The organism is Nocardia exalbida NBRC 100660 (assembly GCF_000308575.1).
Lineage (GTDB): Bacteria > Actinomycetota > Actinomycetes > Mycobacteriales > Mycobacteriaceae > Nocardia > Nocardia exalbida.
In genome coordinates this window covers 1-57,671 of record NZ_BAFZ01000034.1, presented here as the reverse complement: position 1 = coordinate 57,671, position 57,671 = coordinate 1, and the positions used below count along the sequence as shown (strand labels likewise).

Below are 57,671 nucleotides of genomic sequence, written 5' to 3'. Positions count from 1 at the left end.
CTGCAGCGTTACCACCTGTAGATCAACCCGGCGATCCGCCGCGTTACCGGCCCGCGAGCGCATCGCATCACGGCCGGTCAGGGCACGATTTCACTTCTGCGGCCCCGGCCTGTTAAGGTTTGTCCCGCACCGGAACACGGAGCACGCGCCATTAGCTCAATTGGCAGAGCAGCTGACTCTTAATCAGCGGGTTCGGGGTTCGAGTCCCTGATGGCGCACATCACATAAACCGTGCCCTTGTCAGTCATCGGCTGGCGAGGGCACGGTTTTCTCGTCTCCGGATTCGCCGCGGAACCCGTGACATCACCGTGACCTGGGCTTCTTCCCAGTTGCACCAGTGGTCTCAATTCGGACAGCAATACGCCCGCGAACCCCCCGAAATCCAGTTGTACAGCCGAAAACTTCTGTGATGTACAGCACAAGAGGTTTAACGGCAAACTCCCAGCTTGGATAACGATTCGGCTACCGCGTCCTGGGCTTTCCAAGATCGTCAACGCCTATCATTCAAGTTTCGTTCACCCTCTGTTAACCAAGCGTGACCATTCTGCAATCAGGTCACAAAGCGACCTGAAGTTTGGTCAGCCCGAGGAGTTGTAGACACCGATTCGGTAACGATCACCGGCAGGCAACTGCCCGCCACGTGATCGGCGGAGCGGAATCCGGCAACGGACCCGCGATCCACACTTCCGCCCCGTCTCTTCGCATCGAGATGCGAAGTCCCGCGCGACACCGCGGCCGAGCCCATCGAGGGCGATCCGGCGCCGCACACACGAACCGTGTCGCGTTCCGGGGACATCATCGTCCCCCACAACAAAACCACACAACAGCACATGGCCGTTTTCGGCGAACGCCCCGAGCGTACGCCGCAGGATCCGTGCTGCCCAACTGCGGCCCGGATCGAGTAAGTCCCCGATAAAGGAACCGATTCGAATGCCTGACAGACGCCTTTCCACCCTTCGTCGCCCCTCGCTCCGCGAAACCGTCACCGTGGCCGTCGCCGCCGCGGGTGTCGTCGCCGTGGCCGCCTGCTCCGCGGCGTCCGTGGCCGATGACAGCGTCCCGTCTCGCATCGCCATGGTGGCCGAGCAGCAGCCCGAGGCCGCCGCCGCGCCCGCCGTGGTCGCCGCCCCGGTCGCCGAGGCGATCCCCGCGCCGATGCCCGCTCCCGCTCCCGCCCCTGCTCCGGCGCCCGCTCCCGAGCCGATTCCGGCCCCGATGCCCGCCCCGGCCGCGCCGGTCTACGCGGACAACCTCGACGGCTGGATCCGTCAGGCGCTCGACATCATGCAGGCCAACGGCATCCCGGGCAGCTACGAGGGCATCCACCGCAACATCATGCGTGAGTCCACCGGCAACCCTCAGGCCATCAACCTGTGGGACTCCAATGCCGCCATGGGCATCCCGTCCAAGGGCCTGCTCCAGGTGATCGACCCCACGTTCGCCACCTACCACGTCGCGGGCACGCCCTTCGACATCTGGGATCCGGTCGCCAACATCGTCGCCGCCTGCAACTACGCCGCGCACCGCTACGGCTCGATGGACAACGTCAGCAGCGCGTACTGAGTCCACCTCGCGCCGCGGCCTCCCCATCCGACGATGGGGAGGCCGCGGCGCTTTCCGGCCGATACGCCCGGTCGGCTAGGGTCGATGCCACCTGCGACCCGTGGACGTGCCCGTGACCGACTACGCACACAACGACGTGGCGGCCAAGAGCCGCGCCGAGAAAGCGCGACGGCTGGCGAGCTACCTCTGGCACCGTGGCATCACCGGCTCCGAGGTGCTCGCGATGACGGCGTCCGTCCGGCGCAAACTGGCCAGGGCCGCCGCGACGAATCCGCCGAGCACGGACGAGACCTGGACTACGGTGGCGCGGTTGCTGACCGAGAAGGACGACTGGGCCGCCCGCCATCCGGAGCATCCCGCGGCTCGGCGGGAGCACACCGACGAGAAGCTGCTCTGGGTGAAGCCGCCGATCACGCCGTGGTCCTGATCATCCCCGAAAAACGTTTCCGCACAGGATTTTCCACGTCTACTACAGGCTTCCGTAGAGTGGTGTCATGTATCCGTCGACACCGCCGACGCGATGACCGAGCGCAAACCGGCGAAGCAGACGTTCGAATCGTGGGTCGACAAGCAGATCCGCGAGGCGGCCGAGCGCGGCGAATTCGACAACCTGCCCGGCACCGGCAAGCCGATTCCCGGGGCGGGCACCGCTTACGACGAAGATTGGTGGCTGCGCGGCTATCTACGTCGCGAAGGAGTCGGCAGTGAGGCGCTGTTGCCACCGTCGCTGCTGTTGCGGCGCGATATCGAGCACCTGGCCGAAGACGTGCGCGATGCGACCAGCGAACGGCAGGTGCGTGCGGCCGTCAGCGAACTCAACAAACGCATCGTGGACTGGCTGCGGATGCCGGAAGGACCGTTCGTGCCGATCGCTCCGGTGAACGCGGACGACATCGTCCGGCAGTGGCGCGAGTCCGCGCGGCCGAAGCGCGAGCGGCCGAGCCGCGCGACGGCGGCCCCTCCCCGAGCGGGGGCCCGCGAGGACACCGCGCGGGCCCCGTGGTGGCGCCGATGGCGACGGCGTGACACCGAAGCCGGATAGCGTCCTCGCAGGAGAACGAACCGCGCCGCTCAGGCGCCGAGTTCGGTCACCTGCTCCACCTCGGTGACCACTTTGTCCGCCAGCCCGCGCAGCACCCGCGCCTCATCCGCCGTCATCGGCTCGATGAAGACGCGACGGACCAGATCGACGTGGTTCGGCGCGGCCCGCTCCAACGCGACGCGCCCTTCCGGCGTGAGCTGGACGATGATGCCGCGGGCATCCTCTTCGGCGGGCCGCCGCTCGACCAGACCGCGCGCGTCCATCCTGGCGAGATGCTTGGACAACCGGCTCTTCTCCCAGCACACCTCGGCGGCCAGCTCCTTGGCGCGCAAGCAACCGTTGGCGGCAGCGGACAACGCCACCATCAACTCGTAGTCCGCCAGGGAAAGACCGTCCTCGGCCAGGCCGGCCGAAATCGCCCCGTCCAAACGCTGGCGCAGCCGCACATATGCCTGCCAAGTCGCCTGCTCGTCGTCACTCAACCACCGGACCATGGGAATGAAGTGTAGTCCCGGTTGGTTGACATGGACACCAACTCTCGAGGAGGTCCCCATGCCCGCCGTCACCGTGCCCGACATCATGGTCCTGCCACGCCTCCCCCGTCTCGACGCGACCCTGCGCGAACGACCGGTCCGGAGCGTGGTCACCGCGCACAAACAACGCGAAGGCGCGGGTTTCGAGGTGCGCAGGCCGTTCCCCAGCATGGATCTGCGCACCGCCGATCCGTTCATCCTGCTCGACCAGATGGGCCCGGTCGCCTACGAACCGCATGAGGCGAAGGGCGCGCCCTGGCATCCGCACCGCGGCTTCGAGACGGTCACCTACATGCTCGACGGCACCATGGTGCATCACGATTCGCAGGGCGGCGGCGGCGTCATCGGCGAGGGTGACACCCAGTGGATGACCGCGGGCTCCGGCATCCTCCACGACGAGGTGCCGCCGGAGGAGATGGTCGCCTCGGGCGGATGGTTCCACGGCATTCAACTCTGGGTGAACCTGCCGCGCGCGCTCAAGTTCGCCGCACCGCGCTATCAAGACCTGCGCGCTCGCGAACTGACGCTGGTGAGTTCGCACGACGGCGGCGCGCTGGTCCGGCTCATCGCCGGGGAGGTCGGCGGGTTCGCCGGTCCCGGTTCGACCTACACCCCGATCGCCTACGCTCACGCGTCGATCACTCCCGGCGGAATCCTGGAAACGCCTTGGCCGCAAGAGTTTACGGCGATGGCGTACGTACTGTCCGGCAGCGGGGCGGTCGGCGCGGAACGCAGGCCGCTGAGCGAAGGACAGCTGGCGGTGTTCGGCCGCGGAGACGCCATCAGCGTGACAGCCGATGCGCGCCAAGACAATCGGACCGGAGCGTTCGAAGTGCTGCTGCTCGGCGGACGGCCGATCCGGGAACCGGTGGTGCAGTACGGGCCGTTCGTGATGAACACCCGCGCGGAGATCATCGAAGCGATGGAGGACTACCAGGCCGGGCGCATGGGGAACATCCCCGCACAGCGCATCAGCGGCGCCGGTGGGCAGGATCCCCTAATGCCCTAGTTCCGTCCCCCCGAGGTTGACAAGAGAGCGGCCCGTCACAACAGTGGATGCGGCGTCCGGTCGGACGCCGCATCCACCGCAGCAACCACATAGAGGAATACATGAACGTTCGCCGGCTCTCCGTCAGCGCGGCCGTCGCGGGACTGACCTTTCTCGCGGCTCCTGCCGCCCTAGCCGCCCCTCCGTCCGGATCCGCCGGAACGGGTTCCTCGGCCGTCGACACCGGCTCCGCCGCGACCGGCTCGGCCGGTCTCTCGCAGACCGGTTCGGCCGGTGGCGCCTTCGCCAACTGCGACGACGCCCGCAACGCGGGCCGTGCGCCGCTGTTCCGTGGCGAACCGGGCTACGGCCCGCACCTGGATCCCGACGGCGACGGCTTCGCCTGCCCGACGGTCTGAACCGACCGCGAAACGACGACACCCGGTGGGCCATGCCACACCGGGTGTCGTCGTTTTTCCGGCTCAGCGGAAGATTTTGAGCAGCACCAGCCCGACGACCAGAGCGGCGGCCCCGATCAGGCTGTATTTCACCTTCGGCTCGTTCAGCTTCCCGACCACGATCTGCTTGGTGTCGTCCGCGATGCGATGCGGGTCCGCGCGTACCGCGAGTTCGTCGAGCGTGCTCGCCAGCCGAGTGCGGGCGGCCTCGATCTCCTGCTCGATCCGCTCGGTATCCCTTGCCACGTTCCACCCTCCTGTTGTCGATTGCCGCACCCGGTGCACGATCACGCCGCATGCTCGGCCTTTCGTGCGGCACCCGGGGCTCGCGGACGAGTGTATCCGCCGCCACCCCGCATTATCCGGCCGCGCGCGGATCACCTGTCCGGACCTTCGGATACCGTGCTGGAGGTGACCACCAACCAACGACTCTCCCCGGGCGACACCGCCCCCGAGTTCACGCTTCCCGACGCCGACGGCAAGAACGTCTCGCTGTCGGACTACCGCGGTCGCAAGGTGATCGTGTACTTCTACCCCGCCGCGAGCACGCCCGGCTGCACCAAGCAAGCCTGCGACTTCCGCGACAACCTGGCCGACCTGGACGGCGCGGGCATCGACGTGGTGGGCATCTCCCCGGACAAGCCGGCCAAGCTGGCCAAGTTCCGCGACGCGGAGCAGTTGACCTTCCCACTGCTGTCGGATCCCGACCGTGCCGTGCTCACCGCCTGGGGCGCCTACGGCGAGAAGACCATGTACGGCAAGACGGTCGTCGGCGTCATCCGCTCGACCTTCCTGGTGGACGAAGCGGGCAAGATCGCCGTCGCGCAGTACAACGTGCGCGCCACCGGCCACGTCGCCAAGTTGCGCCGCGACCTGTCGGTGTAGCCCGCAGGCAGCGAAAAGCCCGGCGCCGCAGGGGCGCCGGGCCGAGATCGGGCCGCGTTCGGGTGGATCAGGCCTGCAACACCTGCTGGGCGGCCCACTGCGCCATCAAACGCAGGTGCTCGTCCCACCAGTCCGCGGCTTCCGGGGTGAATACGGCGGGCGGCGGGGCCTCGCCGGGGAACAACAGCGCGCCGTCGGGCGCGCCCACCACGCGGTCGGCCGGAACCCCGGTACCCGGCACCAGCGGCGCCGAGGCGTTCGTCTCCGGTCCGTTCGTGGCATCGGCGTCGACCAGCGGCAGCGGACGCGGTGCGGCACCCCAGCGAGGCTCCGGAAACTGCACTCCGGTCGCGCCGGCATCGGCGCCGGAGCCGAGCGGCCCGTCGGACGACTCGCGCGCCTCGGTATCAACAGGCCGGACCTGGTCTGCCGGATGCGACGCGCCGGCGCCTTCGATCCGGGCGTCCGACACGACGGTCGGCGCAGGCCGCGAGGAGTCGTTCAGCAGGTAACTTCCACCGACGACCATTCCGCTGGCCAGCACCCCGGCCGCGGCGAACACCGCGACTCCGCCGCGCGCCCGGTGCGGCTCGCTCACCGAGTCGGCGCAGCTGTCCTGCTCCAATCGCACGCTCAACGCCGCGCCCGCAGCGGAGGCGAAAGCCCCTATCGTGCACGGGATCACCGGCGCCCCGAATTTCTCGACCGCCGCCAGCACCACCGACCCGGCGCCCGCCGAGCCGATCAGCGCCACCGCGTCCGGTCGCGCGGCGGCCGCGTCCAACTGCTCCCACGCCGCCGCGACGCCCATGCCGAGCGACCGCGGCGTCGCGCGGCCCGCCTGCCCCACCGCGGCGAGCACCCGGCGGCGGCCGCGGTCGACCAGGGTGAACGCCTGGTACCCGGGCACCACCTCGCAGATCAGCAGGTTGTCGTGGGCCTCGAGCCACGTCATCATGCTCGCCACGCTCAAGTGGGCCGATTTCACCGAGACCATCGAGGCGCTGTGCCACGGACCGGTCGCCAACCGGGTCACGATGGCGCGCCGCTCGGCGGCGTCCCGATAGGCGACCGCGACGCCCCCGATCGCCCACTCCGGGCCCAGCCCCGCGGCCAGGGCGCTCAGCGCGGCCTCGACCGCCGCGGCCACGTCGGCCTTGCCGTCACCGTCCGCTCGCACCACGCGCCGCAGCAGCACCCGGTCGGCGAGCTTCTTGCCGTCGGCGAGCGCTACCGCGTGCACGGCACCGCGTTCGGTGGAAACGCCGAGAGTCACCACAGATTCAGCTACCACTGATCACGCCTTCCCTCTGTGCATTGACCGAGCTCACGCTTGCCGAAAGCCATGAGCCCCATGGATTCCCCTGCTCGGAACACACGTCGCGATGCACGCGCGCTCGGTATGTGTTCGGCACCACATCGGTTACGGATGGGTAGCGGAACTCGAGCCGCCTGGATCCGAACGGCGGATGCGCGTATCGCCCGCTTGCCGCTACCGTTAGCCTGGTTGCGTGGACGTACGCGCGGAGGCCAGGTCGAAGCACCGTGTGGACCCTGCGTTGGAGTTGCAGGACGACCCACAGGAGCTCATGCCGCGACGCAGGCCGACGCAGGAACGCAGCAAACGAAAGTTCGACGCGTTGCTCCAGGCGTCCAGGGAGTTGCTCGTCGAGGTCGGGTTCGAATCGTTCACCTGCGAAGAAGTGGCGGCCAGGGCGGAGGTGCCGATCGGCACGCTGTATCAGTTCTTCGCCAACAAGTACGTCATCGTCTGTGAGCTCAATCGCCAAGACCTGGTTGCGGTTTCCCAGGAACTGGCCGATTTCCACGGCGAGATCCCGTCGCTGGACTGGCTGCGGCACATGAACCAGTTCGTCGACCACCTGGCCAACCTCTGGATGACCGACCCGTCCCGCCGGGAAGTGTGGCTGGCCATGCAGTCCACGCCGTCCACCCGGGCCACGGGCGCGATCCACGAGAAGCAGTTCGCCGAGGTCGTGTCGCAGATGCTGCGGCCGCTCACCCCGCGCACCCCGCGGGTACGGCGCACCATGATGGCCGAAGTGCTGGTGCACGTGGTCTATTCGATGCTCAATTTCTCGGTGCAGGACGAGCAGAGCAGTGCGGAAGCGGTCGCCGAACTCAAGCGGCTGATGGTCGCCTACCTGCTCGTCGCGGAGAAGGAGTCGCGCACCGGCAGCGAGCGATGACGGTGGTCCCGGCGGGAACCGGGACCACCGTGCGGCTCACCCGGCGCTGTCGCGGCCCTCGATGAGGTCGGCCAGCTCACCCGGGTCCTCGAGCACCACCATCGCGGCGGCGGTGTCGCCGTCGTGGGTCAGCGACAGATGCACCCGCACCCTGGGCAGGAATTCCGCGGCCAGGCCGTGCAGTTTGATGCTCGGCCTGCCCCACGCGTCGTTGACCACCTCGATCAGCGGATACGGGTTGTCCCCGATCTGCGGGCGGCGGGCGAACCGGGACGATGCCCAGGCTTTGAGCACCGCCTCTTTCGCCGCCCACCGCGCCGCGTAGCTGCGCGCCGGGTCGGTCCCTTTGCTCTGGCAGTAGCGCCGCTCTCCCGCGGTGAAACTTTCCCTGAGCATGGTCGTTCCGGCGCGTTCGAGCTGTTCGGAGAACTCGGAGATGGTCACCAAGTCCAAGCCGATACCGAGGATCGTCATAGGCGGGCAGCCTACGACGTACTCGGCGAGCCCGCGCGCGGACCCGGCGCGGCGAGTTGCCCCGCCGCGCTTCCGGTTACGCGCATCCGATGCCCTTCGCGCGGTAGGACCCGTCCTCCGCCAGGCGCGCCTCCGGCGAGAGCAGCACGTCGGCCTCCAGCTGACGAGCCCGCTTGGCGGGGGTGCCGTCGCCGCCGAGCCTGCGATCCGCGGGACGCTCGTACAGCGGCGCGCCGCCACACATCGCCTCCACGAACCGCTGCCTGCCCGCCAGCTGACGCTCCTGCGCCCTGCGCTGGTACTCCTCGCGCCGTCCCGGCTCGATGGCCTGGATGAACGCCTCCGGATGCACCACCGCAAGCAGGCCGTTCACGTGGCCGAAGCCGAGGGAGGTGACCAGACCGGCCTTGAGCGGAAGGCGATCGCCCAGCCGCAGCGGCTCGCGCAGCCACACCAGGTGCGGGTAGGCAAGCATCTTCTCGTCGACGCAGTCCAGGCTGCGGTTCGGCGGGATGACGCCCTGCTCCAGCACCTGGCACAGGCCGATGAGCTGGAAGGCGGCCGCGCCGCCCTTCGCGTGCCCGGTGAGGGTCTTCTGCGACACGACGAACAGCGGAGCGCCGTCCGAGCGTCCGATGGCCGTCGCGAGACGCTCGTGCAGCTCCGACTCGTTCGGGTCGTTGGCGGCCGTCGAGGTGTCGTGCTTGGACACCACCGCGATCTCGTCCGGCGTCACGCCGAGCTTGCGGAGCTCGGTCGCCAGCCTGGACTCCGCCCCGCCACGACCGGCGCCCAGCGCGCCCAGACCGGGGGCCGGGATCGAGGTGTGCACACCGTCCGCGAAGGACTGCGCGTAAGCCACCACGCCGAGCACCGGCAGACCCATCTCCAGCGCGACGCTGCCGCGCGCCAGCAGGACCGTTCCGCCGCCCTGCGATTCGATGAATCCGCCGCGGCGGCGGTCGTTGGCGCGGGAGAAGTACCGGTCGCTGATGCCCTTGGCGCTCATGGCCGCCGAATCCGCGGTGGCCGACATGTCACCGAAGCCGACGATGCCCTCGATGCCGAGGTCGTCGTATCCGCCCGCCACGACCAGATCGGCCTTGCCGAGCCGGATCTTGTCGACGCCCTCCTCGACCGACACCGCGGCGGTGGCGCAGGCCGCCACCGGGTGCACCATCGCGCCGTAGCTGCCGACGTAGGACTGCACCACGTGCGCCAGCGCCACGTTCGGCAGCGCCTCCTGCAGGATGTCGTTCGGGCGCGACTCACCGAGCAGGTTGTCGATGTAGAGCGAGCGCATCGAGGACATGCCACCCATGCCGGTGCCCTGGGTGTTGGCGACCAGCGAGGGATGCACCCAGCTCATCAACTCGGCGGGACTGAACCCGGAGCCGATGAACGCGTCCACCGTGCACACGATGTTCCACAGCGCCACCCGGTCCACCGACGCGGCCATATCGGGCGAGATACCCCAGATGGTGGGGTCCCAGCCGGTCGGGATCTGGCCGCCGACGGTGCGCGAGAGCTTGGCCCGGCGCGGCACCCGGATCTCGGTGCCCGCCTTGCGCGTCACGGTCCAGTCACCCGAGTCGGCGACCGGCGTGATCACCGTGTGCTCCGGATCGGCGGCGTAGAAGGCGCGGGCCTCGGCCTCGCCGCCCACCGTGAACGACAGATCCTGGTCGAGGAACACCGAGGTCATCAGCGGCGCCGAGTTGTCGGTCATGGCGCCGTCGTCCTCGTAGCGGCGCACACCGCAGCGGGCGACGACGGCGTCGTGGTAGCGCTCGGCCAGCTCGTGCTCGGGCACGTAGTCGCCGGACTCGGCGTCGTACCAGCCCGGCTTCGGGTCGTTCTCCCAGATGACCATGCCGGTGGTCCACGCCAGCTCCAGCACGCCCGCCGCCGACAGCTCGTCGGAGACCTCCATCTCGAAGCGAGTGCGCGCCGAACCGTACGGGCCGAGTTCGCCCGCACCGACGATGACCACCATGTCGGCCAGGTCCGCGGCCACCTCGCTCCACTCCGGCACCGGCAGCGCGGAGGTCACGGTCGGCGGCGCCGGCAGCGCGGCGATGGTGCGGCCTGTCTCGGCGTCGGTCTCCGCTTCCGCCTGCTCCGCGGCCTGCTTGGCCAGCGCGGGCAGGTCCAGCTTGGCCCGGGCGAGTCCGCCGGTCAGGTCGATCTGCTGCGGGCCGGTCGCGGTCACCTGACGGGCCCGGGAGGTGCACCACTTGAGCAGTTCGTCGGCCATCTCGGTGGTGGACCAGGTCTGCACGCCTGCCTTCTCGACCGCCTCGACCATCGGGTCGTTGTGGCCCATCAGGCCGGTTCCGCGCACCCAGCCGATCAGCGCGTGCACCAGGGTGACCCGGGCCGACCACGACTTCTCGGCCCGCCACTTGGCGACCACCGCGTCCAGCGCCGCCTTCGACTCGCCGTAGGCACCGTCGCCGCCGAACATGCCACGGTTGGGCGAACCCGGCAGCACCACATGCAGTTTCGCGTCCACGTCGTAATCGGCGCCCAGCTTGGACAGCCCGCCGATCAGTCGTTCGACCGACCAGAGCAGCACGCGCATTTCCATTTCGGCGCGCGCGCCCGCGTCGGCGAGATCACCGGCCACCCGCGGCGCCGCGAACGGCAGCAGCAGGGTGGGCGTCATCGCGTCCTTGATCTTGATCTTCGCGCCGCCCGCGCTGTCGACCTGCTCGGTGCCGATCCAGTCGATCAAAGCGTCGACGTCCTGGTAGGACGCCATGTTCGCGGGCACCACCCACAGGGCCGCGCCGTGGCGGGCGTTGTCCCGGTACAGCTTCCGGTAGAAGCCGAGGCGTTCGTCGTTCAGCGCCGAGGTGGTCACCACCACCGTGGCGCCACCGCTGAGCAGCCTGCCGGTCACCGCCGCGGCGATGGATCCCTTGCTGGCACCGGTGATCACCGCGATGTCCGAGGACCACAGTCCGGGCTCTTCGGTGCTCAGCGCCGCCTCGGCGATGCGCTCGTACACACCCGCGAGCACCGAACGCGCCTCGTGCATCGCCCGCTGCCGCCACCAGTTCGCCTGCGCCGCGACGGCTTCGCCCGCGCCGATGAACCCGGTAACCGGTCCGTTCGCGCAGCCCGAGTCGTCGGCCAGCCACAGTCGGGCCAGGTCCTCGCGCGCCGTGGCCCACCGGTCGTCCAGCAGCACCGCCTTGCGGGCGTCGAACGCGGGCGCGACCAGGCGCGGCCAGTCCGCACCGAGCTCGGCCGACACCAGGTCGACCAGCGAGTCATCGGACGCTTCCGGAGCGGAGACCCGCTCGGACAGTCCGAGCTGTTCGAGCACCACGCGCGCGGCCGTGGCCAGCACGCCGTCGCGCCCGGTGATCTGCTCGGTGAACTCGCCCAGCGCCGCGGCGTCGACGGTCGCGCCGCCACCGCCGCCCGCCGAGGGCAGCGACACCGCGACACCGCGGCGGGCCGCGACGGCCTGCACGGCGGCGTCGATGGCCGCGTCCACCGAGGCGGAGTCGCCCAGCGCGCCGGAGACCAGCCCGCCCAGATCACCGCCGCGCACGCTGGTGCCTTCCCTGGTGCCCAGCGACACCTCGGCGGTCACGTGGCTGGCCCACCCGTCACCGAGTTCCCAGACCTTCGTGACCCGATCCGCGATGGCGGCCGGACGCTTGCCGGACGGGCCGAACACCTTGCGCAGATGATCGCCGATGGCGTCGGTGAGCACCGTGCCGAAGGGACGGTAGGTACGGGCGAGCCGCTCCACCGTCGCCGACAGCGCGCCCATGTCGGCGTCGGCGGCGCCGTCGATCGCGCCGAGCGAGAGCTCGGAGCCGAGGTCGACCAGCAGCTGGTTGCGCCGGGAGGAGACACCGTCGCACAGGCCCTCGATGGTGTCCACGGGGCCGATCTGGTCCAGCCGCAGCTTGGTCCACAGCGCGATCAGCACGCGGGTGGCGTCGGCGGCGGTGAACGCGATGTCGTCCGGACGCGGACCGCCCGAGCTCGGGGCGGGCGCCGCCACGGGAGCGGCGGCGACGGCCGCTGCCGGAGCCGCGGTGGCCGCAGGCTCCTCGACGGGCTCGTCGACCGGCGCGGGGTCGGTGTCGGTCGCGTAGACGATCGCGGCCTCGCGCTCGATGTTGAGCACCTCGACCGTGGCGTCGCCGAACGCGGGCAGCTTCAATGTTTGGCTGGCCAGGTTGGCCACCGTCGGCGTGGCGCCGAGACCGATCTCGACGAACCGCTCGACGCCGAGACCGCCCTGCGCGGGATCGGTGAACAGCAGGTCCTGCGTCTCGATCCAGCGCACCGGGCTGGCGAACTGCCAGGCCAGCAACTCGACCAGCACCACGCGGCACAGCTCGGTCGGCCGGGCCGCCCAGCTGTCGAAGTCGGCCAGCACGGCGGTGAGCGGCTCGGACGGCACCAGGTCGGCGATCTCCTGGACGAACGCCCGCTCCAGCGAGAACAACCTGGGTACCAGGTTCGGGATGTAGCGGCCGACCAGGACCTCCGGGCGCAGATCCACCGGAAGCAGCTGCTCGAGCTTCTGCCGGAATTCCGGAACGCCCTTGCGCAGCACCGTCGAGTGGAACGGCACGTCGATGCCGGGGACCAGGATGAACGCCCGCTTGCCGCCGAATTCCGCACGGCGGCGGTCGATCTCCTCCTCCAGCGCGTTCAGCCCGGCCACCGTGCCCGCGATCGCGTACTGCGACCCGCGCAGGTTCAGGTTGACCACCTCGAGGAACTCCCCGACCCGCTCGCCGACTTCGTTGACGAAGCCGACGACCTCCGCGTCGGGCAGCCCGATCTGCGAGGGCCGGATCGCGGCCATCCGGTAATCGCTGCGGCCCTGCGCGTCGCGCGGCACCAGCTCGTGCATCGCGGAACCGCGCTGGAACACCACCTCGAGCACCGCCTCCAAGGGGAGCACCCCGGCGACGGCGGCGAGCGCGTTGTACTCGCCGACGGAGTGACCCGCGAGCAGCGCATCCTCGACGAACGCGCCGGCCTCACGCAGTTCCGCCACCTGGGCGACACCGAGAACCGCCATGGCGACCTGGGTGAACTGGGTCAGGTGCAGCACGCCGTCGGGATGCCGGTGCTCGACGCCCCGCGCCTTGAGGTAGGTCGGGTTGTCGCGCACCACGGCCAGGATCGAGAAGCCGAGCGCGGCACGGGTGTGCTTGTCCGCGCGCTCCCAGATCTCCTTGGCCGCCTTCGACCGGGAGCGGGCGTCGAGCCCCATCCCCTTGCGCTGGATGCCCTGACCGGGGAAGGCGTATACGGTCTTCGGCGCCGCGGTGCGACCGGTCGCGGTCATCACCAGTTCGCCTTCGGTCCGGCAGGAGACCTCGACGATCTCGCTGCCCGCGTCGACCGCGACGCGCTCGACGCGCACATCGATCTGCGCGCCGGGGCGGACCATGCCCAGGAACCGGGTGGTCCACGCGGTCAGCCTCCGCGCCGGAGTCGAAGCGGCCGGATCGACCGCCGACACGACGTGCTGCGCGGCGGCCGACAGCCACATGCCGTGCACGATCGGGCTGCCGAGTCCGGCGAGCTTCGCGGCGGAATCGCTGGTGTGGATCGGGTTGTGATCACCGGAGACGGCGGCGAAGGCGTGCATGGTGCGCGGCGCCACGATCGTGACGTCGCGACGTCGCCTGCGCGGGGTGTCGGTGGCCGCGTCGGACACCGTGCCCGCCGCGCGCGGCGGATCGGTCAGTTCGCCCGCGCCGTTTCGCCCGCGGATCGCGAAACGCTCGGTGAGGGTGGCCAGCACCGGCATCGACATCCCGGTCTCGGGCTTGTCCAGCATGGCGGTGATCCGCACGTGCACTTCGACGACGCGGCCGAGGTCGGTGTCCAAGGTCTCCCCGGCCTCCGCGCGCACCGCCAGCACACTGGTCTCGGCGGGCAGCTCACCGGCGAGGTGCACCTGATGGTCCAAGTGGACCAGGTCCAGCATGCCCTCGATGACGCTCTCGCCGTTCGCGGTTCGCGTCGCGCCCAGCACCGCGAACACGGCGGGCCAGCAGGCGCCGACCAGCACGTCCGGCACGGTACGGCCGAGCGTGCTCAGCGTGGCGGGCAGGCCGGAACCGGTGACGCCGGCGTGGTCGGCGATCAGATCCGGTATCCAGGCCAGGTTCACGTGCGCGACCTTGCCCTTGACCTCCGGAAGATCCTGGCCCGCGGCGACCGCGAGCAGCGCGGCCATGGCCTCGTGGGCGTCGGCCTCGGTGACCACCGGGGCGCCGCCGTTGTAGACCGAGGTCGGCACCGTGATCCGGATGCGCACCGCGTTGCCCGCCAGCAGCGGGACGGTCAGCTCCAGATAGCTGTTCTCCGGCTCGGGGCCGGTGGTCTCGGCGAGTGTCGCGCCGGTGGGCGGATGCACCGCGCCCTTCCCGTCGACGACCCATTCGGACAGGTCGCCGAGCCGGTGTACCGGGCTGATCGTGGTGCGCCCGGCCCACTGGACGTCCGGGGCGGCCAGCACGGCGTCGATCGGGCCGCTGGTGACGCCCGCCGTGCGGCGCGCGTCCACCGCGGCGGGTGTCACGCCCGAACGCACCAGCGAGTACGCGGCGTCCTGTTCGAAGCGGTCGAGCAGCTCGCCGACCGGCTCGTCGACCCGGGTGATGCCCGCGACCGCGACGGTGCCGGGAATGACGCACACCTGATCGGCCGAGTAGCGCGGATCGTGCGCCTGCCACAGCGAATCCGAGCGCCACCAGCGGCGCACGTCGGCGTCGACGACCGGCACGAAGTTCACCGGCTTGCCCGGCGTCTTGCACAACGCGATGAAGAACGGGATGTCGGCCGGGTGCAGCAGGGTCTGCGCCGTCGCGGGGTAGGCGTCCTTCAGGGTGCACAGCGCCGCGACCGGGTCCTCGAAATCCTCGTCGGCGGCGAACAGCGTCGCGATCTCGCCGCGGTCGGCCGGATGCAGCCGGGCCTCGGTGCGGCGCATCATCTCCGCGAACCGTTCGCGCCAGGTGATGTCCAGCCACACCGAGCTGGTGGCCTCCGCGATCGCGTCGCCCAGGTCGCTGCCGCAGTCGAAGTCCTTGCGGCGGTCCAGCCCGACCGCGAGCTCGACGTAGCGCTCCAGCCAGTCCTGGTAGGTCATGGTGGTCAGATCGCCGAAGTACGGCTTGGCGGTGGCGTTCAGCGCCGCGATGATCTCCGCGCGGCGCGCGGCGACCGCGTCGGCGTCGCCCGCGACCTCGTCCAGCAGGCGGCCGGTGCGTGAGGCGGCGTTGTCGATCTCGTGGATGTCGGCGCCCAATTGGCTACGGCCCGATGCCATCCCGCCGGACGCGGTGCCCGCGCCGACCCAGTCGGGGGTGCCGGGGGTGTCCACCAGCAGTTGCTTGACCTCCGGCGCGGTGGTGGCCTCCAGCGTGGCCATCGCCGCCGTGCCGACCAGCACGCCGTCCAGCGGCATCACGGGATAGCCGTGCCGGACCGCCCACTGGCCGGTGAGGTACTCCGTCGCGCGCTCGGGGGTTCCGATGCCACCGCCGACACACACCACCACGTTCGCGCGATTGCGCAGTTCGGCGTAGGTGTCCAGCAGCAGGTCGTCCAGGTCTTCCCAGGAGTGGTGGCCACCGGCCTTACCACCCTCGATGTGCATGATCACCGGGTAGTCCGGCACCTCGTCGGCGATCCGCAGCACGGCCCGAATCTGGGCGACGGTGCCCGGCTTGAACGCGACGTGGGAGATACCGACCTCGGTGAGCTCCTTGATCAGCGCGACGGCTTCCTCCAGCTCGGGGATGCCCGCGGTCACGATCACGCCGTCGAACGGGGCGCCCGCCGAGCGGGCCCGCTGCACCAGCCGCTTGCCGCCCAGCTGCAGCTTCCACAGGTAGGGATCGAGGAACAAGGAATTGAACTGCACCGAGCGACCGGGGTGCAGCAGCTTCTTCAGCTCGGTCACCCGGTCGGCGAAGATCTGCTCGGTCACCTGCCCACCGCCGGCCAGCTCGGCCCAGTGGCCCGCGTTCGCCGCGGCCGCGACGATCTTCGCGTCGACCGTGGTCGGGGTCATGCCCGCCAGCAGGATCGGCGAGCGCCCGGTCAGCTTGGTGAAGGCGGTCTCAACCACGATGCGCCCGTTAGGCAGTCGCACCGGGCGCGGCGCGAACGCCGACCACGGGGTGGCAGGCTCCGGCGCTGCCCCCGGGGTGAGCAGGCTGCGCTGTCCGGCGCGGGTGGCGGCCGCGATCATGCCGAGGCCGGTGCCCTTCAACGTGCCCGATGTGACGCGGGACAGCAGATCACCCGGGCCCAGGTCCAGAATCCATTGCGCGCCCGCGGAGATCACGCTCTCGACGACCTCGACCCAGTCGATCGGATCGACCAAGATCTGCCGCGCCAACCGGCCCGCCAGTTCGGCGTCCAGGCCGCACTGGGTGGCCCAGCTGCTCACCAGTTCGACGGTGTCGGACAGCGCCGGGTGGTGGAACGCCACGTCGACGGCCACGTCCTCGAAGACCGGAGCGAACACCGAGCCGCCGCGCACCTTGGCGTCGCGCTCACGTGCCTGCTCGTCGTGCATCTGCGCGCACCGCTGGCGCACCCGCTCCAGCTGCGCGGGGGGACCGGAGAGCACCGCGCGCCGACGTCCGTTGCGGATCGAGACCACCACGGACGCGGCGGGATCCGCTCCCTCGCACACGTCGGCCACCACCGCGCGCAACTGCTCGGGATCGACATTCGACACCGCCACCATCGGCGAGCGCTCGCCCACCGGCATCAGCCCGCGCCGCCGCGCCACCAGACCCGCCGCGGCGCCGATCATCTGGGCCACCGCGAGCAGCTCCGCGTCACGGGCGCCACCGGCTTCGACCGCCGCGGCGGCGAGCAGGCCCTGCGAGTGCCCGACGATTGCGACCGGCGCGTGCTCCGCCGGATCGAGACCTTGCAATCGCAGCGCGCGCACGGCCGCCACCTGGGTCAGCATCACGCCGGGCATCGACACGGCGGCCGAACGCAGCACATGCTCGGACGGGGCCGCGGAGGTCTCCCCCTCGTCGGTGTCGGCCAGTTCGTTCTCGAGCATCCAGCCGATCGGGTCGAAGCCGACCGGACGCACCACCAGCAACTGCGCGGCCACCGGCTCGAGCAGCGTGGCCGCCTCGTTGACCAGCGCGGTCAGCTCCGGCTCCAGCGCGCTGTCGCGCCCGATCTCTTCCAGCTCGCTCAACCACTGCGCACCCTGCCCACCGAAGGCGAGCGCGTACGGCACGCCGTCGAGGAGACGATCCAACAGCGGCGACCGCGCCCCGCCCGACGCGGCCTTCCCGGCGGCGGCTACCGCCTTCGTGCTCTGTCCGGACTCGGTCTTGGTGCTCTCGTTGATCGTCAAGACGCTTCGACTTCCTTCTCCATGCGACATGCCTCGGCGACACGCCGGTCCCTACCGGTTCACGAGTGATCGCGGGTGATCGGCCTGATACGGGCGAGAATGGCACAAAATCATGAGGAAATCCTCACGTTTGCCCTCGCGTGTGGGCGCTACTTCGGAGTATTCGTGTACTTACGTACCAGAATAGTGGTGAACATGACTCCGCCTCATGTTTGAACTCGCTGGTCCATCGGGTTACCAACGCGTACGAAACATGAGCGCCCCTCATGTTGAGCTTGTCCAAATCGTTATAATCCCAGGTAAGGTTACTGACGAGTACGCCACACCCTCCCAATGCTTCGTAATGGGCGAAACGCCCGGTAGAGTTTGGACGGTCGTACCATCAAGCGCGAGTGGCGAAATTGGCAGACGCGCCAGATTTAGGTTCTGGTGTCCACGGACGTAGGGGTTCAAGTCCCCTCTCGCGCACAGATTCCCGTCAGTCGTGACACTTTTTCGTGCCGCGTGTTGGAGTGCACTCTCACACACGGAGGACGACCAGTGGAAACACGCTCTGACCTGCATCGATTCTTGGCAAATCTGCCACTTTGCGACAGTGGTGACCCTTTCGGAAAGTTTGCTGGCACCGCCGCCGGGAGGGGTGGTCAGCGGTGATCGCGCCGGTCATCCCGCCGCAGTCGTCGTTGCAGGAACTCATCTACGGACCGCAAGTCACGAACCGCGCGGTCCGTCCCGCCGACGACGATCTCGTCTACGGACTCTGCTCCGTCGGCGACGGAGGCCGCATCCTGGACAAGATCACCTTCACCGCGCTGGGCTGGCGTCCGGGCATGCGTCTGGAGCTGACCTGTCTGGAGGCCGGGGTTCTGCTGGCACGACCGGTTCCCGAGGGTGGCATCGCCATGACCGAGGGCGGGTACTTCCGCGTTCCGTATAGGCTGCGGCGCCGAGTGAGTCTGTCGATCGGTCAGCGGGCCCTGCTGATCGGGCACCGCACCCGCCGCGCCCTGCTGATCCATCCGCCCGCCGCACTCGAGGAGTTGTGCGCCGCGAGCCTGCGGCTGCTGAAAGCAGGGGCGTGATGACCGCACACGCCCCTTCACCCGCGACTGCGGAGACGGTGGCCGCCGCACGGTTGCTGCTGACCCAGATGGGCATCTCCCCCGCCGATCTCGTCACTCCCGACACGCGGATGCCGACCTTCGCGGAGGTGATCCCCCAGGTCCGGGCCCGGTTGTCCGAAGGCACCCTGCGCACCTACAACACGCATTTCGAGCACCTGCTCGCACACTGGGCCCAACGGCGCCTCGACGAGCCGACCAAAGCCGATCTCGAAGAGATGGCGGCCGGCATCCAAGCCGGCACGCGGGTCAACCGCGCCTCCCGCGGCGGAACCAGCGCGGTCGAGCACTTCATCAGCGCCACCCGGTGTATCTACCGCTACGCCGAAGACACCGGCTGGATCCGACCCGTGGACAACCCCGCCCGCAAACTCACCATGCCCACCCGCCAGCCCTCACACCGGTACGCGATCCCCGCCAATCAGTTGAACGAGATCTGGACCGTCGCCGCGACCACCGGCAACGACCCCGACCTCGATGCCCTGATCCTGCGCCTGCACATCGAGACCGCCTGCCGCCGCGGCGGCGCCCTCGCACTGCGTCCGCACGATCTCGACCCCGACCAATGTCTGGTCTATTTGCGGGAGAAGGACGGTACCGACCGCTGGCAGCCGGTGTCCCCCACACTGATGCGGCACCTACTCCAGCACGCCGCCGAACGCCACAGCCCGCGCTCGGAACAGTTGCTGCGCTACCGCAACGGAAGACCCATCACATCACGGCGTTTCGACCACATCTGGACACGGATCGGCCAGACCCTGCCGTGGGTCGCCACACAGGGCGTGAGCATGCACTGGTTACGGCACACCACCCTCACCTGGGCCGAACGCACCTTCAGCTACGCCGTCGCCCAGAAGTACGCCGGACACCACAGCAAGAACAACGGCACCACCGCCACCTACGTCAAAGCACACATCACCGAGGTCGCCGCCGCGGTGGCCGTACTGACCGGCGAAGCGCACCCGCTCGTACCCGCATACCGCACACCGAACCGTCCGCACGACGAGCCCGCGACCGGAGGAATCCTCTGATGTCCGACACCGCCCTCACCCCGGCCACGGCGATCGTGCGGACGCCACCACCCAAGGCGACCACACCCAAATCTCGTGCGCACGGCTTCTTTTGGACGGTACTCACCGCTGCGGCCACTGTCAGCCTCACCGGCAACGCCACCCAAGCCCTTCTGCACGACACGGCACTGCCCGTCGTGGCCGCTGCGGTCGCGATCATCCCGCCGCTGGCGCTCCTGGCGGCGGTACACGGGGTGACGGTCCTCGCACGTGCGCACACCGCCACCCGCGCCACACGATGGGTCGCGACCGCGATGACGGTTCTCATGGCCACCGGCGCGTTCTGGCTCTCCTTCACCGCTCTCCGGTCGCTGGCGATCACCGCCGGAATCCCCCAGAGCGAAGCGTGGTTGTGGCCGCTGATCATCGAAGGATCCATGACCCAATCCACCGTCGCGCTACTCGCCCTCGCCCACTCCACCCCCAGCAACGAGCGTGCGCACGCTGACGACCTCCGCAACGACGACTCCATATCGCGGGCGCACGTCCCGTTCTCGGACGCCGAAACCGTGCCCACGCCACCAACTGCTGTAGAACTGGTCCTCACAGCACCGCACCTACCCGACCCCACAAGCCGAGACTTCGCCGACCTCGCGGCACAATTGTGCGCACGCGATCCGGCTCGGCGACGAGACCCCGAACTCGTGGCGAAAGCCTTGGCCCACCATCACCTCGACGGATGGAATCCGACCCGCATCGCCAACGAACTGAACAGAAGCCGGTCGACCATCAGCCGGATACTCAGCGAAGCCGCGACCCTTACGCTTCCCCGCAACGACCTATGAGACCGAAACCGCCAAGCACGACGACTCGTGCCGTGGCCCGCCTGCCTTGCCGTAGACAAAGAGCCCGCCACGAAAGACGGACACGCGCTCAGCGGCCGCGCAGCCAGGATGCCGCACATGAACTCCGGACGATCATGGGTGGGCGGCGCCGCGGACGAATCACTGATCCGCCGCGCTTGACCTTTCCTACGTAGGAGGTGATCTTGCGGTTGCTGCTGCGTTCGCGGATAGCCGTGGCCCCGAACCGCCGAGATGATCGGCACGGCGGCCGTCTCGACACACCGGCAGTCTCATCTGATCCGTCCATATCGTTCTACTCACTCGGCACGATATGGAATGGAATGGAATCGGCTGCTACATCACAAGTGTGTCAGCCCTCAACGTCGGGCATCTGGGCGCACGCGCGGGTTGGCCAATCGGGCGACCAGCGCCCACTGTCTCAATTCCATTGGATTCCAATCCGTCGATACGAAATGGAATGGCCCGGATCCGGGCAGCCGTGGCCGACCTGATCGAGACGCGACACCTTCGCCCCCAGGTTGCAACTCTGCCCGGCTGAAGCCTTCCCGATCCGCTCACGACCACCTACCGTCGATTACCGCTCGGCACCACTGCCGTCCCCCGGGCGCCGACTTCGTCGATAGGCGCCGCGGCACGAATACAATGCAAGTATGTCGGTCGAAATCAATTGGGACAGAATGCACTTCAAGACAATAATTACAACACCCGTAAGGAGTGATGGGACCTTCGGCCCGGGCATCTCACAGTGGTCCAGCCACGGCCTACTCGGCTCCACCGTGGACGACGGCCAACTACCTCCTCGCACCATCCTGTGGATGAACGGTGTGGTAGCAGACCTCTGGACCCCTAATAACAGCATCTACCACGCCTTGGACGCGATCAGCAGTGACTACGAAAAACTGGCGACCGCAGTACTCGAGCACAATCAAAATAGCCTGCGCGACGACGTCGAAGAGACGCTCGCCATGCCGTCCTCGCGAGTGGTGCTCATCGACAGAGCATCGCTCGAGCCGGAGTTTCGCGGGCAAGGCGGCGTGGGCAGGCTCCTGATCAGTTACATCCTCAGACATCTTGTTGGTGACGGCGACGGGATCGCGGTCACCCTTCCCCACCCGTTCGAAGTTGATTCCAATGATCCCGAGTTTGAAGCCGAGCTACGAAAGGTTCGACACGTCTGGCAATCGATCGGCTTTCACCCTGTCAACGACGACGTATGGATCTTGGATTCAGCGTCCACCACGCACTCAGCAGCGATAGAACGCTTGGAGGAAAAGCTCGGTGTCTAACCCACGAACATCCTGTCGCAATCCACATCCCCACCAGGCGTACCCAGCCCAGCCCCACGCTACGCTGCACCAACATGCACCAAGGCTAGGTTCACGTCAGTGATGTCCGGCCACCCGTGCCTACCGGGAAACGCGATCGAGGCAGGATCTTGCCTAGACTGGGTAGAAGCGATGAGAATCTCAAAGGGCCGAATAACTTTGACCTTTGATGCGCACACCGGGGCTAGGAGGACTTGAACCTCCGACCTCCTCGCAATCACAAAACCCCAGCTCAGCGAGCTGCCGATACGAGACAGCGGCCCCGCAAACCAACGTTTGACCACGATTCCCTACGCCTCATTGCGATTCATGACCGCGAACCGGTGACGAGAGGTTCCTGCACGGGGTGGTTGGACGAGTGGCCATAACGGACGGCAGTACGGCACTGCTCGCGTATCCCCGTCGCCCCCTTGCTGAAGGTGGTCTGGCGTCTTCGCCGAAGATGAGCTTTCATAGATTCGGGAGAATCGGCAGGCGGGACAGGAATGAAGTGTCCATGCCTAGTCAACGACGCAATGTAGGTTTGCCCTTACCCGGAGGGCCGGTCCCTGCCCGCCAATTCAGGACACCTGCTCCGACAGTCATGGTATCGATCGTCAACGACCGCGCACGCCTGTCCGGTCAGCGTGTCTTCGCTGCGATGGGATGGCCGCCAGGCCAACCCATCACCTATTCGACCGTCGGACAGATCGTCGCGATCCGATGTGCCCCACCGGAGAAGACCCGCCACGCGATCAGTCCGCTAGGGCAAATACGCCTACCAGCGGCAGTACGACACGCCACCGGTGTCGCCGCGGGCGACCACATCCTCCTCACCGCCTGGCCCTCCGCAAGCATGGTGGCGCTCATCCCGTCTAGGATCGTGCTGGAGGCTTTGGCATCCACGCTGACGACGATGGCGGGCACCGCGTGAACACCCACGAGTTCGAGGTAGCCCGACTGTTGCTGGAACGCCTCAACATTCGCCCTGAAGACCTCCTTCGGTCCGCGGCCCATCACACGAAGGCTCCTACCTTCGCGGAGTATGTGCCACGCCTCATCGAGGCAGTGCCGCCCGGCGCGCGACGGACCTACACGCCCTACTGGCGTCGACTCACCGCCAAATGGCCCGACCGAGCACTGGACGAACCCACCGCCCTCGAACTTCAAGAACTGGTCGAGCACACCCGACGCAATGCCGTGGTACGCCGCAACAGCCGTGACGGACGATCTGCCGCCGAGCATATGGTCGGCGCGATCCGCTGCCTATACCGCTATGCCGACCGCGATGGCTACGTCTCCTCCTCCGGCAACCCCTCCACCGATATCAACAAGCCCTCACGGCTGCCGAGCACACGACGTGCCCTCTCCACCCGCCAACTCGCCCAAATCAACCACATCGCCACCACAACAGGAAACGATCCCGAACTCGATACCCTCATTCTGCGACTGCATCTGGAGACAGCCTGCCGCACGGGAACCGCGCTGCGGCTCCGCAGGGAAGACCTGGAACCCGAACAATGCCTGATCCGATTGTTCGGCAAAGGCGGAACCATGCACTGGCAGCCGGTGTCCCCCACCCTGATGACCCGATTGCTCGAGCACAGTGAGCGCAACCCTGAACTGGGTCAGCAACTCCTGCGATATCGGCACGGCCGTCCGATCACACGTCGCCGCTACGACCACATCTGGGACAGAATCGGACGCCACCTACCCTGGGTCACCACGCAGCAGATCACGACTCACTGGCTCCGACACACCACACTCACCTGGGTCGAACGCAATTTCGGATACGCCACCGCACGCGCATACGCAGCCCACGCCGAACCCAGCGGCCAAGACGGCACCACCCTCACCTACGTCCGAGCATCCATCGCAGAAGTCGCTCAAGCCGTAGCCGCACTCACCGGCGAGACCCACCCTCTCGCGCCATCGCGTGAGGAATTCACGCCGATGAGGATTTCGCTTTCGTAATCCGCTCCATCGGAGACGGAGGCCGGATGATCCTTGGCAAGATCAGCTCACCGCGCTGGACCGACGTCCAGGCATTCGCCTCGAGCTGACCTGTCTGGACGCCGGAATTCTGCGCCCGCCCGGTGCCGGAGGGTGGCATCACCATGACCGAGGGCGGCTACTTCCGCCCCTGCGGCATATGTGAGCCGACGCCCCTGGATCTGGGTACATAGCCCCTGCACCTCCGCCGCCCGCATGTGCGGGTTCCCAGGTCGCTCGCAGCTCTCGCAGACGTCGGGACGGGAAGTCCAGGTCGATATGCGGAATCCAGCCACTTGCCGACGACAGGTCTTCCAGACCTTGGGAGGCGGCGGTGTCGAGCATCGCCTCGACCGGGATCTCGATTCAGCACGCGGGATACGCACCCTGGCGCCGGTGAGGTCTAGTTCGGCCAGGCGCGCGCGCCGCTCGACATATGGAAGGCCATGGTGCTGGCACCGTCGCGTTCGAGCAGGTCGAACACGTTATGGCAGGGGTTCGAAACTGACCGATGGCCCGATGGATGCGGAGCTCTGGAACGGCGATGAGGTCGGTGATGCCCTGTAGCGCACACACTGAAATGCCGATTCCAGTGTCGTTTACCGGCAACTATTGCGAAATCATATACATAGATACCAAGGATTGATTTCCTGTATAGCGATCTTCTGCGCAGACTTTGTTCTATTGCCTGCTCGCCCCATGCGAGTACCCCACGGGACCGACGGACCTGCTCCCGCCGGCCGCCTGGCGGCTTCTGGCTGCGTAGTTGAACGGACTGGTGCAATTAGATGTTCGATATCACCACGGCGCTGGATGGCGTACATGGTCTGGCCTTGTACGCGGCTATCGCGGCACTGACGATCTCGTTGTTCTGGATTCCGATGGGGCTGATAATTCCCGGCGAGCCCCTGTTCGTGCTGGTAGGCATTCTCGCGGCCGGTAATCGCGTCGATTTTCAGATCGTGCTGGCTGTCGTGATCGCCTCGAACGTCGTAGGCCCGACAGGCACCTACTACCTCGGGCGAGTGTTCGACGACTGGATTCGGCACCGTCCGGTCGACTCGAAGTTGCGCCGGGCCCTGGAGAAGGGCGAAAGCAGTCTACGCAAGCGCGGAACCGTGGCCACGTTGTTCGCCTGCTGGATTCCGCTGCTGCGCACGACGATTCCCGTCCTGATCGGCGCTTCGAAATACTCCTTCCCACGGTTTCTGGCATTCAGTGCCACAGGTACCACGATCTGGAGCGCGATCTTCGTTTCCGGTGGATTTTTCGCCGGACCATTTTTCGAGAAGTTCGCCACCTATGCAGGCATGGTGCTGCTGGCCGCTCTGGTCTGCTTCCTGCTCGTCAAACTCGTCCGCCGACTCACCCGCCGTGCGGTGCCGGCGGAACCGAACCAGCTCAATGCTCACTGAAAGGATTCCATGACCATCGCGTTCACCCACGCGCTACTGATCGATGGCAACGGCGGGCCCGCCGTCCCTGATGCCACCGTCATCGTCTCGGGCAATAGGATCTCCGCTGTCGGAGCCGCAATCGAAATCCCGGACGGCGCGCAGATCATCGACCTCGCAGGCAAGGCAATCCTGCCCGGCTTGATCGATGCCCACGTGCACTTGGGCGGGTTGGGGTTCGGCAGCCGACCGGCCTTCGCGGGTCGGCAAGCCACCGATGATTACGCCGACCCGAGGGCAGGTGCGCTGCGCTACGGCGTGACGACCGTCCGGAGTCTGGGCGATTTCCTCACCGACAGCTTGGCTGTGCGCGACGCCATCGAATCCGGCGCCCTGACCGGTCCCCGGATCGTCACCAGCGGACCGAGCTTTCAAGTGGAAGGTGGACATCCCAACGGCAGCGTGTGGTTCAACGATCCGCAAGCGTTGAAAGAAGCAGCGCGCGTACCGAAAACCGTCGGGGAAGCCAAGCACCTCGTCGGCGAATTGGCCGACGCGGGCGTCGATCTGATCAAAATCATCATCTCGAACAATGCGATCTTCGGCCCTGCCAAACCCGAATTGAAGATGCCGTGGGAATTCACCGAAGCCATTATCACCACCGCGCACGATCACAACCTGATGGTTGCCACGCACACAGAAACCCTCGATGACGCGATGCGCGCGGTACAGCTCGGCGCCGACGACATCGAGCATCTGGTGATGCGAGCTGAGGAATGGGACGACCCCGCCGCCTTCGACACGTTGTTCGATCTCATCACCACCTACGGTGGCTATCTGGTGCCGACCATGGTGGCCCATCAGCGCGACACCACACCCGAGACCGATGCCCGCACCCTGCGTTACGGAAACAAACTCGTCAAACGAGCCTTCGACCGCGGTGTGAAGCTCGGGGTGGGCTCGGATGCGCATTCGACCGGAATGCACGGCTGGAGACTGCGCAATGAACTCGTGATGCTGGTCCACGACCAGGGAATCCCGGCTGCCGATGTCCTCACCGCGGTCACGAAGACGAACGCCGAACTCACCGGCATGTCCGGACTGATCGGCGCCGTCGAGGCGGGCAAGCTCGCCGACCTGCTCATCGTCGACGGCAACCCACTTGACGACATCACCGCCATCGGCAATGTTTACCAGGTCCTGCGTAACGGGGCCGTGGTTATCGACAATGCCGCCGCCTGACCGATCGGAGGAACGCATGCATCCCGATACCGACGCGCCGACCGAATTCCGCACTGTCACCCAGGTATTCGATGGTGAGGAGATCGACGTCGTCTACAAGCCCGCACGTCGACCGCCGGACATCGGCGAAGGCAGCGACGACGAATTCGTCGCCAGCGGCTACCTCGGATACTGCCCACCATTCGACACCCGGACCTACCACGCGGCCCCCGGCATCATCTGCGACCAGGACCAGCCGGTCGTGCTGCGCGATGGCACCACGATCTACACCGACATCTACCGACCCGACACCGACGCGCAGGTCCCGGTGATCATCTCGTGGAGCTACTTCGGCAAACGCCCCGGTGACGGACTGAGCCAGTGGCAGGTGCCCGGCGTGCCGGCATCGACGATCTCGTTGATGGCCAAGTTCGAATCCGCAGACCCCGGCTACTGGTGCCATCGGGGCTATGCCATCGCCAACGCGGACCCGCGCGGTGTCGGGCATTCCGAGGGCGACATCTGCTTTCACGGTTCCCAGGATGCGCGCGACGGCTACGACTTCGTCGAATGGCTCGCCGAACAGTCGTGGTGCAACGGCAGAGTCGGCATGGCCGGCAACTCCGGTGTCGCGGTGACCCAATGGGCCATCGCCGCCCAGCAGCCCCCGCATCTGGCGTGCATCGCCCCCTGGGAGGGGACCTCCGACATCTTTACCGAAGCCATCTACGAGGGCGGCGTTCCCGGCCTGACCTTCCATTCGGTGCTCGTCGATCTGCTCTCGGGTACCGGGATGGTCGAGGATGTCGGCGAGATGGCACGCAGATACCCTCTTCTCAACAATTACTGGCGCGACAAGGTCGCCGACTTCTCAAAAATTCAGGTGCCAGCCTACATCGCCGCAGGCTGGAGCCACATCCATCTACACGGCGCATTCGAGGGATTCCGGCATATCGATCCGGAGCTGACCTGGATCCGGGCACACCGCGACTTCGAGTGGCCCGACATGTATTCCCCACACAACCTTGAGGACCTCACACGGTTCTACGACCGCTACCTCAAAAACATTCACAACGGGTGGGAACTGACCCCCCGCGTGCGGCTGGAAGTAATGGACGCCTTCGACTGCGACTACCAGATCAACCGCGCGGAAAACGAATTTCCACTCGAGCGAACCTGCTACGAGCGCCTCTACCTTGACGCGGCAACCGGATCGATGTCGCTCGACCCGGTCACCGCACAGTCCAACATCTCCTACGATGCCAACGAAGGAGTTGTCACCTTCGATATGGCCTTCACCGAAGAGACCGAACTGACCGGCTATTCGGTGCTGCGATTGTTCGTCGAGGCCGACGGTCACGACGAAATGGACCTGTTCGTCAACATCCAGAAGCTCAGTACCACCGGTGAATGGCTGCCAACCGATGTCCTCGGACATCCGCATCCCGGCGCCTGGGGCAAACTGCGGGTGTCACGCCGGGCACTCGACGAAAGCAAATCCACCGACTATCACCCGGTACTTGCCCACCGCAGCGAGGAAAAGCTCGGTCCCGGCGAGATCGTCGGCGTGGATATCCCGATCTGGCCGACCAGCCGGATCTGGCATGCAGGCCAGCGCATTCGGGTGCAGATCGCAGGCCACTACATCAGGGGGGGCTGGTTCGAACCGCTGAGCTGGCAGACCTCCAACCAAGGCCGCCACATCGTCCACACCGGCGGTGACCACCAGTCCTACTTGCAGATCCCCGTCATTCCGCCGCGCTACCGCGACGGCGACTACAGCTACCGCTGACATCCCGTCGAATGATCTCGGCCCAACGATCAGGAGCATGAATGACACGAATCGATGTGCACTGCCACTACCTGCCCGACTTCTACCGCGAGGCGCTGATCGCCAACGGGCACAGCCGGCCCGATGGCATTCCGGGGATTCCGCAGTGGAGTGAAACCATTGCCCTGGAGGCGATGGACAGCTTGGGCGTGCGGAAGTCCTACCTGTCGATCTCCTCACCCGGAGTCCACTTCGGTGACGACGGCGCGGCCCGGAAATTGGCACGGCAGGTCAACGAGGAAGGCGCACGCCTCAAACGTGCCCACCCCGAACGCTTCGGGTTCTTCGCTTCGACACCGCTACCCGACGTCGATGCCGCACTGGATGAAATCGTCCACGCCTTCGACGAACTCGACGCCGACGGCGTGGTGCTCGAAACGAACTTCGATGGAATCTATCTCGGCGACAAGCGACTCAAGCCGGTCTATGCCGAACTCGATCGCCGAGAGGCCGTGTTGTTCATGCATCCGACCAGTCCTGCAGCGGCCTGCACCGGCTCCGCCGAGCCGCTGCGGTATCCGCGGCCGATGCTCGAGTTCCTGTTCGACACCACCCGCACGGTGACCGACATGGTGTTGTCGGGCACTCTCGAGCGCTTCCCCAACGTCAAGGTCATCGTTCCCCACGCCGGCGCGGTACTGCCCGCGGTGACCGCACGAGTCGATGTGATCGGCGCAAAGATGGTCGGCAAGACCGACCCGATGCGCCAGGCACTGAAACACCTGCACTTCGATCTGGCTGGGATGCCGTTGCCGGAGATGCTGCCCGCACTGTTGAGTGTCGCCGATCCCGGACACCTGCACTACGGCAGCGATCTCCCGTTCACCCCTCTGCCCGAGGTGCACGTCAATACCAGCAAGCTCGACGAGGCCGCGGTCTTGCAGGGCGAGCTGCTCGGTCGAGTGATGCACGGCAACTCGAAGGCATTATTCGGCTGAGATCAGAGCTCACGAGGGGGTGCCGCGCCCACCCGGGTACGGCATCCCCTCGTCGTGTCGACCCCGTGGGAAGGGGCTGCATATGGTCGCGTCACATCCGGATTTGAACCTGATCTCGATACTGCATGCGCTGCTCGAGGAAAGAAACGTCACCCGCGCGGCCCAGCGCATCGGAGTCAGCCAGCCGGCGGCGAGCCTGATGCTCGCGCGACTGCGCCGCCACTACGGTGACGAACTGCTCACCCGCGTCGGCAATCGGTACGAACTGACCCCGCTGGGTGTGATCCTGAGTAAGCAGACCGGCAGCGTGGTCGCACTCAGCGACCGGCTGTTCGCCACCAAGTCACGCTTCGACCCCGTCACCACTGAACGAGAGTTCGTTCTCGGGGGATCGGACTATTCGCTGAGCATCCTCGGCCCCACTTTGCTGGACGCGTTCGAACAACAAGCTCCGCGGGCACGACTTCGATTCCGGCCGATCCGCCGGACGATCGGTGAGGACGACAGCACCGGCGTCCGGCTGCTCGACGGGCTGATTCTGCCGCACTCCGCCGCCCCCGCTCGTCTGCCGCACGTCGAGCTGTACCGCGACGAATGGGTGTGCCTCGTCGCGGCCACCGACGCCGAATCGACCCCTGCCGAACTCAACAGCCTGCACTGGGTTCTCGGCTTCCACGACCCCGTCGTCGGCAGTGACATCGATCGCCGCCTCGGCGGCGCCGGTGTGCGCTTGAACTCGCTGTCGGTCAACAGCTTCGGAATTCTGCCCCGCTTCGTACGACCACAACGTCGACTGGCGTTGATCCAGCGCCGCCTGGCTGAAATCCTGGTTCGCCCCGGGATCACCCACATCGTGGCCTGCCCCATCGATCTCGACCCCGTCGTCGAGACCTACTGGTGGCATCCGGCTCACACCGACGATGCCGGTCACACGTGGTTTCGCCAGCTGGTTCTCGACACCGCGGCCACCGAGGTCCGGTGACCGCGCGTCGAGGTTGCCCTAGTCGGTGAACGCCGGGGCCGGTTCGTGGCCGTTGAGGATGGCCTCGGCGTAGGCCAGGCCATTGAACTCGTTGTTCACCGTGGCGATGTGGGTGTAGAGGGTCGACCAGTCACGCCAGATACGTTCGCCGCGTGCGCCGGCGATCACGGTGCTGGTCCCCAGGCCGCGAATAATGTTCTCTTGGACAGCTTTCAGTGCAATCATCTGACCGTGCTTGGCGAGACGGCCGATGTACAGTTCCTCGGCGTGGGTGAAGGGAGCCCCACCTGAGGTGCTGCGTTCCGCGCATTCGTCCCAGAGCCGGCAGGCGCGCTCGAGCACGGCATCGGCGGCCGCGATTTCGGCGACCGCGTCGGCGAACCAGATCTGGTAGCGCGGGTGCTGTGAGCGCTTCTGAACCGGGTCGACAGAGGTGGTGCGTTCGGGCAGAGCCGCAGTGAGTTCGTCGAGGGCGGCTCGGGCGCCGCCGATGGAGATCGCGGCCGGCTCGAAGGTGAAGAACGGGCTCGCCGGTCCTCCATAGAGCGAGTTGCCGTGCAGTTCCCATCCGGGGGTGCCGGTGCCGATCTCGTATTTGGAGATGTTCGTGCCGGGCAGGACCCAATCGTGCGGTACGAACGCCTGATTGATCTCTACGGTGTGGGAACTGCTGCCTTTGAGGCCGAGGGTGGCGCCCCAGTCGTCACGGATCGTGACCGCGGCGCGCGGGACGATGTATTGCGACAGGATCCGCTCATCGCTGCCGGGGCCGTCAACGAAGCATTTCCCGACGAAATGGGTCGAGTAGGCGCACCCGGAGGAGAACGGGGCGACCGCGTCGATGATCCAGCCGCCATCGACTCTTTTCGCGGTCCCGCTGGGCTTTCCGGTGAACGTCGCGGCGAAATGCCCTTCTCCGAATACCGCTCGCTGCACCGATTCGGGAAAATAGGACGCGACCTGGTGGGCGTGGCCGGCGGCGTAGGTCAGACTCCAGCCGGTCGACATGTCCCCACGTGAGATCTCCCGCATCACCCGGAAGAACTCCCAGGGACGGAACTCGTAGCCACCGAACATCTTCGGTCGGAACATGTGATAGAAACCGGCGCGCACGAATTCGAGGTGCAGTTCCTCGGAATAGAAGCGCCGGGCCTCGGTCTCCGCGGCCGCCGCGATGATGCGGTCACGAAGTTTGACCGCGTTGTCGAGAGCCTCGGCGGGTGTCAGCGATGGCGGGGCCTGGGTGGTGTTGATGTCCATACTCGGCGCAGGCATATCTGTCCTCGAATCTGTTGAACGGGCCGATCGGCCGACGAAGGAATAAGAGAGATGGGCAGTCAGGGACCGACCGTCGAATCGGGCTGCGCGGCAATCGGTGAGCCGGTCCGATGCTCGATCCACTCGAGTACGACGACCAGCACATCAGCGTTGTTCTTCTCGAGCATCGCCAGATGGCCGTTGCCGTAGATGCCGAGATCGCCGAGCTCGAGGTGATCGACCTGGCAACCGGCCCCACGCAGGTAGTCCACCGTCGCGGAGTCGAGCGCTTTGGCGAAGGATGCCTGCCCGGTAACGACAGCCAGCGGGACCTGTGCCAGGTGAGGCAATCGGCGTGGTGTGCCGGACTGGCGGAGCATCGGTGGAGGCTCGCCGAGAAACAGTGGCTTCGTCGCGGTGCCGATCGGGACGGGATCGATCTCGACCAAGCCGAGATCCTCGGCCGTCGAGGCGGGCGGTTCGTAGGCCATCGGAACCTCGGTGACGGCCCAGGACATGCTCGGTCCCAGCGGTTCCAGAGCCACGACCGCCTTGACCATGTCGGGCCGTGAATCCGCCATCAGCCAGGCCGGGGCGCATCCGGCCGAGTTGGCGATCAGGACCGCCGGGCCGATGCGATCGAGGAGCTGCGATCCACGGCGGCGCATCAGCTCTTGATGCTGGTCAGGAGGCGGCAGCGCACAGGCCGCGCCAGCGAGCACGTTCGCCACGGTCGGGTCATCGGCGGTGCCGGTTCCCGGCCACTGGGTCGCGTCCGGGTTGTCACCGCCGGCGAACAGCGTGCCGATACCGTCCACGGTGGGCCGCCACCCGCTGGGAGTCGCTCCGCCGCCGGCCCTGCCGTGCCCGGGCCGGTCCAGCACGTAGACGGCGTATCCGCGTTGCAAGGCCAGCGTGCGCCAGCCTGGTCTGCCATCAGGGGTGGCGATCCAGTCCAATCCTTGTGCCCCGCCGCCGTGGATGAACACCAGAGGAAAGGGCTGGGTCTGCTCGTGGGGGATCTGGTATTCGACGTAGAGCGCGGTACCGTCGACCACAGCGCCGTGTCCGGATTCGACCACCTCGACACCCACCCAGAAGTAGCCCTGATCGGCGAGGTGAACCGCAGTGCTTCCGTTCATCATCGGCTATCCGATCCGCTGATCGGGATGGCCCGCAACGCGGGCAGGACCTCCTTGGCGAAAACCCGGGTTTCGTCCCGGGAAATGGCCTCGATCATCAGCCGTCGTGCACCGGTCTCGATCACGGTGCGCTGCAGAGTATCCAGCACCTGATCCGGTGTCCCACACACGATGGGCGGGTGCGGTGCGGCGGCGCTATCGGTGACCGGACCGGTCGGCCTGGTGAGTCCGGAGAAAACCTCGAGCAGGCGCTCTCGGCTCTGCTCGGCTTCGGTCTCGGTGGCACCCAGGCATACGAATTGCGACACCATGAAGTTCGCGCCGGACCGTGAGTAACCGGCACGGTCGGATTCGCGCAGATAGCGGTCGAAAGCCGCGCGATGGGTCTGGTTGTCGCCGAAATTGCGCAGCAGATTCCATCCCTTGCCGGCGGCGTAGTCGACCGAGAAATCACTCTGGGCGGCCATCCACACCGGCACGCTCCGTGCATCCGGGGTGACGGTGATCGGTCGCGGCCGCCGATGGAACTCGCCGTCGAAAGTGAAGTCCCCAGTGGTCAGCGCCTTGTCGAGCAGTTCGCAGCTCTCGCTGAAATGCGGGCCGCTGCGGGCGGGGCTGTGCCCGGTCACCATCTCGTACTCGACCGGATTACCTCGCCCGATTCCCAATTCGAATCGGCCGTCGCTGAGCAGGTCGAGCATACCGGCTTCCTCAGCGACTCGGACCGGGTTGTAGAGCGGCAGGACGGTGATCGCCGTGCCCAGGCGGATGCGGTTCGTGCGGGCCGCGACGTTGGCCAGCAGCAGATGCGGTGAGGGGTTCGAGATCCGTGGCACATGGTGTTCGGTCAGGGTCAATCCGTCGTAGCCGAGTTCCTCTGCCTCTACCGCGAAATCGAGGTATTCCAGCAGTTGGCGTCGTTGCCAGCCGGGGTCGAGGCAGTCGCTGTCCGCGGCCGTGTCGTGGATTCCCAGGCCGTATTGGTGAGTCACCTTCACGGTGCCGGGATCGTCGTGCAGTGCAGGCATGCTGTCGTATTCCTTGGTTCAGGAGAAAATTGGTGATGCGATGCGATCAGGACGCTGCGGCTGCCGCGTAATGAACGCGGCCGAAAGCGCCGCGGTGGAAGATCAACGGGGACGCGCCTGGTTCGACGCCGATTTCACGGATCGCGCCGAGGACGAGCACGTGATCACCTGCGGGACACACGGATTGGATGTCACAGTCGATCCACGCGACGACATCGGGCAGGATGGGTGAGCCGGATTCGGAGGCCCGCCAATCCACGCCCGAGAACTTGTCTTTGGTTCGTGCGGCGAAGGCCTGGCACAGCGAGACCTGGTCGGCGCTGAGAACATTCGCGCAGAACGAACCGACCGCCCGAATACGCGCCCAACTCGCGGAGTTGTCGGCGGGCAGGAATCCGACGAGCATCGGATCCAGCGATACCGAGGTGAACGTACCGACCGTCATGCCGATCGGGCCGTGCTCGTCGACCGCCGTCACCACGACCACTGAGGTGGGCAGATGCCCCAGAATGGCGCGGAACTCCTCTGGGGTGACCGACCGCAGATCGGGAAGACCGCTCATCGCGTCGCCTCCACATGCGTGCGGACGAATGCCCCGTCGGCGCTGACCCAGCGGCGGGCGGTCGCGTAGTCGATCATCCGTTCCCACTGCTCGGACCAGTCGGCGAGGGTAGCGACGGCCTTCGCGTGCCGGAATAGACGGCCGACATCGAGATCGATGTCGCCGTCGGCGCGCATGCGGCCCGCGCCGGTGACGTGCAGGGCGTCGGCGAGTTCCGCGTCCGGCAAGTCCGTGAGCACATGCAGACGGTGGCAGTCGTCGGCCTGGTGCACGGTCGCGGTGTTGCTGGAGAGTCTTACGAACACTGGTCACTCCTTCGTTGACGTGACGCTCGTCTCAAGACTGAGGGCGCCAGAGCTATCGCGGAAGTGAATGTTTCGTATCGACCTATACGTTCTTCTTATACTTGAGGGTGTCCGTCCGGCCCGTCAACTGCCGAGGACGGATCCTTCCGTCCGATCGACCTGCTGACCGCGCGCGTCGCCTTTTCCGTATTTTTCGGCAATAGGCGACTAAGACCGTGACGACCTCGGACACGGTGCTCGCTCGCATCGGCGCTGCCGCGCACGCAACACTCATAGCGCAGGGACGAAAGCGCTTTCGCCGCCCGGCCACGGCCGAAGACGGTGGCCAGCGAGCCAGACTGCGGACGTGGTACTAGCCGTCACGCATCCGTGGCCCGGGCCGATTCTTGACGGAGCGAGTCGCCGCTGCTGATCGGACCGATTCGATCTCGTTCTCGGGCACGAGCTCGAGGATGTGTTCGCGAGAGTTGATCACCAATTTCCGAAGGATCGCAGCCATCTGCGCTTCGATGGTCTTGGACGAGCTTCCTCGGCGGGCGGCGATCGCGGAGTTCGTCCACCCTGCTGCGGCCAGGATTGCCACATGCTGCTCAGCGGTGGACAGTTCGTACCAATGTGAAGGACTGCCCTTCCTGGCAGGATGATCTATCGGCAACCTGTCGGTGGATAGCGTCCCCAGCGCCAGCCGCTGGACCTCGCGCAACTCCGAGCGCAGCAGGGAGCCCTTCCGCCGCTCGGTGGCGAATGCATCGCGCCCCAGCACGCTGCGGACCACCTCGATCGCCTCGGCTATTTCACCGGCGAATGGCCGCAGATCATCGACCTCGATGCTCAACTCCGCGCGGAGCGTGGCGGCCCCACCGACGAGTTGCGCAGCCTCTCTCGCCAGTTCGGTGAGTACTGCACGGTCGGTGCCTGCCGTCGCCATCATCGCACTGATGGCCCGCGCCAGCGCGTAGATTCGTATGTGCACCGCCCACGATTCGCCCCAGCTGTCACGTGTCGACATATGATGCGCGAGCGCACTTCGAGCAACGTATAGCGCCTCAGTTGGGTTCGCGTGCTTCGCCAGCGCCACTGCCCGTGCATTTTCGGCGAATCCCTTCGCCCATTCGGAGTCGGATGCGGTTGCGACGTCGAGGTAGTGCCGGGTGATCTGCAGCGCTTGCTGTGCCGATCCGACGAAGCTTGCGGCCCAGGTCTCCATATCCGAACACCTGATCTCGAAGCCGAGATCCCCGCGTGCGGTCGCCTTCTGACGGGCGCGAGCGAATACCGTGATGGCCATCGGGTCTCGATGGACGAGCAGGAGTTCTGTGCCCCATGCGAATTCGGCTGGGGCCGGAAGGCCGATGTCCTGCTGCAGGGCCCGCGGCAGATCGGGCATGGTTTTCGAGCCGCGGAGGCAGGCAGCCGTGCAATCCGCAAGCATCTGCTCGCCTTCGGCGGTCTTGCCTGCCATGAGGGCGGACCATCCGATCAGAGCCATGGCTCGAATCTGCAGGTCATCTGGGGTCGACGTCGACATGCGGGTTGCCTGAAGTGTGCGCTGGATCCAGCCGCGCACTTCACGGGGTGATCCTATGACAAACGGGAGCAGCATCAGACTCGTGGAGACTTCCAAGCCGAGTGCCGCATCGCCGGAGTTCAGACTTGTCTCGATCGCCTTGGCGAGATTGTCCCAAGCGGCCCGGATCCAGCCGAACAGATCACGCGCGCCAGGCCGGAACCATTTCATCTGCGCCGCGATCATCTTGTCCCGGTAGTAGCGGCGATGACGCCCAGCCAGCCGCGCGGGTTCGTCTGCCTTCGCAGTGGATCGTTCCGCCAGTCGCTGCGCCCCGAACACTCGGACACTTTCCAGCAAGGAGTACCGGACGGTGGTAGGCGTCCTGTGGGCCGTGACCAGAGACTGGTCGACCAGACGCTCGAGCACGCCGCCGATGTCTTCGGCCGACAGCGTGACAGAGTTCCCGAGGCGCTGTGAGTCTGCGCGGTGTAGGTGATCGTCCGAGCACACGGCCACGATGGTGTCGAGGTCGACACCGACATCGGCGGCTGAGCGAACATCGCCCTCGGGACTTGTGTCATATCCGGCGGCGAACACCGACATGCGGTCCAATAGCAGCCGTTCTCGGTCCTGGCACAGATCATAGGACCACGCGATGGCGTCACGCACTCCTCGATGTCGGGGCTCAGCTCCGAACCGCGGCCAATGAGCCCACCGCGTCCGCTTGTCCGTTACCTCGCCGCTCAATTCTCGGGCGATCATTTCCAGAGGTTGCTGGGATAGCCGCGCAGCCGCAAGGCGGATATACAACGGAGAATTATTCATATGACGACATATCCGGGTGGCCAACGCAAGATCGCCTTTGTTGCCGATGGGATGGCCGGTGAGTTCGGCACGCTGCCGGAACAAAACCACCGCGTGTTCGAGCGGCAACGAGGGAATCGCCACCAGGTACTCGTCCACCCAGCCTACGGCCTCGCGACTGGTTGCCAGGATGGTCGAACCCGGCACCGCCTCGAGCAGGTCCGTGATCACCTGACCAGCACCTTCGAGCACATGTTCACAGTTGTCCATGACCAGTACGGGATTCTTTTTACTCTCCGCTTCGCCACTCATGGTCAGCTTCGCGACGAGGGTTTCCCATCCCGGCCGCCCCGAGAAGTCGGACCCGACCACTTCGTGAGAGACCGCCTCCTCGACAGCAGCGGAATCGGAGCCTTTGCTCAGTCGAGCCAGCCGCACCCAGTAGACCGGAGCGCTACTCGATTTACGGATACGGCGAACAACCTCGGCTGCCACGCTCGTTTTGCCGATACCGCCAGGACCGATCAAAGTAATCAACCGAGCCGATGACAGCAGTAAGCCGACGATCTTTTCCACTTCCTCGTCACGGCCGACGAAGTCCCCTGCCCCCCCAGCCCGGACCCCCGGTCGCGTTCCGCGTGCCGCCGACATGAGGTGAAGCCTAGTCATCCAGGACGACACCAGCTATACCTGAGCAACTCCAGATGCCGCTGGCGCTCGAACGACCGGCCTTCCGCACATATCCCCCGCTCACCGCCTGTTTTCCTGCTGCGGATCGCGCGTGGATCGCAGGCCGGCCAATATAGCGGTGTCTCAGATTCGCGTACCTGTCGCGGATCTGCACCCCCTGGGTCTCCGGCCTATTCTGGCCCCATTTGTCCCACCAGACGGTTTCGTCCGGGGTTGAGCCAACTGGCCACAGCTTTCCAATCTGCCGGAGTCATTCGCGCTCGTGTATCCGAATTCGCGCAAGAGATGCGTGGGCAGCTATGGAAATCCGTTTCCGACAGCGCAATGTCCCGACAGCACGAGCAAAACATCGAATTCATTCGGTACCACCTGATGTTTTCGCGCCGGAGCGCATTCATTCTTCTACGCACTCGAAACCGGTGCATGGGTCGTTATCGCGCGACGCAATGCGTAGGGTAATCATCCGACTCCCGGAGCTGGAATCACACACAATCCCAATGGAAGCTGAAGCCGCCCGGATCGGATTTCGTCGACCATATAGGCGTAGCCCTCGCGAACCTCACTCAAACGCACCCAGACGTCGTGCCATTGGTCAGCATCAGCCGTGTGCAGTACCGTCCACCATGCCTCGGCGTACATTTTTGCGATATGGCCCATCACCTCCCCCAGCGAATGTGTGTACATACGCCCACATTTTGTCCATAGAATGTGCCGCACTGCCCACGTGTCGATCTCGCCCATTAAGCGATCGATCTCCGAACGAACCCGGTCATCGTCGAAATCGCTTCCCTGCGGTACCCGGCCGAGCCGGAAGCGCACCAGTTCAGCGTGCAGATCGCCGAGTTCACGCGCCCATCCGACAAGCGGCGAACCGTCACTCGCCCGCCCGGCGATCGCCCGAAGCAACTCGTCCGGCGCCAGTAACGGCAACGATTGGTCACTCGGCCGCAGGCCCGGTGACGGACAACCCGGCTGATACGCGGAGAGCTGCCTCATCGCGCCGCCTCCTTCGCAGCGCTGAGGGTTCTCCTGACCCCACCGAGGAACCTCGGGAAGTCGAGGCTCTCACCTGGAGGAACCGCATGAGTCCGGAGGGCGCTGCGCGCACAGGGCGGCTCGCCGAGCGACAGCATCGGCTCACCCGCGACGCCCGAGGATATTCCCGTGCTTTCGTCCACAGTGATCTGCACACACCTCAATGGTCGGTCCTATCTATGACGTATCGAGACACCAGCTCCTCTGAGCGTTGCGCCTTAAGGGTGCGCAATACATCAGGGACCGACCGATCGAGCCATGAAACGACAGACGAGCTACCTACTGATTCGATCGCCGCGGCAATCGGCTGGGTGCTCGGTCGCGGGAACCGGCTGCCAGGACGGCGCTCGCTCGAATCCGGCCGAGAGCACCTATTCCGTCTCCTCCGCGATCCCGCGAAGCCACGATCGCCGATCGGGCCTGCGCACCTGTGCCCCGCTGGCATGACGGAGGGCGTTCTGGCATCGGTGGGGTCGAGGCAGGTAGAGCGCCTCGGCGACTCGAGAGGCGTTTTCTCGGCCGACCCGGATTTCACGCGGCCGTAGGGTCGACTTACGCCTCGATCCAGGCCGCGATCATCCGCGCCGTCATATCGACCGCCTCCATCCGTTCGCGACTGTCGCCCTCCAAGGCCGACGCGCGCAATACCGCCGCAAAACCGGTATTGATCAAAACGAATGTCATCAATTCGTATTCATGATCGTCGCCCGGCCCGAGAATTTGAATCAACAGCACCTTGACCAACAGGCGCAGCCGAGGTTCGAACTCCGGGATACCACTGCTGTAGAACTGCACTCCCGCAACCAGTGCACGTACCAACTGCGCGTTGGCAACCAACTCGCCGGTGATTACTTCGAGAATGTCGGTAACGATCTCCACGATCGACTTTTCCGAGAGACCGAACACTCGCCGCGTGAACCGCCGCTCGATGGTGTCGAGCAACCGCTCGAGCAGCTCATCGACCAAGACAGAGCGATCAGCGAAGTACCGATAGACCGTGCCGATGCTCACCCCGGCCTCCACCGCGATCCGGTTCGTCGAGGTGTTGGCGATACCGCGCTCCCCGAACAACCGGGCGGCCGTGTCGAGGATGTGCTCCCTGGTCGCCTTCGCACGCTCCTGCGTCGGACGACGGCGCTGACCGACAGCCTTCGGCGGCATCGCGGCCTCCTGCTCAGAGATCCTCGGACTACCGCGAAGTCCCCGGGCTCGGTGGGATCGGCCGGGAATCCAGATAGCCGAAGACAAGGCCGGCCAGCATCGCGAGGTTCTTTTGGAACTGGATACGCTGCGCCTTTCGGACGTCAGGGTCGACGATGGTCCAGTACGGGTGACCCGCGACGGTGGTCGGTATCAAGGAGGCTGCGATCACGGCTGCGGCCGGGCCGGGGAACAGACCCATCGCGAAGAGAGTTCCGCCCACAGCTTGGATGGCGCCGTTGCCGCGCACAATCAGTTCGTCGTCTGCGGGGAGGGGGACGAGCTTGCGCATCGCCGCGAGGGTGCCCGCTGCCATCTCGACGCGTGGGCCCGGCGTGCGCGCGGCTTCCCAACCCAGGATCGCGTAGGTCGATCCTGTCAGGATGCGAGCGGCGGTACGGAGTAGGTTCATTGTGGACTTGCCTTCGTGCGAGGGGACCGGAAGATCGCGAGGTCGGATGAGTCTTCGAGTACAGGGGTACGCGCGAGGTTCATCACCATGGCCAGTGTCGAGTAGTACCCGGCCGTGACGACCAAGTCGATGACCCATTCCGCACCCAGACACGCGACAGCCTCGTCGTATGTCTCGTCATCGATCTCATTGGTATGCAACGACGCTGCGACGAGTCGGTGTGCGGTGAAGGCTCGGGTCTCGAGATTCTCGGGTTCCGCATCATGTGCGATCGCGTGGATGACAGGCTCCGGAACCCCTGCGGTTCGGGCCAGCGGCGCGTGATAGGCCCATTCGAAATCCTGATCTCGTGCGCGCGCGGTGAGCAATACCGCCATCTCGAAAAGATCCCGTGGAAGGGTACTTTCGAAGCGAAGGTATTGCCCTAGATGCTGTAGACGCGTCATCGCCACGGGACTGCGCAGCAGCGGGACGAACGGACCGAACACATCGCCGCGGGGACCGTCGGTCACGCTACGGACGGCCGCGCGTTGCTCGTCGGTGAGTGCGGAGACCGGCAGCGGCGGCAGCCGGTCGTGCCCGGAGCTCAGACCGTGCCCTCACGCAGCGGGATCGCCGGTGCGCCGGCGACGATGCGGTTCTCCAGCGTGCCGAGGCCCTCCACGGACGCCACTACCACGTCGCCTTCCTGCAGGAAGGGATACTCTTCCGCACTGTAGGTGCGGGAGAGTTCGTTGATGCAGCCGGTGCCACAGGTGCCGCTGCCGATCACGTCCCCAGGGCGGACCTCTGTCCCGCGAGAGGCATAGGCGATCATCTCCGCGAACGACCAGTAGACATCCGACCACACGGCTTCGGTGTATTTGCGCCCGTTGACCTCGCAACGCATGCTCAGCCGGTAGCCGGTGCCCTCCTTGAAGGGGGCGAGTTCGTCGGGGGTGACCAGCCAGGGACCGAGACCGGTAGCGGTGTCCTTGCCCTTGACCGGGCCCATGGACAGCGTCATCTCACGCTTCTGCAGGTCGCGGGCACTCCAGTCGTTGAGGATGCAGAAGCCGGCGATCAGTGGCTCGGCTTGTTCGGGTGTCAGGTCGCGACCGTACCCACCCACCACCGCGCCGATCTCCAGTTCGAAGTCGAATGCGTTGCTGCCGGGCGGAATCGGGATGTCGCCGCTTCCGGTGGCCGCGTATGGATTGGAGAAGTAGAAGACCGGGATCTGGTACCAGTCCGGGTCCATCTCCAAGCCACGCCAGGCCCGACCGGCGCGCACGTGCTGTTCGAAGGCGTAGAAGTCACGGATGGTCGGCGGTGTCGCGAGCGGCGACAGATACTGCACAGTCTCGGGGTCCACGACTTCACCGGTGGCGCCTCGGGCGAGGGCGGCTTCGGTCAAGGTCCGACCAGGATCGGTCAGCAGAGACTGGATATCGTCGATTTCCGCGAGCAGGTGGATACCGTCGGATTCGACGATACCGACGCGGATATCTCCAGTCGCGGTGCGGATTCTGGCCAGTTTCACTGTGCTGCTCCAGTGCTCGAGGAGGCGGGGTTGTTGTGCGAAGTGGTCCATTCGACGTAGGAGGGCTCGGTGAATCCGCTCTCGCCGTACTTCTCGACGGACGCACGTATCCGGGCGAGGAGCTCGTCCGTGTCGGTATCGAGGTCGATGTGTTCGACGAAGGGCTGGCGCGCCTGCATTCCGGTCTGCCAGTAGACCTCGCATCGATTTCCTTCGGGGTCGAAGAAGTAGACGCCGACGGCGTTGCCGTGCGAAACCACCATGTCCAGCTCGACGCCCTCGTCGCGGAAACGTCGGAAGAACCCGATAACGCTTTCCAAGGAGTCGCACCGGAACGAGACCTGCTGGATGAGTTGCGTGTCCGCAGCCGCGGTGCGACCGGTGGCCAGCAGGATTTCGTGATGTTCGGTGTCGGGCCGAGCCGACAGGAACCAGACGCCGAGTGCCTCGTCGTGATCGGTGACTGTGAGGCCGAGCGTCCGGGTATAGAACTCGAGCTGACGTGCGACATCATGACAGCGGATGCCGACGTGGCCGAGCTCGGCGATCGCCGGGTCGGATTCGGGATTCATCGAGCGCCTTTCGCGGTCGGTATGGGTAGGACTGTGTCGGAGCCGAGCAGGCGACGCAGCGCAGAGGCGGTGAATTCCGCTCGGGCGGAGCGGAAGACGGCGGCGACGTATCTGTCCGGACGGAGCAGGACGAAGCGGCCGGAGACGCCACTCAGCAGGTCTTCCAGCTCGCCATCGGCATCACCCACCGCGCGTGGGGTGGCATCCCAGCGCGGGCGGCGATCACCGAGGACTATCGAGAGGCGCTGGGCAGGCAGGTCATCGAACGCGGCGTTGGTGAGTGCCCAATCCGCTGCGGTGACGTCGACACCCAGCAGCGTGAATCCGGTGCCGAGCACCTCGTCGAGTCGGCTGGTCGAGCCGTCTGGGTGCAGGACGTTTGGTTGATCGAGGGGTCTCCCGACCAGTTCCTCCGTCTCGGGTCCGTCTCGGACCACCACGCCGACTGGTAAGCGCGGCTCGGGCAGGTAGTTCAGGTGCACGAGATAGTCACGCCAGCGCGGAATCCGCAGCATGACCGCGACGACAGTGTCTCGGACCACGGCGGCGAGCCGATTGCTCGTCATGACGATTCGGCCCTGCCGCACCGATGCCGTGACGGTGGCCTCGGTATGCGGTTTGCGTTCGGCCTCGTAGGAGTCCAGCAGCGTCGCAGCCGCTCGGCCGTGTGCCACGAGGCTCAACTTCCAGCACAAATTGGCGGCGTCGCGGATACCCGAGTTGAGGCCCTGCCCTGCGAACGGCGGCATCATATGCGCCGCGTCGCCGAGCAAGAACACCCGCCGGTCGCGCCAGCGATCCGCGACCAGGCCGGAGAACGTGTAGTTCACCGAACGTTCGACCTGGTCGGCCGTGATCGCTCGGTGCGGGGCGAGCAATCGCTCGATCAGCTCGAATGGGGGCCGTTCGCGCGCTGTTCCCTCACCCGGACGTAGCAGGAACTCGTAGCGGCAGCGCCCGTTTCCGCCGGGCACGATGACATAGGGGCGGTCGGGGACACCGAAGTGCATACTGCACCGGTCGTCGTGCTGGTCGCCGATTGTGTCGACGACCAGCCAGACGTCGCTGAAGCTTCGCCCGGTCATGGGGATTCCAGCGAGCTTGCGCACCGTGCTGCGGCCGCCGTCGCAGCCGAGCAGATAGTCGGCACGCAGTGTCTCCACGGTGTCCGTGCCGACTCGTCGTATATCGATGTCCACTCCGTCGGCGACATTGCGGTAGCCGATCAGTTCTGTGTCGAAGCGAAGCTGGGCGCGCTCGTGGAGTTGCAGTTGATCCAAGAGCAGCCGTTCCAATTCCGGCTGGGAGAATTGACTCTTCACCGCGTAGCCGTAGATGTAGGGTTTGCGCCCGCGGGCTTGGAACACGCGTTTGCCGTGGCGGTTGTGGAACCGGACGCCGGTGCCCGGCACCATGACCGCGTTGAGGCGGTCGCCCAGCCCGAGACCGTCGAGAACGCGCAGCGATTCCGCGTCCATGCTGATGGCTTTGGCTTCGTCACTGGTGGTCGCGTTGCGTTCGACCAGGATCACCTCGACACCCGCGGTGGCGAGCAGATTGGCGGCGGTCAGGCCGACCGGGCCGCCGCCGGCGATCACCACGCGGAACGGTGAGAGGACCGACGCTGTCGTGAGCTTCATTTTCCGGGGATTCCGATCTGAACTACGGGGTCTGCGATCCGGCCGCCGCGGCGGGCCGGGAGATGATCCGCGCGGCAATTCGTTCTGCCAAGCAGATCATGTTTCGCACAGTAGACGGTTCACGTGACAGCCGTCAAGCCTTGTCGCGTTCCAATAGCAGGTCTATGTTCTGTGTGACAGAACACAAGGAAGGCGGTTTCCACCGTGCGTATCGACCATTCAGAGGCCGTGGACGTTTCCATCGAAGCCAGATCACGTGGACGCACCAGACGCGGGGCACTGCCGTTCGGCATTGCGATCCTGGTCATCGAAGGCTGGGACCTCGGGGCGCTGGGCACCTCTGGACCAGCATTGCTCGACTCCGGCACGTGGGGGGCGACCGCCGGAACGTTGGGCTTCCTCGGCACCGTGTTGTCGCTGGGCATGCCATTCGGCGCGCTGCTCGCCGGTCGAATCAGTGACAGCTGGGGCACGCGCACGCCGGTGCTCATCGGGCTGGTCCTGGTGTCGCTCGGAATGACGGTGAGCGGCTTGGCGCCCAGCTTGGCGGTGTTCGCCGCAGGTCTGGCCTGCACCGGTTTCGCCGTCGGCGCGCTCACCACTCTCACGGTGACCTTCGTGGCGGAATCCGCTCCATCGCAGCGCCGTTCGTTTCATGTCGGCGCGGCGCAGTGCGGTGTCGCCGTCGGTGGCCTGATCGTCCCGTTCGTAGGTCGCGCCGTGCTGGACGACGTATCCTTTCAGGCGTTGTTCCTACTGGGCATTCTGGCGCTGGGGCTGATTCCGGCCTGCTTCTACGTGTTGCCGAGTGCCGTCGTGCCGGTCGCGGCCCGTACCGATTCGCCGGTCCGGGTGCTGCTCACCACGCCGTGGCGGCGACCTACCGTCCTGTTCGGCACCACGAGCATCCTGGTACTGCTGCTGGTTTCCGGCGTCGCCGTATGGCTGCCCACGCTGCTGGTGGAGCGCGGCTTCGATATGCGCTCGGCGCTGAGTTTCACTGTCGCCTTCAACGGCGGCGCGATCGCGGGCACCTTGGTGGCCGCCCTGGTCGCCGACCGCGGTCGCCCGAAGAGCACCGCCATCACCTGTCTCGGCTTCGCCTGCGTCGCCCTGCTCGCGCTCAGCGCTGTCGGTAGCACCTGGCTGGTACTACTGATGTCGGCGGTGGCCGGAGTAGGAACCTTCGGTACGCAAAACCTACTGAATGGCTTCATCGCTGGATCGTTCCCGCCCGAACTCCGAGGCACCGCTCTGGGTGTGACCATGGGGGTGGGTCGAGTCGGCGCGATCGTCGGTCCGGCATACGTCAGCATCGTGACAGGGTCGTTTGCCGGCTCGGGCGTGGGCTTCTACGCCCTGATCGTCCCAGCGGCGGCGGGCGTGGCGGTGCTGTGGATGGTCCGCACGCGCGATGGCGTGGCCTAGCTCAGAATCTCGGTGCGAGTTCGTCGGCCGTGGCACGAAGCCGCGTGCCGAGTTCGCTCAGGTCGTCGCCCAAGCGCCCGGCCGGTCCCGAGATGCTCAAGGCGAACCGAGCGTTTCCGTTCCGGTCGCATACCGTCACCGCGACGGCGTGCAGATCGGGTTCGCTTTCGGACATATTGGTGGCATAGCCCCGTTCACGGATCCGCTCCAGATCCGCGAACAGCGCGGCGCGCGTGCCGAGCGCCGCGCTGGTACCGCCACGCAGCCGCGTGCCGGGGTAGCGGCGCCGCAGTTCTTCCGGATCGAGGTGCGCAAGAAGGGCCTTCCCAGCAGCGGACGTATGGGCCGAGCTCCGTTGTCCGCTGCGCGCCGCCGCCCGGATCACATGTTTGCCTTCGACGCCGTCGAGGAACACCACCTCGACTCCCTCCAAGACCAGCAGATGAGCGGTCTCGCCGGTCTCGGCGGATAGTTTCTCGAGTACTGGCCGAATTTCCGCGCGCAGATCGACTGCTCCCATCACCGCCATGCCGAGTTCGACCAGACTCGCGCCCGGACCGTACGTCTTCGTCGCAGGGTCCTGACGCAGCAATCCACGCGCCTGCAGAGTGGTCAGCATCCGATGAGCGGTCGAACGCGCGACCCCGAGGTCGCGGGCGACATTGGCTACCCGCAGGGCCGGACTGTCCAGCAGCATCAACAGGATTCGAGCGGCGTTGTCGACCGACTCGATCGGATAGCTCGCCGGCGCAGACACCGAAGTCCTCCAGAATCTCAGGTCAACTGTTCTGGAGAGCATAACACCGGCCGCTCATTGACCGAGAAGCGCCGAATGCTGCCGAGTCCCGGCGGACGGGCACCGAGGTCCGCCGACTCCCGCGCGCGACTGCCATCGTCTCGAAACGTCGAACGCCGCCGGGTGAGCAGACGGCAATGCTCACCCGGCGGCCGACACCCGCACCGCTGCCGGGCCAGCGCAGCGCGGGAGTATTGCGGGGCCCGGCACGGGCCGGGCGCTCAGTGACCGGTCGAGGCCACCGCGAACAATCTCGCGGCATTGCGATGCATGACATCCGCGTTCAGCGATCCCGCCAACAGCAGCGAATCAGAAAGCGCCATAGCACTTTTCACGCATTCGTGCAGCGGAGTGAACGGCCAGTCACTGCCATAGTGCAGACGTCGCGGATCGGCGACGCTCAGCAGCGCGGGCAGCATCTCCGGCAGCGGCATACCCGCCAGATCGAAGTGCATTCGCCGCAGCGCTCGCCGCATGGGTTCAATCTTGCCGACGGACTTCGCGCCGATGACGTCGATGCGCGAGGCCAGGACGGGGAGCACAGCACCCGCGTGCGGCACGATGACCCGCAGATCGGGATAGCGCTCGAGGGTGCCCGACAACACCATGTCGCTCACCGTCCGAGTGGTGTCGAAAAGGAACTCGAGCATCGGACGGGGGTAGGGCAGCGCCGGCGCGGAGCCGGTGCAGGGCGCGGCCGGACTAGTGGGATGCAGGAACAGCACCGCCGCACGGCGGTCGAGTTCCTCGAATACCGGCGCCATCCGCTCGCTGCCCAGATACACGCCGTCGATATTGGTTTCGAACACCACTCCGGCTGCGCCGAGTTCATCAAACGCATAGGAGATTTCGGCGAGTGCGCCGTTAATGTCGGGCAGCGGCGTGGAGGCGAAGAACCCGAAGCGTCCAGGATGCGCCCGAGCCAGTCGCGCACCCTCCTCGTTCACCCTGCGCGCGAGTCGACGAGCCGCGGCGTCGTCGCCGAAGTGCACGCCGGGCGAGGAGATGGACAGATAGGACGTGGTCACACCCAGTTCGTCCATCGCGACCAGGGCCGCGCCCTCCGTCCATGCCGGTATGCCCCAGATGCCGTCGGGCCGGGAGTGCCCGTTGGCGACAAGCGCCTCGCGATAGAACTCGGGCAGGTAGTGGCAGTGCACGTCGATTCTGTTCATAAGCCGGTCCTGTGCATACAGTCCAGCCTTCCCGACCGCAGATCATAGCGGAAATCAATCATCAGTATCCGAGTATCAGTCGAAGTTATGAGCCCGAAGCACGGGCCGGGCTGTATTCGGCCACGCTCACCTCGGCTGCCGTACGGGCTCGAAGCTCCTCGACGGTGACCTCGGGGGCCAGTTCCCGCAGGACCAGCCCCGAAGGGGTGCTGTCGAGGACCCCGAGGTCGGTGATGATGCGGTGCACCACACCGACTCCGGTCAGTGGCAGCGTGCACTCGGCCACGATCTTCGGGCTGCCGTCTTTGGCGTTGTGCTCGGTCAGCACGATTACCCGGCGCGCTCCGTGCACGAGATCCATGGCCCCGCCCATGCCCTTGATCATCTTGCCCGGGATGGACCAGTTGGCGAGATCGCCGGTGGCCGACACCTGAATCGCTCCGAGGATGGCCACATCGAGATGTCCACCGCGGATGATGCCGAATGACAAGGCGGAATCGATATAGCTTCCGCCCGTGCGCAGGGTCACGGTCTCCTTCCCCGCGTTGATCAGATCCGGATCCTCGTCGCCGGACATGGGATACGGCCCGACGCCGAGAATTCCGTTCTCGCTGTGTAAGACGACGGACATATCGTCGGGTACATAGTTCGGCACCAGGGTCGGCAAACCGATTCCGAGGTTGACGTACTGGCCATCGGTCAGTTCCCGCGCGGCGCGGGCGGCCATCTCGTGTCGAGTCCAGGGCATGGGTGATCCTCGTTCGTTCGATGAAAGGTGTCGGCGGCGCGGTTTCCGCGGCTAGGCCGGAAGGGGCAGCTGTACGGTGCGCTTCTCGATGCGCTTGTCCACATCGGCGACCGGGACCACTCGCTGGACGAAGACACCGGGCACGTGCACCCGACCGGGCAGAATCTCTCCTGGCTCCACCAGCCGCTCGACCTCCGCGATGGTGATCTTTCCGGCCATCGCACACAACGCGTTGAAATTGCCCGCGGCGGCGTTGAATACCAGATTGCCGTGGCGATCGCCGAGCGCTGCGTGCACCAATGCGAAGTCGGTGCGGATGGCCGACTCCAGGATGTAGTCACGGCCGTCGAAGGTCCGCACCTCCTTGGCTGGAGCATGGACGACGGTCGATCCGTCGGGCGCGTAGCGCAGCGACATGGTGCCGTCGGCGACCGGCGTCCCGAGACCCGCGGGGGTGTAGAAGGCCGGGATGCCGCAGCCGCCGGCGCGCAAGCGTTCGGCCAGACTCCCCTGCGGTGTCAGCTCGACTTCCAGTTCTCCGGAGAGGTATCGGCGCGCGAACTCCTTGTTTTCTCCCACGTAGGACGCGGTGACGCGGCGGATCTGGCCCGCTGTCAGCAGCCGCCCGAGCCCCCAGTCGTCGACGCCGCAGTTGTTGGACACCACGTCCAGGTCGATGACCCCCGATGCCTCGAGCGCCTCGATGAGGATCTCCGGGATGCCGCAGAGCCCGAATCCGCCGACGGCGAGTGTCGCACCGGACGGGATGTCGACTACCGCTGCCGAGGGATCGCTCACCGTCTTGTCCATCAGGGACTCTCCTTAGTCGCTGTCGGCCTCCGCCGAGTTCGGTTGATCGGGTGCGCAACTGATCAACAATTGCGCGGTGTGCGCGATGTGGTCGCGCAGCAGGTCCTGGGCACGGTCGGCATCGCGGGATACCGCCGCGTCCAGAAGTTCGCGGTGTTCGCCGGGCACATCCCGGTCCGGCTCGTTGCCGAAGGACACCGACCACTGCAGATACAGCTCGGCCTCCTGCCGGAGGGCGCGAGCGGTGTCGAGCAGCCGCCGATTACCGCAGCCCGCCAGCAGCGCGTTGTGGAAGGCCGCATGAGCGGTCGACCACTCGTCGGTGGGATGACTCGGCTCGGCCGGGTCGCGATATCGCGTTCGTTCCAGGAAGTGGTGTGCCGCGACGGCATCCGCTTCCCAGCGCATATCTCCCTCCAGCACCGACAGCCGTAGCACCAGGGATTCGATCTCGACCCGCGCCTGGGTGAGTTCGGCGAGATCTCGATGCGACAGCGGCCGCACCAGAAACCCCTGGTGCGCCTTGGTGGTTACCAAGCCTTCGGCCGCCAGTTTGGTCAGCGCCTCCCGGGCCGCGCCGACACTGACCTTGTAGTGCTCGGATAGCTCCGGGAACTTCAGTCGCTCCCCCGGCACCAGCCGACCGCCCAGGATGTCGCCGCGTAATGCCTGGTAGATGCCGTCCGCGCGGGTCGTCCCGCCACTCTTCGCCATGCACCAACGCTAGCACTATACGAAACATGATCGTACAATCAAAAGCAACTTGTATTTTCGAAACTACGCCACTATTTTCGAAAGTGACTTCGTGCACATCGCCTTCCGCGCAGCACGTCATTGCCAGGGCGGCCATCGCGCCCGCCCTTCGATCCAGGGAGTAGAGCATCGTGCGTTTCGCCAATATCCGTGAGCGGCTAGTGCTGGTGACCACCGACGACCGGACGGTCGACATCGAGCGGGCCAGCGACGGCCGTTTCAGCGCGCGCATCCAGGACGCGTACGAGCGCTGGGACGAATTGCTGGAGTTCTGCGGCACACTCACCGCATCGGAGGCGACGACCCTGGCTGATCACGATCCCGCCCACTTCGGCAATCCTGTCCCCGCTCCGCGCCAGGTTTTCGCCATCGGCCTGAACTACGCCGAGCACGCCGCCGAGTCGAACTTCGCGGTTCCGGAAGAACCACCGGTGTTCACGAAGTTCGTGTCCTCGCTCGCCGGGCCGTACGGCGTGGTATCGCTGCCCGCGGGCAAGGTCGACTGGGAGGTCGAGCTGGTCGTGGTGATCGGACGCGCCGGCCACCGGATCGCCGCCACCGACGCCTGGAATCACGTTGCGGGGGTGTCCGTCGGACAGGATCTTTCGGAGCGGGACCGGCAGCGGGTGGGCCCATCACCCCAGTTCAGCATGGGCAAATCGCACCCGGGATTCGGCCCCATCGGACCGCTGCTGGTCACGCCGGACGAATTCGAGAACCCCGACGACATCGAATTGGGCTGCCTGATCAACGGCGAACAGATGCAGAAAGGCCGCACCCGCGACATGGTGTTCCCGGTGCCCGAACTGATCGCCCGATTGTCGGCCATCACCCCGCTGCTGCCCGGCGACGTCATCTTCACCGGCACTCCCTCCGGTGTGGGCATCGGCCGCATACCCGAGCGCTATCTCGCGCCCGGTGACGAATTGGTGAGCTACGTCCGCGGTGTCGGCGAGATGCGTCACCTCATGGCTACCGGTCTCTGACCCCGCACAACATTCTCAGGAGCTGGCAATGGCGCTGCACCGACTGTCCTCGGTCACCATCGGGGTCCCCGATCCGACCTCGACGCGCAACTATTACACCGAGTTCGGGCTCACCCCTGAATCCGATGGCTGGCTGGGCACCCGCGACGGCGGCAACCAGCTCCGCCTGATCACCACGCCGACCCGTCGTCTGGTCGAAATCGCCATCGGCGCCGATGATCCCGATGATCTCGATACCGCCGCGGCAAGGCTGCGCGCACTGGATCTTCGGGTTTATCGCGGCGAGGACACGATCATGGCCGAGGAACCGGTGGCCGGGTTCCGGGCGGTCGTGCGCATCGCCGACCGGATCACCCAGCCCGAGGCTCCCGCCCCGTCGTACAACGGGCCCGGCCGCATCGAACGCACCGGCTTCCGCGCACCCGGAGTGCTCCGAGAAGATCCGGTGCGCCCGCGCAAGCTGGGCCATGTGGTGATGGGCTCGGTCGACTACGAGGCGACCCGACGATTTTTCACGCAAGGATTGGGTTTCAAGATCTCCGACGAGATCAAAGATCATGGCGCGTTCTTGCGCTGCTCCACCGATCACCACAATGTTCTAGTCCTGAAAGCACCCGTCAACTTCCTGCACCACACCTCATGGCAGGTCGACGACGTCGATGACGTGGGTCGCGGTGCGACGGCCATGCTCGAGGCCGACGCCGACCGGCATGTGTGGGGGTTGGGCCGTCATCACGCGGGCTCGAATTTCTTCTGGTATCTCAAGGATCCGGCAGGCAACTTCTCCGAGTACTACTCCGACATGGACTGCGTGGTCGATGACCAGCTGTGGACACCGGAGGTGTTCGAGGGTGCCAAGGGTTTGTTCAATTGGGGTCCGCCACCGCCGCCGTCGTTCCTGCAACCGGAGGATCTCGCCGCCCTGATGACCGGTGCCCACCATGCACAGTAGTGACAGCACCGTTTACGACGTCGCCGTTGTCGGGTACGGCCCGGTCGGGCAGCTGCTGGCTCGGCTGCTCGGCCGTCAGGGGCACCGCGTACTGGTGTTGGAGCGCTGGCCGCGCCCCTACGACCGGCCCAGGGCGGTGCATTTCGACCACGAGATCGGGCGCATCTTCCAAGCGGCCGGTATCGCCGAGGAGGTCATGGCGATCACCGACCCGGTTCCCGATTTCTACGAGTGGCGCAACGCCGACGGCGACAGCCTGGTTCGTATCGACTGGAGCGGGATCGGGCCGAGCGGATGGCCGACCGCCAATTTCTTCTCCCAGCCCGATCTGGAGCGTGTGCTCGCCGCGGCCGCGGAATCGGAGCCGACGGTCACCGTTCTGCGCGGCCATCAGGTGACCGGCCTCGCGAAGGGTAGGGACCACGTCGAGCTGCACGCCCGCACCGATTCGGCGGGTACGCGCGAATTCCGCGCTCGCTGGGTGGTCGGAGCCGACGGCGCGAACAGCTTCGTACGTCAGCACCTGCCCGGAGACACCACCGATCTGGGCTTCTTCTTCGACTGGCTGATCGTGGATGTACTGCCGCACGAGGAACGCCAGTGGTCTCCGATGAATTGGCAGTTGTGCGACCCCGCCCGCCCCACGACCATCGTCTCCGGCGGTCCGGGGCGGCGGCGGTGGGAATTCATGCGATTGCCCGACGAAACCGTCGACGAACTCAACACCCTGGACACGGCGTGGCGGCTGCTGTCGCCGTGGGGACGTCATCCCGGCAACACCACCATCGAGCGGCACACCGTCTACACCTTCCAGGCTCGTTGGTCCGACACCTGGCGAGCGGGTCGCCTTCTCTTGGCCGGGGACGCCGCACACCTGATGCCTCCTTTCGCCGGCCAGGGCATGTGCTCGGGACTCCGTGACGCGATGAATCTGTCCTGGAAGCTCGACTTGGTGCTGCGCGGTAGCGCCGTCCCGAATCTGCTGGACACCTATTCCAGTGAGCGAGCGGCGCATGTTCGCCATGCTGTCGACATGTCCATGGCGCTGGGCGAGGTGATCTGCGTCCTGGACGCGGACGAGGCCGCGCGGCGCGACGAGCGCATGATCGCAGGCGCCGCCGATCCAGCCCGGGTGCTTCCCGCAGGTGCTCCGCCGGTATTGGGAGACGGTGTGCTGCAATATGATTCAAACCGGCGCCGACTCTCCACGGTCGGACATCTGACCCCGCAGTACCGCCTCCGCCACGGCGGGATCACCGCGCTGCTCGACGATCTCACCGGATACGGCTTCACCGTCCTCACCGACGGGAACTGTGCCGAGCACGCGTTCGACGATTCCCAGTGGGCATTCCTCGATGAAATCGATGCCACGGTAGTGCCGCTGACCCCCAACGGGGCCTCGGACACCTGGGCCGATATCGATGACGCCTATCTGCCGCACATGCGCGAGCACGGGCATATCGCCGCAATCATCCGACCTGATTTCTATCTATACGGAACCGCTCGCACCACGGCGGAATTGAGCGAGCTCGTCGATCAGCTCCGGGAGCAACTGCGGCAGGTGGGCGGGGACCGCGAGCCCGCGATGCCGAGCCGCTGATCACAGATGTCGTTACTCCGATGACACTGTCACCGACCTGGGGGCTGAAGTACACGGGCCGGCGATGCCGCTGCGGCGGCTCGTCGGCACGGGTATGGATTAGGCGGACGCCAGAGAGCTGTATTGGCGCGTGCGGACCGGTCGGCGATGGACGGATGCGGCATCCGAACTGGGTGAGGTGAACGCGCAACGCGCCGACGCAGCGTCGGCGCGTTGCCATTTACTCAGCGCGCGCGATTGGCATCTGCGCGCATCGACCTACCTGCTCACCGATCGTCGGCTACGACCCGCGGTCGGCATCTGGGGCGCCGACATGGGAGGCACCCTGGCCGCGCTGGTCGGCGCCACCGACGAAGGAATCGCCGCCTGCTGCGTCAACAGCCGCACGACTCGACCAGTCGAGGGCCTCGATGGCGGCCCGCGAGTCGTCACCGCTGTTATTGCGATGCTCGGTCTTCACGACCCTGCCGAGGCTCACTCCGCCCTGGAACCGTTCACGCTGACCCAAGATCTGCTGGGCGACCCACTCTGTCCGCTGCTGGTACTGCACGCACGGCGGACCGCGTCTTCTCCATCGAGAACGCACGTGCCTTTTTCCAGGGAGCGGCGAGTCCTGACAAGAGATTCCGTGCGTGGGCCGATGGTGCTCACTGCTTGTTCGAACACTCTCACGAGGTGAACACCTTTGTCGCCGATTGGCTCACCGATCGGCTCTACGACGCACGATGACCGCACCGATCGAGGTGAATCACACCCGGTCCCGTGCTAGTGAGGATCCTGCACGACGGCAAAACAACGAGGCCACCGGACATATCGTCCGGTGGCCTCGGTCATCTCACCGCGATCCCTTCAGCGGCGTCAGCTCGCGGTCGCGGCAGACGGAGCCGGCGGGGCCGCGGGCCGCGGCGCGTTGAGCGTCTGATTCATTTGCGCCAACGCGGCGATGCCGACCGGGATGCCGACCACGGCTGCGCCGACTACGCTGCCCACCGCGATGCCGAATCCCGCACCGGCCATGCAACCCGCCATGGCGGCGGGCAGGGTGAGAGTGCCCATGCTCACCGGAAACAACAGGGTGCCGCCGGTAACCGCGCCCAGCAGGCAGCCACCGGTGCCGCCGATGATGCCGCCTGCCATACCGCCCACGCCCGAAGCGAGACCGAACTGGGTGGCGACCACGCCCAGCGCCCGATTGAAGGTTTCCTGCGAGTCCGGCGCCTCCGCGACGTCACCGGCCACAGATACGGTTGTCACCTGTTCGGGGACCTCCGTGGGAGCCTGCGCGGCGAGGGTTTCCTCGGAGAATTGGTCGCCCACCACGGTATTGCCCTGTGCGTCGCGCACGTCGAATCGCCCGCCCTGGGTGGTCAGCGAGCCGAGCGGCGTGCTGATAGCGACAGAGCCGTCGGCGAGGTTGCTGCTGTACTCGATCCCGGGCAGGATCTGTGTGCGCAGTGCCTCGGCGCCCTGCACGGCCGCGACCGGTTCGGTAACCGGCTCGGTCACCGGGTCCGCCAGCGCGGTTGCGGCGGCGCCGGTCGTCATGGCGAGCGCGATGGCCGCGGCGGCGGCCGCCCTGGCGTGTTTCCTCGAGGTCATCATTGGCCTCATCTCCAATCTCGGATTTCTGCGATTCCGGGCGGGCGATCCGCTCGCCGCCAGAGGCGATTTCATCCCGCGGACGCCGAGATGGCGATCCAGTGTGCCCGGTACCACTTCGCTGCATGTTCTGCTGCGTGGATCACATTCTGAACAGTAGACACATGACCCGAGTCACGTCAAGGTGTGAGATTCTGTTCCTCATTACATGTTCTGCAACACAGAACACTTGGTATCAGTGGCGCAGCACCGATACCGGGTGTCCCGGCCTATGCCCGCTACCCTCAGGCATAGGCGGAATGGGTTCCGAACCTCCGGTACCCGTAGACGAGCGGCGCAGCGGTCCGCGTTTCGGCGCTCTGCACCTCGCCGAGCAACAGCATGTGGTCGCCCCCGTCGACCGCGCGCACCAACCGGCACGCCATCCAGCCCGGCGCTTCAGTCAACCGGGGCAATCCGTCATCGAAGCGCCACCCGATACCGTCGAATCGATCGGAATCACGGCGCGCGAAGCCGACCGCGATCTCGTCGTGCCCGTGCCCCAGGACATTCACGCCGAATCGACGGGTGCGCAGAATCGTGGCAAGCAGCGTCGATCGGCGATCTAGCGCGGCGGTGATCATCGGTGGCGACAGCGACAGCGACGCGAACGAGCTGACGGTTGCGCCGAAAGGAGCCTCCCCCTCGGCAGCGGTCACGACGGTCACCGGACCGCACACACCCGCCATGAGATCACGAAAAGTATCCTCGGATAACGTTTTCGGCTCCGCTCAGGTGAAGTTTCGAGTAGGGTGCGGTTCGGTCGCTCGGCCGAGCAGAATTCGCCCGGCCTGGGTGAGGATCCCGTCCTCGTCGATGGTCAAGTGGGCTAGCATGACGTCGACGTCCCGCAGGAAATGCTGGGTGTGGTCGCTGGTGCGGTAGATCGCCGCCCCGGAACCGCGCACGGCCAGTCGGATCGCTTCTGCCGCCAGTCTGCCGATGGACAAACAGTCGAGTTTGAGCTGTGCGCGCAGCTCATCGCCGAGGCGCTCCCCGGTCGCCGCATTGGCCGATTCGGTTGTGCGGACGGCGGCGTCGAGGACCGCCTGAGCGGACCGTAGCTGGGAGAAAGCCCGGGCGTACCGAACCTGGCCGGTCGCCGTATCACCGGTCAGCTGACCGCTGTAGGCGGCGCGCCGAGTGTCCAGGCGCGACCGGTAGTCATCGACAATGGTCTCCGCCGCGCCGAGCAGGAGCGAGGGCACCAGGAAGACCAGCAGATCGCGGACGTCGTAGGTGTACAACGGCTCCGGATACAGTTCCGCGCCAGGGTTGTCACGGCCGGGTGCGGTGCCGAGGTCGAGGGAAAATGCCTCGGCGACGAACTGCTCGCGCACGATGACGTCATTGCTGCCCGTGCCCTTCATGCCCGCCATATGCCAGGTATCGGGTACCTCGACCTGATCGCGGGCCAGCATGAACAGCCGAAGCTCGTTCTCTCCCTCGATTCTGCCGGCAAGCTGCACCCAGTCGGCATTGAGCACGCCCGAGCAGTACCCCCAGCGCCCGGACAGTTTGTAACCGCCCGCTACGCGCTCAGCTCTACCGGGCGGGTTCACCGCGATCGCCACGAGTTGCGGCCCGTCGGCGAAGACCTGGCGTTGGATCCCTTCCGGCCACCGCGCCAACATGTAGTTGTGGGCTGCGAAGAAGGCCATCGTCCAGGCGGCCGACGGATCGCCCCCCGCTAAAGCCCTCAGCACGTCGACGAATTCGCGGACGCCACCGCCCGCGCCACCGAGTTCGCGCGGTAGCAGCAACGAGAAGATCCCGCATTCGACGCCGTCGCGCATGGTGGCTTCCGGCAGGTAGCGCATCTGCTCCGTTTCGGCGATGCGTTCGCGCAGTCTCGGAGCGAGTTCGTGGGCCCGCTTCACCACGTCCGCGGCGGTTGTGGTCGCTCGTGGGTCCAGTACGTCTTCCATTTCTCTCCTGTCGCCATCGGCGGGCACCCGAGATCCTCCGATCCGCCGCTGTGGTACGCCTCATACGATACCGAAGATATGCGCATCTTTAGTACAAATTCGAAAGTTGTACAGATATGCGAGCGTTTAGATCTCGGATACTCTGCTCACATGGCCAAGGTGAAGGGTTCGGGCACGCGTGCCGACGCGGTAACCGCGGCGATCCGCGCGGACATCCTGGGCGGGCGGTTGACGCCTGGACAGCGGCTGACCTTTCCGGAACTCGGTGCCAGACATGGAGTCAGCGTCGGCGTCCTGCGCGAGGCGCTGGCGAGACTGGTCGAGCACGGCATCGTCAAGACGGTGAGCAACCTCGGCTTCAGCGTCATCCCACTGTCGGCGCGCGACCTTGCCGAGCTGACGCTGGTGCGGACCCTGACCGAACCGCAGTTCCTGCGTCAGTCGGTACGCGACGGCTCGGTACGTTGGGAGTCGGATGTCGTCGCGGCGCATCATCTTCTGGAACGCACGCCGTACTCCGAGGAATCCGGGGCACCGTTCAGCGAGGCGTGGAGCGAGGCCCACACCGCATTCCATATGGCGCTCATTTCGGGATGCTCGAATGTCTACATGCACGACGGCACGACACGGCTGCGTGATGTGACGGCCATCTACCGACGTTGGTCCCCATCGGGGCCGACCGAGGACGCGCTCGAGCGCACCGCCGACGAGCACAGGGGGCTCGTCGATGCCGCCTTGGCCCGCGACGCGGACCGGGCGGAAAGACTACTGCGTGAACACATTCAGCGTGCCGCCGACGACATCATCATCGCCCCGCAGTTCGACGAGGAATACACGGCCGCGCGCGGCTGAGCACGGTTCGCCACACCATCGCCGAACGGCGCGTACGAGTCCGCGAAACCCGAGTGCCGACCGGTCGCAGCGCGGCGCGCGCCGCGGGTGTGGTCACGGCGGTGGTGGGCGGTGACGCAG

50 protein-coding genes and 2 tRNA genes are annotated in these 57,671 nt (G+C 66.2%); 26 read left to right on the top strand and 26 right to left on the bottom strand.

Translation table 11 applies throughout. The features are described from left to right. Positions 1 to 145 precede the first annotated feature (145 nt). The 4 genes from ON29_RS07230 (at position 146) to ON29_RS07215 (ending at position 2,605) form a co-directional block, all read left to right on the top strand. Positions 146 to 218 (top strand) — tRNA-Lys (locus tag ON29_RS07230). A gap of 712 nt (positions 219 to 930) precedes the next feature. Then, positions 931 to 1,563 (top strand): transglycosylase SLT domain-containing protein, encoded by a 633-nt coding sequence (locus tag ON29_RS07225; protein WP_040865372.1) that lies wholly within the window; start codon positions 931 to 933, stop codon positions 1,561 to 1,563. Between the two features lie 112 nt (positions 1,564 to 1,675). Further along, positions 1,676 to 1,990 (top strand): hypothetical protein, encoded by a 315-nt coding sequence (locus tag ON29_RS07220; protein WP_051174964.1) that lies wholly within the window; start codon positions 1,676 to 1,678, stop codon positions 1,988 to 1,990. A gap of 93 nt (positions 1,991 to 2,083) precedes the next feature. Continuing rightward, positions 2,084 to 2,605 carry a DnaJ family domain-containing protein gene (locus ON29_RS07215; RefSeq protein ID WP_040865370.1) on the top strand — a complete coding sequence of 174 codons (522 nt, stop codon included), beginning with the start codon at positions 2,084 to 2,086 and terminating at the stop codon, positions 2,603 to 2,605. Positions 2,606 to 2,634: 29 nt separating this feature from the next. Here ON29_RS07215 and ON29_RS07210 read toward each other — a convergent pair whose 3' ends face one another. Then, on the bottom strand, positions 2,635 to 3,099 hold the full coding sequence (locus ON29_RS07210) for a MarR family winged helix-turn-helix transcriptional regulator (RefSeq protein ID WP_040865369.1): 465 nt from the start codon (positions 3,097 to 3,099) through the stop codon (positions 2,635 to 2,637). A gap of 58 nt (positions 3,100 to 3,157) precedes the next feature. Here ON29_RS07210 and ON29_RS07205 point away from each other — a divergent pair, with 58 nt between their 5' ends. Together ON29_RS07205 and ON29_RS07200 are read left to right on the top strand one after the other, a co-directional pair. Next, the gene (locus ON29_RS07205; protein ID WP_040865368.1) at positions 3,158 to 4,147 is read left to right on the top strand and encodes a pirin family protein; all 990 of its coding nucleotides are present in this window, start codon (positions 3,158 to 3,160) and stop codon (positions 4,145 to 4,147) included. Between the two features lie 101 nt (positions 4,148 to 4,248). Further along, entirely contained in the window at positions 4,249 to 4,545 is a 297-nt protein-coding gene (locus tag ON29_RS07200) for an excalibur calcium-binding domain-containing protein (RefSeq protein WP_040865425.1), read from the top strand. Between the two features lie 63 nt (positions 4,546 to 4,608). Here ON29_RS07200 and ON29_RS07195 read toward each other — a convergent pair whose 3' ends face one another. Further along, positions 4,609 to 4,830 carry a DUF3618 domain-containing protein gene (locus tag ON29_RS07195; RefSeq protein WP_040865367.1) on the bottom strand — a complete coding sequence of 74 codons (222 nt, stop codon included), beginning with the start codon at positions 4,828 to 4,830 and terminating at the stop codon, positions 4,609 to 4,611. A gap of 165 nt (positions 4,831 to 4,995) precedes the next feature. Here ON29_RS07195 and bcp point away from each other — a divergent pair, with 165 nt between their 5' ends. Next, complete coding sequence (gene bcp / locus ON29_RS07190; RefSeq protein ID WP_040865424.1) at positions 4,996 to 5,469, top strand: thioredoxin-dependent thiol peroxidase; 474 nt, start codon at positions 4,996 to 4,998, stop codon at positions 5,467 to 5,469. 67 nt (positions 5,470 to 5,536) lie between these two features. Here the strand turns inward: bcp and ON29_RS07185 are convergent, their stop codons facing one another. Then, the gene (locus tag ON29_RS07185; RefSeq protein WP_157172683.1) at positions 5,537 to 6,763 is read right to left on the bottom strand and encodes a hypothetical protein; all 1,227 of its coding nucleotides are present in this window, start codon (positions 6,761 to 6,763) and stop codon (positions 5,537 to 5,539) included. 295 nt (positions 6,764 to 7,058) lie between these two features. Between ON29_RS07185 and ON29_RS07180 the strand changes: the two genes are divergently transcribed. Next, positions 7,059 to 7,679 carry a TetR/AcrR family transcriptional regulator gene (locus ON29_RS07180; RefSeq protein ID WP_227954938.1) on the top strand — a complete coding sequence of 207 codons (621 nt, stop codon included), beginning with the start codon at positions 7,059 to 7,061 and terminating at the stop codon, positions 7,677 to 7,679. A gap of 36 nt (positions 7,680 to 7,715) precedes the next feature. On the opposite strand, the gene acpS is transcribed toward ON29_RS07180, so the two are convergent. Together acpS and ON29_RS07170 are read right to left on the bottom strand one after the other, a co-directional pair. Next, positions 7,716 to 8,153, bottom strand: a complete 438-nt coding sequence (gene acpS / locus ON29_RS07175) for a holo-ACP synthase AcpS (RefSeq protein WP_040865364.1) — start codon at positions 8,151 to 8,153, stop codon at positions 7,716 to 7,718. A gap of 76 nt (positions 8,154 to 8,229) precedes the next feature. After that, positions 8,230 to 17,547 carry a type I polyketide synthase gene (locus ON29_RS07170; protein WP_040865363.1) on the bottom strand — a complete coding sequence of 3,106 codons (9,318 nt, stop codon included), beginning with the start codon at positions 17,545 to 17,547 and terminating at the stop codon, positions 8,230 to 8,232. 386 nt (positions 17,548 to 17,933) lie between these two features. On the opposite strand from ON29_RS07170, the gene ON29_RS07165 reads away from it, so the two are divergent. The 12 genes from ON29_RS07165 (at position 17,934) to ON29_RS07110 (ending at position 30,206) form a co-directional block, all read left to right on the top strand. After that, positions 17,934 to 18,015: transfer RNA gene (locus tag ON29_RS07165), tRNA-Leu, on the top strand. Between the two features lie 182 nt (positions 18,016 to 18,197). Continuing rightward, positions 18,198 to 18,629 carry a hypothetical protein gene (locus ON29_RS07160; protein ID WP_051174955.1) on the top strand — a complete coding sequence of 144 codons (432 nt, stop codon included), beginning with the start codon at positions 18,198 to 18,200 and terminating at the stop codon, positions 18,627 to 18,629. Continuing rightward, complete coding sequence (locus ON29_RS07155) at positions 18,629 to 19,699, top strand: tyrosine-type recombinase/integrase (RefSeq protein WP_051174954.1); 1,071 nt, start codon at positions 18,629 to 18,631, stop codon at positions 19,697 to 19,699. Before ON29_RS07160 ends, ON29_RS07155 begins: the two co-directional genes overlap by 1 nt. Further along, complete coding sequence (locus ON29_RS36630; protein WP_051174953.1) at positions 19,699 to 20,523, top strand: DUF2637 domain-containing protein; 825 nt, start codon at positions 19,699 to 19,701, stop codon at positions 20,521 to 20,523. Before ON29_RS07155 ends, ON29_RS36630 begins: the two co-directional genes overlap by 1 nt. Positions 20,524 to 21,194: 671 nt before the next feature. Then, positions 21,195 to 21,830, top strand: coding sequence for a hypothetical protein (locus ON29_RS07145; RefSeq protein WP_040865362.1), 636 nt, complete (start codon positions 21,195 to 21,197; stop codon positions 21,828 to 21,830). 622 nt (positions 21,831 to 22,452) lie between these two features. After that, positions 22,453 to 22,782 (top strand): hypothetical protein, encoded by a 330-nt coding sequence (locus tag ON29_RS07140; RefSeq protein ID WP_040865361.1) that lies wholly within the window; start codon positions 22,453 to 22,455, stop codon positions 22,780 to 22,782. Further along, complete coding sequence (locus ON29_RS07135; RefSeq protein ID WP_040865360.1) at positions 22,779 to 23,822, top strand: tyrosine-type recombinase/integrase; 1,044 nt, start codon at positions 22,779 to 22,781, stop codon at positions 23,820 to 23,822. Before ON29_RS07140 ends, ON29_RS07135 begins: the two co-directional genes overlap by 4 nt. Positions 23,823 to 24,628: 806 nt before the next feature. Next, complete coding sequence (locus ON29_RS07130) at positions 24,629 to 25,255, top strand: DedA family protein (RefSeq protein WP_040865359.1); 627 nt, start codon at positions 24,629 to 24,631, stop codon at positions 25,253 to 25,255. A gap of 9 nt (positions 25,256 to 25,264) precedes the next feature. Beyond that, complete coding sequence (locus ON29_RS07125) at positions 25,265 to 26,476, top strand: amidohydrolase family protein (RefSeq protein ID WP_040865358.1); 1,212 nt, start codon at positions 25,265 to 25,267, stop codon at positions 26,474 to 26,476. 16 nt (positions 26,477 to 26,492) lie between these two features. Continuing rightward, positions 26,493 to 28,247 (top strand): CocE/NonD family hydrolase, encoded by a 1,755-nt coding sequence (locus ON29_RS07120; RefSeq protein WP_051174963.1) that lies wholly within the window; start codon positions 26,493 to 26,495, stop codon positions 28,245 to 28,247. A 41-nt stretch (positions 28,248 to 28,288) separates the two neighbouring features. Beyond that, complete coding sequence (locus ON29_RS07115) at positions 28,289 to 29,224, top strand: amidohydrolase family protein (RefSeq protein WP_040865357.1); 936 nt, start codon at positions 28,289 to 28,291, stop codon at positions 29,222 to 29,224. A gap of 82 nt (positions 29,225 to 29,306) precedes the next feature. Continuing rightward, positions 29,307 to 30,206, top strand: a complete 900-nt coding sequence (locus ON29_RS07110; protein ID WP_040865356.1) for a LysR family transcriptional regulator — start codon at positions 29,307 to 29,309, stop codon at positions 30,204 to 30,206. Between the two features lie 18 nt (positions 30,207 to 30,224). Here ON29_RS07110 and ON29_RS07105 read toward each other — a convergent pair whose 3' ends face one another. The 13 genes from ON29_RS07105 to ON29_RS07050 form a co-directional block, all read right to left on the bottom strand. Continuing rightward, positions 30,225 to 31,481 (bottom strand): acyl-CoA dehydrogenase family protein, encoded by a 1,257-nt coding sequence (locus ON29_RS07105; RefSeq protein ID WP_083863289.1) that lies wholly within the window; start codon positions 31,479 to 31,481, stop codon positions 30,225 to 30,227. 62 nt (positions 31,482 to 31,543) lie between these two features. After that, the gene (locus tag ON29_RS07100) at positions 31,544 to 32,605 is read right to left on the bottom strand and encodes an alpha/beta fold hydrolase (protein ID WP_040865355.1); all 1,062 of its coding nucleotides are present in this window, start codon (positions 32,603 to 32,605) and stop codon (positions 31,544 to 31,546) included. Beyond that, positions 32,605 to 33,633 carry an LLM class flavin-dependent oxidoreductase gene (locus ON29_RS07095; protein ID WP_040865354.1) on the bottom strand — a complete coding sequence of 343 codons (1,029 nt, stop codon included), beginning with the start codon at positions 33,631 to 33,633 and terminating at the stop codon, positions 32,605 to 32,607. The genes ON29_RS07100 and ON29_RS07095 overlap by 1 nt, the downstream gene beginning before the upstream one ends. A 46-nt stretch (positions 33,634 to 33,679) precedes the next feature. Then, entirely contained in the window at positions 33,680 to 34,195 is a 516-nt protein-coding gene (locus ON29_RS07090) for a flavin reductase family protein (RefSeq protein ID WP_051174951.1), read from the bottom strand. Further along, positions 34,192 to 34,500, bottom strand: coding sequence for a hypothetical protein (locus ON29_RS07085; protein WP_051174950.1), 309 nt, complete (start codon positions 34,498 to 34,500; stop codon positions 34,192 to 34,194). The genes ON29_RS07090 and ON29_RS07085 overlap by 4 nt, the downstream gene beginning before the upstream one ends. 352 nt (positions 34,501 to 34,852) lie before the next feature. After that, positions 34,853 to 37,390: an ATP-binding protein gene (locus ON29_RS07080; RefSeq protein ID WP_217999096.1), complete on the bottom strand. Its 2,538-nt coding sequence runs from the start codon at positions 37,388 to 37,390 to the stop codon at positions 34,853 to 34,855. A 573-nt stretch (positions 37,391 to 37,963) separates the two neighbouring features. Next, on the bottom strand, positions 37,964 to 38,500 hold the full coding sequence (locus ON29_RS35650) for a hypothetical protein (protein ID WP_157172681.1): 537 nt from the start codon (positions 38,498 to 38,500) through the stop codon (positions 37,964 to 37,966). Positions 38,501 to 39,091: 591 nt separating this feature from the next. After that, the gene (locus ON29_RS07075; protein WP_040865352.1) at positions 39,092 to 39,700 is read right to left on the bottom strand and encodes a TetR/AcrR family transcriptional regulator; all 609 of its coding nucleotides are present in this window, start codon (positions 39,698 to 39,700) and stop codon (positions 39,092 to 39,094) included. 28 nt (positions 39,701 to 39,728) lie between these two features. Beyond that, positions 39,729 to 40,151 carry a DoxX family protein gene (locus tag ON29_RS07070; protein WP_040865351.1) on the bottom strand — a complete coding sequence of 141 codons (423 nt, stop codon included), beginning with the start codon at positions 40,149 to 40,151 and terminating at the stop codon, positions 39,729 to 39,731. Then, a complete protein-coding gene (locus ON29_RS07065; RefSeq protein ID WP_051174949.1) occupies positions 40,148 to 40,663 on the bottom strand; it encodes a carboxymuconolactone decarboxylase family protein in 516 nt (171 codons plus the stop codon). Before ON29_RS07065 ends, ON29_RS07070 begins: the two co-directional genes overlap by 4 nt. A 74-nt stretch (positions 40,664 to 40,737) precedes the next feature. Next, positions 40,738 to 41,673, bottom strand: a complete 936-nt coding sequence (locus tag ON29_RS07060) for a fumarylacetoacetate hydrolase family protein (RefSeq protein ID WP_063825254.1) — start codon at positions 41,671 to 41,673, stop codon at positions 40,738 to 40,740. After that, positions 41,670 to 42,245, bottom strand: coding sequence for a VOC family protein (locus tag ON29_RS07055; RefSeq protein ID WP_040865350.1), 576 nt, complete (start codon positions 42,243 to 42,245; stop codon positions 41,670 to 41,672). The genes ON29_RS07060 and ON29_RS07055 overlap by 4 nt, the downstream gene beginning before the upstream one ends. Then, complete coding sequence (locus tag ON29_RS07050; protein ID WP_051174948.1) at positions 42,242 to 43,885, bottom strand: bifunctional 3-(3-hydroxy-phenyl)propionate/3-hydroxycinnamic acid hydroxylase; 1,644 nt, start codon at positions 43,883 to 43,885, stop codon at positions 42,242 to 42,244. Before ON29_RS07050 ends, ON29_RS07055 begins: the two co-directional genes overlap by 4 nt. Before the next feature lie 228 nt (positions 43,886 to 44,113). Between ON29_RS07050 and ON29_RS07045 the strand changes: the two genes are divergently transcribed. Continuing rightward, positions 44,114 to 45,313, top strand: a complete 1,200-nt coding sequence (locus tag ON29_RS07045; protein WP_040865349.1) for an MFS transporter — start codon at positions 44,114 to 44,116, stop codon at positions 45,311 to 45,313. Position 45,314: 1 nt separating this feature from the next. Here the strand turns inward: ON29_RS07045 and ON29_RS07040 are convergent, their stop codons facing one another. From ON29_RS07040 to ON29_RS07020, 5 genes are all read right to left on the bottom strand, one after another. Further along, a complete protein-coding gene (locus ON29_RS07040; RefSeq protein WP_051174947.1) occupies positions 45,315 to 46,070 on the bottom strand; it encodes an IclR family transcriptional regulator in 756 nt (251 codons plus the stop codon). A gap of 260 nt (positions 46,071 to 46,330) precedes the next feature. Beyond that, positions 46,331 to 47,284: an amidohydrolase family protein gene (locus tag ON29_RS07035; RefSeq protein WP_040865348.1), complete on the bottom strand. Its 954-nt coding sequence runs from the start codon at positions 47,282 to 47,284 to the stop codon at positions 46,331 to 46,333. A gap of 85 nt (positions 47,285 to 47,369) precedes the next feature. Further along, on the bottom strand, positions 47,370 to 48,032 hold the full coding sequence (locus ON29_RS07030) for a CoA transferase subunit B (protein ID WP_040865347.1): 663 nt from the start codon (positions 48,030 to 48,032) through the stop codon (positions 47,370 to 47,372). Between the two features lie 51 nt (positions 48,033 to 48,083). After that, positions 48,084 to 48,842 carry a CoA transferase subunit A gene (locus tag ON29_RS07025; RefSeq protein ID WP_085994842.1) on the bottom strand — a complete coding sequence of 253 codons (759 nt, stop codon included), beginning with the start codon at positions 48,840 to 48,842 and terminating at the stop codon, positions 48,084 to 48,086. A gap of 12 nt (positions 48,843 to 48,854) precedes the next feature. After that, positions 48,855 to 49,556 carry a GntR family transcriptional regulator gene (locus ON29_RS07020; protein WP_040865345.1) on the bottom strand — a complete coding sequence of 234 codons (702 nt, stop codon included), beginning with the start codon at positions 49,554 to 49,556 and terminating at the stop codon, positions 48,855 to 48,857. Between the two features lie 170 nt (positions 49,557 to 49,726). Here ON29_RS07020 and ON29_RS07015 point away from each other — a divergent pair, with 170 nt between their 5' ends. The 4 genes from ON29_RS07015 (at position 49,727) to ON29_RS35645 (ending at position 53,812) form a co-directional block, all read left to right on the top strand. Beyond that, positions 49,727 to 50,581, top strand: coding sequence for a fumarylacetoacetate hydrolase family protein (locus ON29_RS07015; RefSeq protein ID WP_040865344.1), 855 nt, complete (start codon positions 49,727 to 49,729; stop codon positions 50,579 to 50,581). 28 nt (positions 50,582 to 50,609) lie between these two features. Continuing rightward, the gene (locus ON29_RS07010; RefSeq protein ID WP_040865343.1) at positions 50,610 to 51,533 is read left to right on the top strand and encodes a VOC family protein; all 924 of its coding nucleotides are present in this window, start codon (positions 50,610 to 50,612) and stop codon (positions 51,531 to 51,533) included. Next, complete coding sequence (mhpA, locus tag ON29_RS07005) at positions 51,523 to 53,133, top strand: bifunctional 3-(3-hydroxy-phenyl)propionate/3-hydroxycinnamic acid hydroxylase MhpA (protein WP_040865412.1); 1,611 nt, start codon at positions 51,523 to 51,525, stop codon at positions 53,131 to 53,133. The genes ON29_RS07010 and mhpA overlap by 11 nt, the downstream gene beginning before the upstream one ends. 178 nt (positions 53,134 to 53,311) lie before the next feature. Then, a complete protein-coding gene (locus ON29_RS35645; protein WP_157172680.1) occupies positions 53,312 to 53,812 on the top strand; it encodes a hypothetical protein in 501 nt (166 codons plus the stop codon). 179 nt (positions 53,813 to 53,991) lie between these two features. Here the strand turns inward: ON29_RS35645 and ON29_RS33665 are convergent, their stop codons facing one another. The 3 genes from ON29_RS33665 to ON29_RS06985 all read right to left on the bottom strand — a co-directional run bounded on the left by ON29_RS33665 (position 53,992) and on the right by ON29_RS06985 (position 56,699). Next, complete coding sequence (locus tag ON29_RS33665; RefSeq protein WP_157172679.1) at positions 53,992 to 54,732, bottom strand: hypothetical protein; 741 nt, start codon at positions 54,730 to 54,732, stop codon at positions 53,992 to 53,994. A 284-nt stretch (positions 54,733 to 55,016) separates the two neighbouring features. Beyond that, positions 55,017 to 55,460: a flavin reductase family protein gene (locus ON29_RS06990; RefSeq protein ID WP_040865341.1), complete on the bottom strand. Its 444-nt coding sequence runs from the start codon at positions 55,458 to 55,460 to the stop codon at positions 55,017 to 55,019. A gap of 42 nt (positions 55,461 to 55,502) precedes the next feature. Then, a complete protein-coding gene (locus tag ON29_RS06985; RefSeq protein ID WP_051174945.1) occupies positions 55,503 to 56,699 on the bottom strand; it encodes an acyl-CoA dehydrogenase family protein in 1,197 nt (398 codons plus the stop codon). Positions 56,700 to 56,777: 78 nt separating this feature from the next. Here ON29_RS06985 and ON29_RS06980 point away from each other — a divergent pair, with 78 nt between their 5' ends. Beyond that, complete coding sequence (locus tag ON29_RS06980) at positions 56,778 to 57,551, top strand: GntR family transcriptional regulator (RefSeq protein WP_245548851.1); 774 nt, start codon at positions 56,778 to 56,780, stop codon at positions 57,549 to 57,551. Positions 57,552 to 57,671: the final 120 nt, after the last annotated feature.

What these genes read in the sequence shown, in the direction of transcription:
- ON29_RS07020 (WP_040865345.1), bottom strand. Translation starts at nt 49,556, where the DNA reads ATGGCGAAGAGTGGCGGGACGACCCGCGCGGACGGCATCTACCAGGCA.
- mhpA (WP_040865412.1), top strand. Translation starts at nt 51,523, where the DNA reads ATGCACAGTAGTGACAGCACCGTTTACGACGTCGCCGTTGTCGGGTAC.
- ON29_RS07140 (WP_040865361.1), top strand. Translation starts at nt 22,453, where the DNA reads ATGGTATCGATCGTCAACGACCGCGCACGCCTGTCCGGTCAGCGTGTC.
- ON29_RS07095 (WP_040865354.1), bottom strand. Translation starts at nt 33,633, where the DNA reads ATGCCTGCACTGCACGACGATCCCGGCACCGTGAAGGTGACTCACCAA.
- ON29_RS07115 (WP_040865357.1), top strand. Translation starts at nt 28,289, where the DNA reads ATGACACGAATCGATGTGCACTGCCACTACCTGCCCGACTTCTACCGC.
- ON29_RS07030 (WP_040865347.1), bottom strand. Translation starts at nt 48,032, where the DNA reads ATGCCCTGGACTCGACACGAGATGGCCGCCCGCGCCGCGCGGGAACTG.
- acpS (WP_040865364.1), bottom strand. Translation starts at nt 8,153, where the DNA reads ATGACGATCCTCGGTATCGGCTTGGACTTGGTGACCATCTCCGAGTTC.
- ON29_RS07145 (WP_040865362.1), top strand. Translation starts at nt 21,195, where the DNA reads ATGTCGGTCGAAATCAATTGGGACAGAATGCACTTCAAGACAATAATT.
- ON29_RS07025 (WP_085994842.1), bottom strand. Translation starts at nt 48,842, where the DNA reads ATGGACAAGACGGTGAGCGATCCCTCGGCAGCGGTAGTCGACATCCCG.
- ON29_RS07210 (WP_040865369.1), bottom strand. Translation starts at nt 3,099, where the DNA reads ATGGTCCGGTGGTTGAGTGACGACGAGCAGGCGACTTGGCAGGCATAT.
- ON29_RS07090 (WP_051174951.1), bottom strand. Translation starts at nt 34,195, where the DNA reads ATGAGCGGTCTTCCCGATCTGCGGTCGGTCACCCCAGAGGAGTTCCGC.
- ON29_RS33665 (WP_157172679.1), bottom strand. Translation starts at nt 54,732, where the DNA reads ATGACCTCGAGGAAACACGCCAGGGCGGCCGCCGCCGCGGCCATCGCG.
- ON29_RS07070 (WP_040865351.1), bottom strand. Translation starts at nt 40,151, where the DNA reads ATGAACCTACTCCGTACCGCCGCTCGCATCCTGACAGGATCGACCTAC.
- ON29_RS07050 (WP_051174948.1), bottom strand. Translation starts at nt 43,885, where the DNA reads ATGAAGCTCACGACAGCGTCGGTCCTCTCACCGTTCCGCGTGGTGATC.
- ON29_RS07105 (WP_083863289.1), bottom strand. Translation starts at nt 31,481, where the DNA reads ATGCCTGCGCCGAGTATGGACATCAACACCACCCAGGCCCCGCCATCG.
- ON29_RS07215 (WP_040865370.1), top strand. Translation starts at nt 2,084, where the DNA reads ATGACCGAGCGCAAACCGGCGAAGCAGACGTTCGAATCGTGGGTCGAC.
- ON29_RS07110 (WP_040865356.1), top strand. Translation starts at nt 29,307, where the DNA reads ATGGTCGCGTCACATCCGGATTTGAACCTGATCTCGATACTGCATGCG.
- ON29_RS07075 (WP_040865352.1), bottom strand. Translation starts at nt 39,700, where the DNA reads ATGCCGCCGAAGGCTGTCGGTCAGCGCCGTCGTCCGACGCAGGAGCGT.
- ON29_RS07225 (WP_040865372.1), top strand. Translation starts at nt 931, where the DNA reads ATGCCTGACAGACGCCTTTCCACCCTTCGTCGCCCCTCGCTCCGCGAA.
- ON29_RS07010 (WP_040865343.1), top strand. Translation starts at nt 50,610, where the DNA reads ATGGCGCTGCACCGACTGTCCTCGGTCACCATCGGGGTCCCCGATCCG.
- ON29_RS36630 (WP_051174953.1), top strand. Translation starts at nt 19,699, where the DNA reads ATGTCCGACACCGCCCTCACCCCGGCCACGGCGATCGTGCGGACGCCA.
- ON29_RS07205 (WP_040865368.1), top strand. Translation starts at nt 3,158, where the DNA reads ATGCCCGCCGTCACCGTGCCCGACATCATGGTCCTGCCACGCCTCCCC.
- ON29_RS07130 (WP_040865359.1), top strand. Translation starts at nt 24,629, where the DNA reads ATGTTCGATATCACCACGGCGCTGGATGGCGTACATGGTCTGGCCTTG.
- ON29_RS06990 (WP_040865341.1), bottom strand. Translation starts at nt 55,460, where the DNA reads ATGGCGGGTGTGTGCGGTCCGGTGACCGTCGTGACCGCTGCCGAGGGG.
- ON29_RS06980 (WP_245548851.1), top strand. Translation starts at nt 56,778, where the DNA reads ATGCGCATCTTTAGTACAAATTCGAAAGTTGTACAGATATGCGAGCGT.
- ON29_RS06985 (WP_051174945.1), bottom strand. Translation starts at nt 56,699, where the DNA reads ATGGAAGACGTACTGGACCCACGAGCGACCACAACCGCCGCGGACGTG.
- ON29_RS07055 (WP_040865350.1), bottom strand. Translation starts at nt 42,245, where the DNA reads ATGAATCCCGAATCCGACCCGGCGATCGCCGAGCTCGGCCACGTCGGC.
- ON29_RS07180 (WP_227954938.1), top strand. Translation starts at nt 7,059, where the DNA reads ATGCCGCGACGCAGGCCGACGCAGGAACGCAGCAAACGAAAGTTCGAC.
- ON29_RS07155 (WP_051174954.1), top strand. Translation starts at nt 18,629, where the DNA reads ATGACCGCACACGCCCCTTCACCCGCGACTGCGGAGACGGTGGCCGCC.
- ON29_RS07125 (WP_040865358.1), top strand. Translation starts at nt 25,265, where the DNA reads ATGACCATCGCGTTCACCCACGCGCTACTGATCGATGGCAACGGCGGG.
- ON29_RS07120 (WP_051174963.1), top strand. Translation starts at nt 26,493, where the DNA reads ATGCATCCCGATACCGACGCGCCGACCGAATTCCGCACTGTCACCCAG.
- ON29_RS07035 (WP_040865348.1), bottom strand. Translation starts at nt 47,284, where the DNA reads ATGAACAGAATCGACGTGCACTGCCACTACCTGCCCGAGTTCTATCGC.
- ON29_RS35650 (WP_157172681.1), bottom strand. Translation starts at nt 38,500, where the DNA reads ATGAGGCAGCTCTCCGCGTATCAGCCGGGTTGTCCGTCACCGGGCCTG.
- ON29_RS07200 (WP_040865425.1), top strand. Translation starts at nt 4,249, where the DNA reads ATGAACGTTCGCCGGCTCTCCGTCAGCGCGGCCGTCGCGGGACTGACC.
- ON29_RS07100 (WP_040865355.1), bottom strand. Translation starts at nt 32,605, where the DNA reads ATGAACGGAAGCACTGCGGTTCACCTCGCCGATCAGGGCTACTTCTGG.